At 40.3% G+C, this 57671-nt stretch carries 44 protein-coding genes and 3 pseudogenes (1 of these 47 running past the window's edge); 9 read left to right on the plus strand and 38 right to left on the minus strand.

What is annotated here, in order from left to right; genetic code table 11:
* Positions 1-423 precede the first annotated feature (423 nt).
* From AC5YCD_RS08050 to AC5YCD_RS08125, 16 genes are all read right to left on the minus strand, one after another.
* Positions 424-1011 (minus strand): TetR/AcrR family transcriptional regulator, encoded by a 588-nt coding sequence (locus AC5YCD_RS08050; RefSeq protein ID WP_496129541.1) that lies wholly within the window; start codon positions 1009-1011, stop codon positions 424-426.
* A 44-nt stretch (positions 1012-1055) separates the two neighbouring features.
* Entirely contained in the window at positions 1056-2255 is a 1200-nt protein-coding gene (locus AC5YCD_RS08055) for a multidrug effflux MFS transporter (protein ID WP_496129542.1), read from the minus strand.
* A gap of 214 nt (positions 2256-2469) precedes the next feature.
* A complete protein-coding gene (gene cysG, locus AC5YCD_RS08060) occupies positions 2470-3873 on the minus strand; it encodes a siroheme synthase CysG (protein ID WP_168402379.1) in 1404 nt (467 codons plus the stop codon).
* 12 nt (positions 3874-3885) lie between these two features.
* The gene (locus tag AC5YCD_RS08065; RefSeq protein WP_496129543.1) at positions 3886-4527 is read right to left on the minus strand and encodes an ATP-binding cassette domain-containing protein; all 642 of its coding nucleotides are present in this window, start codon (positions 4525-4527) and stop codon (positions 3886-3888) included.
* Positions 4520-5212: a molybdate ABC transporter permease subunit gene (modB, locus tag AC5YCD_RS08070; protein WP_496129544.1), complete on the minus strand. Its 693-nt coding sequence runs from the start codon at positions 5210-5212 to the stop codon at positions 4520-4522. Before modB ends, AC5YCD_RS08065 begins: the two co-directional genes overlap by 8 nt.
* Complete coding sequence (modA, locus tag AC5YCD_RS08075) at positions 5199-5987, minus strand: molybdate ABC transporter substrate-binding protein (protein WP_496129545.1); 789 nt, start codon at positions 5985-5987, stop codon at positions 5199-5201. The genes modB and modA overlap by 14 nt, the downstream gene beginning before the upstream one ends.
* A 13-nt stretch (positions 5988-6000) precedes the next feature.
* Positions 6001-7260 (minus strand): molybdopterin molybdotransferase MoeA, encoded by a 1260-nt coding sequence (locus AC5YCD_RS08080; protein ID WP_496129546.1) that lies wholly within the window; start codon positions 7258-7260, stop codon positions 6001-6003.
* Positions 7257-8180: a bifunctional molybdenum cofactor biosynthesis protein MoaC/MoaB gene (gene moaCB, locus AC5YCD_RS08085; protein ID WP_122902144.1), complete on the minus strand. Its 924-nt coding sequence runs from the start codon at positions 8178-8180 to the stop codon at positions 7257-7259. The genes AC5YCD_RS08080 and moaCB overlap by 4 nt, the downstream gene beginning before the upstream one ends.
* A 52-nt stretch (positions 8181-8232) precedes the next feature.
* Entirely contained in the window at positions 8233-8736 is a 504-nt protein-coding gene (locus AC5YCD_RS08090) for a molybdenum cofactor biosynthesis protein MoaE (protein ID WP_496129547.1), read from the minus strand.
* Positions 8737-8738: 2 nt separating this feature from the next.
* On the minus strand, positions 8739-8987 hold the full coding sequence (locus AC5YCD_RS08095; protein ID WP_496129548.1) for a MoaD/ThiS family protein: 249 nt from the start codon (positions 8985-8987) through the stop codon (positions 8739-8741).
* Positions 8988-8989: 2 nt separating this feature from the next.
* Positions 8990-10015, minus strand: a complete 1026-nt coding sequence (gene moaA / locus AC5YCD_RS08100) for a GTP 3',8-cyclase MoaA (protein WP_496129549.1) — start codon at positions 10013-10015, stop codon at positions 8990-8992.
* Between the two features lie 87 nt (positions 10016-10102).
* Positions 10103-10753 (minus strand): NTP transferase domain-containing protein, encoded by a 651-nt coding sequence (locus tag AC5YCD_RS08105; protein ID WP_496129550.1) that lies wholly within the window; start codon positions 10751-10753, stop codon positions 10103-10105.
* Positions 10740-13526 (minus strand): molybdopterin-dependent oxidoreductase, encoded by a 2787-nt coding sequence (locus tag AC5YCD_RS08110; protein WP_496129551.1) that lies wholly within the window; start codon positions 13524-13526, stop codon positions 10740-10742. The genes AC5YCD_RS08105 and AC5YCD_RS08110 overlap by 14 nt, the downstream gene beginning before the upstream one ends.
* A gap of 183 nt (positions 13527-13709) precedes the next feature.
* The gene (nirD, locus tag AC5YCD_RS08115; protein WP_496129552.1) at positions 13710-15320 is read right to left on the minus strand and encodes a nitrite reductase small subunit NirD; all 1611 of its coding nucleotides are present in this window, start codon (positions 15318-15320) and stop codon (positions 13710-13712) included.
* Positions 15321-15344: 24 nt separating this feature from the next.
* Positions 15345-17891: a nitrite reductase large subunit NirB gene (gene nirB, locus AC5YCD_RS08120; RefSeq protein WP_496129553.1), complete on the minus strand. Its 2547-nt coding sequence runs from the start codon at positions 17889-17891 to the stop codon at positions 15345-15347.
* A gap of 25 nt (positions 17892-17916) precedes the next feature.
* Positions 17917-19293 carry an MFS transporter gene (locus tag AC5YCD_RS08125; RefSeq protein WP_496129554.1) on the minus strand — a complete coding sequence of 459 codons (1377 nt, stop codon included), beginning with the start codon at positions 19291-19293 and terminating at the stop codon, positions 17917-17919.
* Positions 19294-19685: 392 nt separating this feature from the next.
* Between AC5YCD_RS08125 and AC5YCD_RS08130 the strand changes: the two genes are divergently transcribed.
* Genes AC5YCD_RS08130 through AC5YCD_RS08140 form a run of 3 tightly spaced genes read left to right on the plus strand, consistent with a single transcriptional unit; the run spans position 19686 to position 22431 of the window.
* On the plus strand, positions 19686-20273 hold the full coding sequence (locus tag AC5YCD_RS08130; protein ID WP_496129555.1) for an ANTAR domain-containing response regulator: 588 nt from the start codon (positions 19686-19688) through the stop codon (positions 20271-20273).
* Between the two features lie 3 nt (positions 20274-20276).
* Positions 20277-21263: an ABC transporter substrate-binding protein gene (locus AC5YCD_RS08135; RefSeq protein WP_496129556.1), complete on the plus strand. Its 987-nt coding sequence runs from the start codon at positions 20277-20279 to the stop codon at positions 21261-21263.
* A gap of 22 nt (positions 21264-21285) precedes the next feature.
* On the plus strand, positions 21286-22431 hold the full coding sequence (locus AC5YCD_RS08140) for a ThiF family adenylyltransferase (RefSeq protein WP_496129557.1): 1146 nt from the start codon (positions 21286-21288) through the stop codon (positions 22429-22431).
* Positions 22432-22507: 76 nt separating this feature from the next.
* On the opposite strand, the gene AC5YCD_RS08145 is transcribed toward AC5YCD_RS08140, so the two are convergent.
* The 4 genes from AC5YCD_RS08145 to glnT are packed head-to-tail and all read right to left on the minus strand — an operon-like array spanning position 22508 to position 26972.
* Positions 22508-23842: an FMN-binding glutamate synthase family protein gene (locus tag AC5YCD_RS08145; RefSeq protein ID WP_496129558.1), complete on the minus strand. Its 1335-nt coding sequence runs from the start codon at positions 23840-23842 to the stop codon at positions 22508-22510.
* Positions 23843-23869: 27 nt separating this feature from the next.
* On the minus strand, positions 23870-24595 hold the full coding sequence (locus AC5YCD_RS08150) for a protein glxC (RefSeq protein WP_496129559.1): 726 nt from the start codon (positions 24593-24595) through the stop codon (positions 23870-23872).
* Positions 24596-24624: 29 nt separating this feature from the next.
* Positions 24625-25536, minus strand: coding sequence for a class II glutamine amidotransferase (locus tag AC5YCD_RS08155; protein ID WP_496129560.1), 912 nt, complete (start codon positions 25534-25536; stop codon positions 24625-24627).
* Between the two features lie 44 nt (positions 25537-25580).
* Positions 25581-26972 (minus strand): type III glutamate--ammonia ligase, encoded by a 1392-nt coding sequence (glnT, locus tag AC5YCD_RS08160; RefSeq protein ID WP_496129561.1) that lies wholly within the window; start codon positions 26970-26972, stop codon positions 25581-25583.
* Between the two features lie 294 nt (positions 26973-27266).
* Here glnT and AC5YCD_RS08165 point away from each other — a divergent pair, with 294 nt between their 5' ends.
* Together AC5YCD_RS08165 and AC5YCD_RS08170 are read left to right on the plus strand one after the other, a co-directional pair.
* Positions 27267-27866 carry a helix-turn-helix domain-containing protein gene (locus AC5YCD_RS08165; RefSeq protein WP_496129562.1) on the plus strand — a complete coding sequence of 200 codons (600 nt, stop codon included), beginning with the start codon at positions 27267-27269 and terminating at the stop codon, positions 27864-27866.
* A gap of 461 nt (positions 27867-28327) precedes the next feature.
* Positions 28328-29641 carry an ammonium transporter gene (locus AC5YCD_RS08170; RefSeq protein WP_496129563.1) on the plus strand — a complete coding sequence of 438 codons (1314 nt, stop codon included), beginning with the start codon at positions 28328-28330 and terminating at the stop codon, positions 29639-29641.
* 317 nt (positions 29642-29958) lie between these two features.
* On the opposite strand, the pseudogene AC5YCD_RS08175 reads toward AC5YCD_RS08170, so the two are convergent.
* Positions 29959-30199 (minus strand): annotated as a pseudogene (locus tag AC5YCD_RS08175) (aldehyde dehydrogenase family protein); the annotation flags it as partial.
* Positions 30200-30313: 114 nt separating this feature from the next.
* Between AC5YCD_RS08175 and AC5YCD_RS08180 the strand changes: the two are divergent.
* Together AC5YCD_RS08180 and AC5YCD_RS08185 are read left to right on the plus strand one after the other, a co-directional pair.
* Positions 30314-30411 (plus strand): annotated as a pseudogene (locus AC5YCD_RS08180) (IS982 family transposase); the annotation flags it as partial.
* A pseudogene (locus tag AC5YCD_RS08185) lies at positions 30411-30539 on the plus strand (IS982 family transposase); the annotation flags it as partial. The pseudogenes AC5YCD_RS08180 and AC5YCD_RS08185, both read left to right, overlap by 1 nt.
* 317 nt (positions 30540-30856) lie before the next feature.
* Here the strand turns inward: AC5YCD_RS08185 and AC5YCD_RS08190 are convergent.
* Positions 30857-35905 carry a tyrosine-type recombinase/integrase gene (locus AC5YCD_RS08190; protein ID WP_496129564.1) on the minus strand — a complete coding sequence of 1683 codons (5049 nt, stop codon included), beginning with the start codon at positions 35903-35905 and terminating at the stop codon, positions 30857-30859.
* On the minus strand, positions 35902-36570 hold the full coding sequence (locus tag AC5YCD_RS08195) for a hypothetical protein (RefSeq protein ID WP_496129565.1): 669 nt from the start codon (positions 36568-36570) through the stop codon (positions 35902-35904). Before AC5YCD_RS08195 ends, AC5YCD_RS08190 begins: the two co-directional genes overlap by 4 nt.
* A 170-nt stretch (positions 36571-36740) precedes the next feature.
* Between AC5YCD_RS08195 and AC5YCD_RS08200 the strand changes: the two genes are divergently transcribed.
* Positions 36741-36827: a hypothetical protein gene (locus AC5YCD_RS08200; protein WP_496129634.1), complete on the plus strand. Its 87-nt coding sequence runs from the start codon at positions 36741-36743 to the stop codon at positions 36825-36827.
* A 320-nt stretch (positions 36828-37147) separates the two neighbouring features.
* On the opposite strand, the gene AC5YCD_RS08205 is transcribed toward AC5YCD_RS08200, so the two are convergent.
* From AC5YCD_RS08205 to mobA, 4 genes are all read right to left on the minus strand, one after another.
* Positions 37148-38062, minus strand: a complete 915-nt coding sequence (locus AC5YCD_RS08205) for a LysR substrate-binding domain-containing protein (RefSeq protein ID WP_496129566.1) — start codon at positions 38060-38062, stop codon at positions 37148-37150.
* Positions 38063-38248: 186 nt separating this feature from the next.
* Positions 38249-39100 (minus strand): OmpA family protein, encoded by an 852-nt coding sequence (locus AC5YCD_RS08210; protein ID WP_496129567.1) that lies wholly within the window; start codon positions 39098-39100, stop codon positions 38249-38251.
* Positions 39101-39168: 68 nt separating this feature from the next.
* Positions 39169-43614 (minus strand): ESPR-type extended signal peptide-containing protein, encoded by a 4446-nt coding sequence (locus tag AC5YCD_RS08215; RefSeq protein WP_496129568.1) that lies wholly within the window; start codon positions 43612-43614, stop codon positions 39169-39171.
* Between the two features lie 665 nt (positions 43615-44279).
* The gene (gene mobA / locus AC5YCD_RS08220) at positions 44280-44903 is read right to left on the minus strand and encodes a molybdenum cofactor guanylyltransferase (protein WP_496129569.1); all 624 of its coding nucleotides are present in this window, start codon (positions 44901-44903) and stop codon (positions 44280-44282) included.
* 1027 nt (positions 44904-45930) lie between these two features.
* Between mobA and yddG the strand changes: the two genes are divergently transcribed.
* Positions 45931-46875: an aromatic amino acid DMT transporter YddG gene (gene yddG / locus AC5YCD_RS08225; protein ID WP_496129570.1), complete on the plus strand. Its 945-nt coding sequence runs from the start codon at positions 45931-45933 to the stop codon at positions 46873-46875.
* Positions 46876-46888: 13 nt separating this feature from the next.
* On the opposite strand, the gene AC5YCD_RS08230 is transcribed toward yddG, so the two are convergent.
* The 11 genes from AC5YCD_RS08230 to paaE all read right to left on the minus strand — a co-directional run.
* Positions 46889-47116 carry a hypothetical protein gene (locus tag AC5YCD_RS08230; RefSeq protein WP_496129571.1) on the minus strand — a complete coding sequence of 76 codons (228 nt, stop codon included), beginning with the start codon at positions 47114-47116 and terminating at the stop codon, positions 46889-46891.
* 53 nt (positions 47117-47169) lie between these two features.
* On the minus strand, positions 47170-48375 hold the full coding sequence (locus AC5YCD_RS08235; RefSeq protein WP_496129572.1) for an acyl-CoA dehydrogenase family protein: 1206 nt from the start codon (positions 48373-48375) through the stop codon (positions 47170-47172).
* A 70-nt stretch (positions 48376-48445) separates the two neighbouring features.
* Positions 48446-49273, minus strand: coding sequence for a MetQ/NlpA family ABC transporter substrate-binding protein (locus tag AC5YCD_RS08240; protein ID WP_496129573.1), 828 nt, complete (start codon positions 49271-49273; stop codon positions 48446-48448).
* A gap of 295 nt (positions 49274-49568) precedes the next feature.
* On the minus strand, positions 49569-50180 hold the full coding sequence (locus AC5YCD_RS08245) for a gamma carbonic anhydrase family protein (RefSeq protein ID WP_496129574.1): 612 nt from the start codon (positions 50178-50180) through the stop codon (positions 49569-49571).
* A gap of 28 nt (positions 50181-50208) precedes the next feature.
* Positions 50209-51153 (minus strand): phenylacetic acid degradation operon negative regulatory protein PaaX, encoded by a 945-nt coding sequence (gene paaX / locus AC5YCD_RS08250; protein WP_496129575.1) that lies wholly within the window; start codon positions 51151-51153, stop codon positions 50209-50211.
* Between the two features lie 57 nt (positions 51154-51210).
* A complete protein-coding gene (paaK, locus tag AC5YCD_RS08255; protein ID WP_496129576.1) occupies positions 51211-52503 on the minus strand; it encodes a phenylacetate--CoA ligase PaaK in 1293 nt (430 codons plus the stop codon).
* A 57-nt stretch (positions 52504-52560) separates the two neighbouring features.
* Entirely contained in the window at positions 52561-53766 is a 1206-nt protein-coding gene (pcaF, locus tag AC5YCD_RS08260; RefSeq protein ID WP_496129577.1) for a 3-oxoadipyl-CoA thiolase, read from the minus strand.
* A gap of 15 nt (positions 53767-53781) precedes the next feature.
* On the minus strand, positions 53782-55317 hold the full coding sequence (locus AC5YCD_RS08265; RefSeq protein WP_496129578.1) for a 3-hydroxyacyl-CoA dehydrogenase: 1536 nt from the start codon (positions 55315-55317) through the stop codon (positions 53782-53784).
* Between the two features lie 2 nt (positions 55318-55319).
* Positions 55320-56111 (minus strand): 2-(1,2-epoxy-1,2-dihydrophenyl)acetyl-CoA isomerase PaaG, encoded by a 792-nt coding sequence (gene paaG / locus AC5YCD_RS08270; RefSeq protein WP_496129579.1) that lies wholly within the window; start codon positions 56109-56111, stop codon positions 55320-55322.
* Positions 56111-56884, minus strand: a complete 774-nt coding sequence (locus AC5YCD_RS08275) for an enoyl-CoA hydratase-related protein (protein ID WP_496129635.1) — start codon at positions 56882-56884, stop codon at positions 56111-56113. Before AC5YCD_RS08275 ends, paaG begins: the two co-directional genes overlap by 1 nt.
* Positions 56885-56889: 5 nt before the next feature.
* Positions 56890-57671, minus strand: the 3' portion of a protein-coding gene (gene paaE / locus AC5YCD_RS08280; protein ID WP_496129580.1) for a 1,2-phenylacetyl-CoA epoxidase subunit PaaE. Its footprint extends 277 nt past the window's final position; 782 of the gene's 1059 nt are visible here — the last part of the coding sequence; its start codon lies off the right edge, out of view; it ends in the stop codon at positions 56890-56892.

The following is a 57671-nucleotide window of genomic DNA, read 5'->3' on the forward strand; positions in this document are numbered from 1 at the left end:
ATAGATAGCTAAACACCCAGATATATACAGAATATTTTAAGCTATCTGCATAGTAAGGTAAGATAGATATTATTTACCAAACCCCCAGAGGTTTGCAGATAATGGGCACGAACAACATCCCACATCTGGCACTATAAGTCGTTTGATCTGGCCTGTCTGCTGCTCAAATAAAATCCCAATCATCCAAGATATGTCTGCACTTTGTGCTAAATTTACTGCTCTAGGCACGAATAGCTCGGCATCCATATCACCATCGCTTTAACCATACTTCAACTAATTTACTTGTTTTTTCAACTTAGATACGCCATGCTTTTTTCTCAAATGCAAAGGAGTTAAATAAGATTAAAAAAATACATAAATACGTTGAACGCATTCTAATAGAGGCACTTCCTATACCCCATTTTTGTTCGAATAAAATATTCCTTAATCACATTCCAGAATTTTTTGAATACTTTGTCTGTATAAATGCAGCATGGCCTGCAGACGTCTCTCATACATACGACCATCATATAAAAGTTCTACACTTAAACTATCTAATATGCCTAAATAAGCATCTGTATACATCTCTAGATCTTCAGAGTTAGGCATAATTTTGCAGAAATCTTCCTGATATAACTGAATGATTTTTGCAATATAAAGCTCATACACAGAGGTGACTTGTTCAATTAAATGGCTAGGTGGAACATATGCCATACGGGTCAAAAATTGATAAGTAATAGCGCTTTCATAACGTGGCTTAACTTCATGAAAATAAGTTTCACCAGGTAATTTTCCATCTGAAAACATATGAAAACATTTGCTGATATGTTCACACTCAATCTCAAGTGAGTCCTGTAAAAGTTCAGAGAATAGAGCATCTTTACTTTTAAAATGTGTATAAATTGATGCTTTTCGAATTCCAACAGTCTCGGCAATTGCACTTAAAGAGGCCCCCTCGTAGCCACTTAATACAAAATGCTCAAAAGCGACATCAATAATACGTTGTTTAGATTGAGAGCGTACTTTATTCACGAGGGGAAAATCCTAAGGAAAAGTTTAATGAGTAAAGGAAAAGTTTAATGAGTAAATGCTTTTACAGACGCACCACGAGCACTCATAAAAACTAAAAATAAAATGAGTGGACCAATTGCACTCAGTAAGACTAACCAATATAGGGTATCAACTTCAACAAGTTGACCTGCAATAGGCGTTGCGACTGAAGAAAGAAGCATCGGGATGGCGCCTAATAAAGCTGCACAGAAGCCTAGAGCTGTTTGCTGTGAATCCATTGCAATGGCCATGAGCGTCGCTTCTAATACCCCAAGTCCAAATAACCCTAATGCAATTCCAGATACAATACCAATTAAACCCATATTCAACATATACATCGTGATACATGTCATGCTGCCTATCATCATGACTAGGGCCCCGATCATTGCTAAACGTGTAATATCCATTTTTTTTACAAAATAAGCAGAGGATGACGCACCTAATATGAGACTAATACTGGTTAAACCAAACACTAAACCAAATTGTTCACTACTTAGACCATATTCGGTTTGATAAACAAAAGACGACCCACCAATATAAGAAAATAAGAAAAAATAAACCGCTGACAAAGCAAGCAAATTAAAACTAAACGTCTTATTTTTAACAATACTCCAATAATTTTGGATAATGGATCTAAAGTCGAGCGTAATACGATCTTTGACTGCTAAGCTTTCTTTCAATGTAAATAAGGTATTAACAAAAACCATTATTCCCAGAAGACCTAAAGCAACCATCACGCCACGCCACCCGTAGTGTGCTCCAATTACGCCACCTATAGCAGGTGCTACAATAGGGCCCAATGCAACAATAGTATTTAATAAGGCATACAATTGTGCAGCTACAGCCCCTTCGGTGATATCTCGAACCATGCTCATAACAACCACAATGGCCATTGATGCACCAATACCTTGAAGGGCGCGTGCAAAAATAAGGCTTTCTAGGTTTAAAGCACAAGCAGCCCAAATAGATGCAACAATATAAGTCACAAGACCGAGTAATAGCGGAATTTTACGTCCAATTGCATCAGATAAGGGGCCAAAAAACAGTTGCCCGACCCCCATAAAAATCAAAAATACGGTTAACGTAATTTGTGTAGAAGCATAAGAGGTGTTGAGATCCTGAGCCATATTCGGCATAGACGCTAAATACATATCAATTGCTGCCGGACCTAATGCAACAATAATAGCGAGGGAAATCGTGAGCTTTAACCCTACAGAATTTTTCATAACTTAAATTTAACTAACTACCGATCGGTAGTTTATATAGGATTAATATCATTTGATCAAGCCCCTTGATTTAAACCATGTTCAATCTTGAGGTAAATTTACTTACTATAAGTCACACACTTTAGAGGCCTCATGGATCTACTTAGGTGTATCATCTGCTCACTTATCTTTTAAGCCATTTAAAGCTTAAATAGCATGTGAGCAATCTCATACTTCATGATGAACCACCCAATTGTTGCCAATTCAATTGTTCTCTTAACTTAACCACTTCGCCAATGATGGTTAAAGTTGGTGCTTGAATCTCATGTAGTGAAACTTGCTGGCTAATTCCTGATAATGTACCTACAACTACTTTCTGTTCTGGTGTCGTTCCTTTAGAAATAAGTGCGACTGGCATATCTGGTCGTTGACCATGTGCAATAAGTTTTTTACAAATCATTTCTAAGCCCACTAAACCCATATACAGCACCAATGTTTGGTTTTCATATACAAGTTCTTGCCATGGCAACTCAGGAGACCCCTCCTTCAGATGACCTGTTAAGAAGCGAACACTTTGTGCATAATCACGATGTGTTAATGGAATTCCAGCATAAGCTGAGCAACCAGAAGCAGCTGTAATTCCAGGAACAACTTGAAATTTAATTCCTGCTTCACATAATTCTTGTATTTCTTCCCCGCCACGACCAAAAATAAATGGATCGCCGCCTTTTAAACGACATACTCTCTTGCCTTGTTGAGCATATTTAACCAACAGGGTATTAATACTTTCTTGAGGGACAACATGATGTGAACGTGCCTTACCGACATAAACCTTTTGGGCATCACGGCGACATAAATTGAGGATAGGGTCTGAGACTAAACGATCATAAACAATGACATCAGCTTGTTGCATTAAACGTAATGCTTTTAAGGTCAATAACTCAGGATCCCCAGGTCCAGCACCCACCAAATAGACCTCACCTTTGGGTATCTGCCATTCATTTAGGGCATTTCTCAGATGTTGTTCTGCAAGATCTAGATGGTCATTTAGTACATTGTCCTTAAAAGAACTCTCATATAAATTTTCCCAAAAAATACGACGCTGCTCAGGTTGGGTGATTTTTTCTTTAACTGTTTTACGCCATTTTCCTGAAAAAGCGGCAAGTTTCCCAAGCGATTGTGGAATGGTGCTTTCTAGCTGAGTACGTAGTTGTCTAGCAAGTATAGGAGAAGTACCATTTGTTGCAATAGAAATCATGAGTGGAGAACGATCAACAATTGCAGGTACCATGAAACGGCAATGTTGGGTCTCGTCTACTGTATTCACCAAAATATTTAATGCTTCACAGCAGTGATAAACATGTTGATTGATATGAGTATCATTGGTCGCTGTAATCACTAATCTATACGTGGTTAAATTTAATCCTTGCTCAATGGCTTCATTAAATGTGGTCGCAATATAGCGTCCGTGGTTGACTTGTAAGAGTTTATTCAATTCAGCATCAATATCAGGTGCGATCACTGTCACGCGGGCACCGGCTTGAATCAGTAACTGTGCTTTGCGATACGCAACTTGCCCACCGCCAACAATGAGACATGTTTGTTGCTGTAGTTTTAAAGAAATCGGGAAAAAGTCCATTGTTCTCTCGTGTTAAATATTATGAATTTTGCCTTGGTCAATTTTTATAATGTCCGCTTGAAGGTACTGTAGCTCTTCAATATGGTGTGTTACATAAATCATGGGCAAACCTGTTTCATCTTTGACATTTTTTAAGAAAGCTAAAATTTGCTGCCTTAGACGCTGGTCTAAACCGGTGAGGGGTTCATCTAAGAGCAACAATTGAGGAGACGATAATAAGGCACGCCCAATAGATACACGCTGTGCTTCACCACCTGAGAGCTGATGTGCTTTTCGCTTAAGTAATGCTGGTAATTCTAAAAGTTGTACAACTTGATCCCATTCTATGGTGTTGTGTTTTTTCCCAGACCACCTTTGCGCATATTTAAGATTTTGCATGACATTAAGATGTGGAAACAGTAATGCTTGCTGAAAAATCAGCGCAATATTTCTCTGATACGTAGGCAAGGAAAGCGATTGTTTAGAATCAAAAATTATTTGTTGATTAAGTTGGATAGAGCCGTGTAATGGATTGCATAAGCCAACAATATTTTTCAAAAATGTACTTTTTCCACAGCCCGACGGCCCCACAATGCCCAGCACTTGATGCTGCATTTCAAGCTGTACACTTAATAGAAAATCCTGCTGTTGATATTGAAAGTGACAATTAAGCATTTTGTCCTCCCAATCGCTTTTGGTATTTTTGCAAAATGAAGTAGTTGGCAATTAATGCACTAAAAGCCAATAGCAACGATAAAGCCACCAAGCGCATAGCCAAAGCATCACCATTAGGCTGTTGTAATAATGCATAAATCGCAATCGGAATGGTTTGCGTCTCACTCGGAATATTTCCAACAAAAGTAATCGTTGCACCAAACTCGCCCAGACTACGACTAAACCCTAAAATACTCCCCATCAAAATACCGGGTAGTGCTAAAGGTAAACTGATGCTTAAAAAAACTTTTCTTGGACTTGAGCCTAAAGATGCTGCAATCTGTTCAAGCTGCTGATTTAACATTTGAAAAGACAAGCGAATAGGTTGAACGATCAGCGGAAAAGAGACCAGCATGGCTGCAAGTACAGCACCTTTCCAATTAAAAACCAATGAAATGCCCCATTGACTTAAATATTGCCCCACGAGCCCTTGTTGCCCAAACGTGACCAGTAATAGGTAACCTAAAACCACAGGGGGTAACACCATGGGCATCTGTAATAAGGCTTCAATGATAAATTTAGCTTTAAACTCATAACGCGCCAGCAACCAAGCCAAGGCAACGGCAAAAGGTAAACATAATAAGGTCGAAATACTTGCCACCTTTGCAGAGAGGTAAATTGCACTCAGCTCTTCAGGGCTTAACATATCGAGAAGTCTCCCCCTTTATTTGAAATCCATATTTTTTGAAAATTTGCTTGGCTTGGACATCATGCACAATAAAGTTTCTAAAATTCAGTGCTGCCTTATTTTTTTGCCCTTGTAGAGTCAATGCTAAGGGATATTCAATCGGGCGATGTGAGTGAGCGGGAAAACTGCCAATAATGTTCACTTTTTTACTCAGTAAAGCATCCGTTTTATAGACAATACCTCGCTCGCATTCGCCTCTTTCTACAAATGCTAATGCAGAGCGAACATGATCTGTGCCTACAATTCGCCCCTGTAAACTATTAAGCCAATTGAAATGCGTTAAACTTTGCTTTGCATATTTGCCAACAGGAACGGACGCCATGTGCCCTGTACACAAATAACCTTTAAAAGATTGAGAAAATTTAAAATCTTTGTGTGCTTTGAGATCTGCCTGAAGATGCTGAGGAGCGATGACAACCAGTTGATTATTTAGAACCGAAAGAACTTGATTGGCATGAATTTTCTGTTTATGCACCAGATAGTTCATCCAGTCTAGATCTGCTGAGAAAAAAAGATCACTCGAAGCACCTGCTTCAATTTGTCTCGCTAAAGCAGAGGAGGCAGCAATCACAGGTACAATGCGATGTTCGGGTTTTTGGACCTGATAGAGTCGCACAATCTCATCTAAAGCATTGGTTAAACTTGCTGCGGCATAGATTTTAATGGTGTCAGCAGACACCGTATTTGCACTCCCACCCATCAACAAGATGAAACTTATCTTTTTGATCCACATATCAGCATCCATCTTAAGGTTGTATCAATATGCCGTGTAAAATCTGCCCCGCTTCTATCGTTTGATCTGCTGGAATACGCACCAAACAATTTGCTTGCATTAAGTTTGAAAGCATATGAGATTGCTGCTTAGATAAATTCGACAGCTTTAATACTCCATGTTCAAAATATGCGGACATTCTTAAAAAGCGATCACGAGCATCCTTTTTCAGGGCTGTAGTCGATACAGCACTAAACCAAGGCAAAGGTTGCGGTCGTCCTTGCAAACTGTATAAGAGTGTAGACACATAGATATACATACCTACGTACACTGCAGCAGGATTACCAGGTAAGCCAAGCAGCAGACATTGACTATGGTCTTGACGTGTGTACTTTGCAAACAGCATCGGCTTTCCAGGTTTTTGTTTCACCTTCCAAAATATCTGTTCAAAGCCAAGCGCTAACGCAACTGGGCGGACAAAATCATAATCACCCACTGAGACGCCACCTGTGGTGATCACTAAATCATATTGATCTTTTAAACGATCAAACAATTCAAAAACTGCCTGCTCCCCATCAGAGACATACATGATGTCTGCGTGGAGATGCTGTTGCTGAAACCAGGTCTGAATTAAAGGGCCATTGGCATCAAATATCTTGCCTGACTCAAAGTCCTCAACGGTTTGAGCAACTTCATCACCTGTAATGACCACAGCAATCTTGGGCTGGGTATAAACAGACACCGTGTCTACCCCTGCCATACTCAGTGCAGCAATAGCACCCACATTCAAATGTTGCCCGGTGTGTGCCAAACGCTCACCCTTTGCCAACTCTTCCCCCATGTCTCGAATATCAGCATGCAGCTTTAGCGTTTGAGTCAATTGAATCCGGTGAGGCGTATGCTGCAACTGCACAATTTCTTGGCGTGCCACAGTGGTCGTATTTTCAGGAATTGCTGCGCCGGTAAAAATGCGAATGGCCTGTCTGGGCAAGAGTGAGATGGATGACACTTCACCTGCACGGCATTCACCAACCACTTCAAAATCTGTATTTTCTGCTATCAATTGATCTGCTTCAGCACAGATTGCATAACCATCTACAGCACTCTGTGCAAATAGTGGCAGATGAATGTGTGAATATAGGTCCTGTGCTAAATAACGATTTAAAGCAGCTTTTAAAGGAATACGTTCTGTTTTTAATCGCGGGCTCTGTTGTTGAATGTAGGATAAAGCCTGATCCACTGAGATTAAGCCGGGTTCAGCCCCACACATCGCATGCTTGAGCACTTGGTTCATTGATAGCCTCCTGCATGCGGAATATTCTTCTGTACATCAAACAAATGTACCAGTGCAGGTAAAATAGCCGTCAATGATTCTTTTGCCCCTTGTCGACTACCAGGTAGTGTAATGACCAAACTGGTTTCAATATAACCTGCAACACCACGACTTAAGGCCGCGTAAGGCGTGCGGCGTTGTCCAAAACTACGAGAGGCCTCCATCAGGCCGGGAATTTCACGCTCTAAGAGCGGCTGCAGTGTTTCTACAGTTAAATCTTTGGGGCCTAAGCCCGTGCCACCGACAGTCAAGATCAAAGGATATTGATTTTTAAACTGATGGATTAAAGCCAATAACTGTTCAGGATCATCTGCAATGACTTGATAGTGATTATTGCTAAAATTCGCTTCCTCTAAGATCTCTAAAACATTTTGCCCTGCGGTATCAGGCTTCTTGCCGGCTGCAACCGTATCAGATAATACCAACACAACAGCAGGCAAACTGTCTTTTAAGCTACGTGTAAAATGAGATTTTCCACCTTTCTTTTTCTGTAGTTTGCATTGATCTAAGCACAGATCTTCAGGCTCACAGTGTGGCTTTAACATATCGTATAAGGTTAAGCCCGCTAGGCTGACTGCCGTCAGGGCTTCCATTTCTACGCCTGTCGGCCCAATGGTTTCTACCGTTGCAATGATTTCTACATGTCGCTCATGCAGTTCATATTCAACATCTGCTCGATAAATGGGTAATGGATGGCACAGCGGAATTAATTCATCTGTACGTTTCGCTGCTAAAATACCGGCAATACGTGCTGTCTTTAACGCATCACCTTTCTCTGTATTTCCTGTTCTCAGCAATTCGATACAATGTGCTGGTGCATGTAAAATTCCTGTTGCAATGGCAGTACGATAACTTTCTGCTTTCATGCCCACATTTTTCATTGTATTGGTCCTAAATACGCTAAAAATTCTTTTTAATGCTTTGGGTTATTATTTAATGCTGACATGCATGAGCATGCTGATGCACGTCTATTGCTTTTGCCCGATTTGACATAGAATCTTGGTCTTTACGAATACAACAGCCCTCAACAAATTGGCTACTTCCATCTGCATAAAATTCCTCTTTCCATACAGGAACCTCATGCTTGACTCTCTCGACAGCCGCCTCACAAGCTTGAAAAGCTTCTCGCCGATGGGCAGCGTATGCCATGGCAATAATGGCAACCCCTCCAATATCTAGCGCACCAATACGGTGGACCACACGGACATACGCAACACCATATTGCTGTTGGATCTCTTGTTCGATTTGGCGAATCATTTTCTCAGCAACGGGTTGATACGCTGTATATTTCAAAGCTTTAACCGCTCTACCTTGATGATGATTACGTACTGTTCCTACAAAAATGCCTATACCACCACATTCAGGAAAATGTTTAATATGATCAAAGATCTGCTGATCTAAATTGTGCTCTTGAATGCGAGAGAAATCTTTTAACATGTTTAACCTCCCGCAACAGGTGATAAAAGTACAAGCGTCGTATCTTGCTGTAATCGTGTATTTCTAGGGATGATGTCTTCACCTACTGCACAAGCACAGTACGGCAGTAAATGCTCAGCTGCGGGATATTGTTTTAGAACGTCGATTAAGACCTCTGAAACCAAACAGTTTTCTGGATGCTCTATTGAAAATGCATCAGGTAAATATCGACTGATTGCACCAAAGGATTCAATGTTTATCGTCAGTGTCATTTTTAACCTCCAATTTGGTACATACTAATTTTTCGATTTGAGCTGATAGGCTGCGCTTGTATGGCGTGGTAGCCCCGTTCTTTATGCCAAATATAGTGTCCTAGTTGTGCATCTAATCTGTGTTGTGCCTTTTTTGGATGCGTTACTAATTGTTGAATATCGCTTTTTATATTGAGGCCATTTTTTGCGAAAAGACAGTTAAAGAATTCGCCTTGTGCATTGAGTCTCAGCCGATCACATTGCTTACAAAATGAATGACTAATGGTAGAAATAATACCTATTGGATGTTGTTGAATAAAATACTGTCTCGCAGGATTTGAACCTTGTTTTATATCCTCATTGACTACGAAAAATTGAGACAATATGGCTAAAATTTCTTGTTCTGAAACCACATCCGCATGCGACCATTGTCCATCCCCATCAAGCGGCATGTATTCTATAAATCGTAGCTGTACATCATGTTGGATAGACCACTGCACTAAGGGAATGATTTGGTTTTCATTGAGGTTTTTGATTAAAACGGTATTAATTTTAATTTTAAGACCAGCCTCTTTGGCCGCGTGAATACCTTGTAATACCGGCTCAAGCTGGCGCTGTGTCAACTGAAAAAATTGATCCTGATCTAAGCTATCTAAACTGATATTGATATCGTCTAAACCCGCTTGTTTTAGACCTTTGACATATTGTTTTAAGTAATGGCCATTGGTCGTCATAGAAACTTTTTTCAGGCCTTTTTTCTTTAAACTTTGTAATTGTGCAATAAAATGGACAACACCTTGGCGCATCAGGGGTTCGCCCCCAGTAATGCGGATATGTTCAATGCCACGCTGCACCATAAAGTCACAAAACTGGTAAAGCTCTTCAAAACTTAACAACTGATGCTTCGCCATCCATTTGGGATGTTCAGGCATACAGTAGACACATTTAAAATTACAGCGATCAGTCACTGATATGCGCAGTTTTCGCTTTTCTCGACCAAATTGATCTTTAAATATATTCAACTGTTGTAATACATTTAAGCTTGTCATGTGACTTAATCCCTTGCATCTTTTGAATGCAATTCAAAAAAAATGCCCTATTTAACTTCAGATCAAACTGCAATAATTGTTCCACTTTTACGCATTTTTTAAGATTAGCTGAGAATCTAGTAATTTTTTAATTTGTCGATGCTGTTGCAGTTCATCCAAACTGTTGATGCTGTGAAAAATGAGCATATTGTTTTCAAATACAAGCTCACTATGGGCTAAATCTTGAAAGCAAGTTTTTAGACTGCGCTGATTTAATGCAAGATGTTGCTCTAAAATAGGGACAGCGGTGCGGCGCATGAGACAAAATGGATAGAGGGCTTGTCCATTGATGTTAACAACCGCCACATCACTTAAAAGATTTTGCGTTAATGTCTGATGTAATTTTTCTAATACATCTTCAGGAATAAAAGTGACATCACAAGGTACAAATAAAACGAAGTCACTCTGTAGCTTTGACCACGCAGTTTTCATTCCCATGAGTGGGCCTTGAAAGCCCGTATGATCATCTTGGAAACATTGAACCGTCGGCATCAATTGCGTATAAAGCGCATGATCACGATGACTATTGATCCACACCTGATTCACCTGTGATTGTAAGGTGTTATAAATTTTAATGAGTTGAATCTCCTCATCAAATGTTTGTAATAACTTGTTTAAACCGTTCATTCTGCGCGCTTGTCCACCTGCCAAAATGACCAGATCCGTTGCAGGTAAGTTGAGGATCTTATGAGGATTCATATTCAGTCTCCATTTGACATGCTTTGATCAAGCCACGAATTTCAGGTAAACATGACCCACAATTTCCGCCCGCTTTTAAGTATGCTGTCACTTGTTTTTCGTGATCAATATTGTGTTCCCGAATTGTTCGCATGATTTTTTGTTTACCCACTTTAAAACAGCTGCATACCAATGGCCCATCGTTATTGTTGATCGACATCGCTTGACCTGCCAACAAGGCTTTACGGTGCATGGCACTTAGACGCTCTCGTTTAAATAGACGAGCTACCCAGTCTCGATCAGGTAATAAAGCTTGAGGTGCGATATATAAGCTTGCAATCAGCTGACCATCTTTCAACACCACTGTATGACTCATCTGTGCACTGAGGTCAGATAAATTAAGCCATTCAAAGCTTTCTTCTTGAAAAGGTAATAATTGTTTTAAATGCTCAGTGGTTTCTGCCAAGCTTTCACGTCCTGCGATTTCATAGCGCACGGCTTTGGCCATTTTAATTTTTGTCCACCATGTTAAGGCTTCAATAGCGCCGTTAACGCTATTTAAAAACTCATCTCGGACATAGCATACCCCCTGCCAACGGGTGTAAAACGGTTGTACCATCACAGGGGTATGTTTAAATTCTGGTTCACCTGAAATGGCATCTACCACAGGGTTGACCACTTTACCAATACGAGCGTCCGATGCCGTTTGCGCTGTCCAATGAATCGGCGCAAAGATTTGCCCACGCCGCACCTTATCACTCACATTCACCCGTAATACACATCTGCCCCATTTTGATGAAACTTGTATTAATTCAAGGTCTTTTACACCATACTTGAGCGCATCTTGAGGATGGATTTCGCAATATGGTTCAGCTTTATGGTGACTTAAATTGGCAGATAGACCTGTACGGCTCATGGTATGCCATTGGTCACGAATACGGCCGGTGTTTAAAATTAAAGGATAATCCATGCTGACTTGATGGACAGGGTCAATGGCCTGTGTAGCAATAAATTTGGCTTTACCATCTACATGACTAAATTGACCTTGCGTGAATAATCGCTCTACATGTTGTTTTGAATTACTTTTGAGTACAGGCCATTGAATGGGTGCTAAATCTTGATAAGCCTGTTCAGATAAATTCGCCAATCCTTCTAAATTAAAATAGCGAAAAGTAGCTGTATTTTGCCGAGCCTCTACACTTTGATTGTGATAAGCAGAAAGCCGCGCATGTTCTAAAAAGATTTCATGGCTATTTTGAAAGTCAAAACCGCTAAAGCCCATTTTTTTAGCGACTTGTGCAATCGCCCACCAATCAGATTTCGCCTGTTCAGGTGGATGCAAAAATGCACGTTGGCGTGAAATCCGCCGTTCAGAATTTGTCACTGTGCCGTCTTTTTCTCCCCAACCAAGTGCGGGTAATAAGATATCAGCATACGCAGTGGTATCAGTGTGTTGGCAAATATCAGATACCACCACCAACTCACATTTTTCTAAGGCACGTTTGACTTGATCGGCATTGGGCAAACTGACCACAGGATTAGTGGCCATAATCCACACCGCTTTAATCTTGCCTGCTTCAATCGCCTCAAATAAATCCACCGCTTTTAAGCCTGCTTTATTGGCAATCGTAGGACTCTGCCAAAATTCCTGTACTAGATGCTGATGGATAGGGTGATCTAAATCCATATGTGATGCCAACATATTGGCCAGGCCACCCACTTCACGCCCACCCATGGCATTGGGTTGTCCGGTTATAGAAAAAGGGGCTGAACCAGGTTTACCAATTTTCCCAGTGAGTAAATGACAATTAATAATACTGTTGGCTTTATCTACCCCACGTGATGATTGATTCACCCCCATCGAGAATAAAGTCATGACTTTCTCAGTCTTGGCAAATTTTTCAAAAAACAGCTCTAATTTATCTACAGAAATTCCTGTTTTAACAGCAACAGCTTCAAGCGATCTTTCTGCCAAACTTGCCTCTAAAGCGCTGTTTAAGCCTTGGGTATGTGCAGAGATAAAGTCTTGATCAACTTTTCCATGTTGGTGAAGATATTGTAAAAGTCCATTAAAGAGGCTGACGTCTTGACCGGGTAAAATGGGTAGATGGAGATCGGCTGCTTCACAGGTTGCAGTAAAGCGAGGATCAATCACCACCACAAATAGATCCCTGTGTTCTTTGGCCTGCATAATGCGCTGATAGAGTACGGGATGACACCATGCGGTATTTGAACCGACCAATACCACCAGATCAGTGTGTTCAAAATCTTCATAACTGGCGGGGACTAAATCTTCACCAAACGCACGCTTATGGGCAGCAACCGCAGAGGACATACAAAGACGAGAGTTGGTATCAATATTTGCAGTCCCGAGATAGCCTTTAACAAATTTATTCACCACATAATAGTCTTCGGTTAATAACTGACCTGATACATAAAATGCCACGCTGTCCGCACCATGATCCTGAATACATTGTGCGAACTTTTCTGCAATGGTGGTGGTCGCTTGATCCCAAGACACAATTTGGCGTGCATTATCCCGTCCAATTTGCGGCTGTAACAGCCGAGTTTCCAAGCCTAGAGTATCGGCTAAATTACTGCCTTTGACACATAATTTGCCTTGGTTGGCCGGGTGTTTAGCATCACCAATGACACTCACCTGTTGTCCTAAATTTGTATGTTGCACGGTGGCTGTCACGCCACAACCCACGCCACAGTATGGACATGTGGTATCCGTTATCTTTACGCTATGTTCTTCAGAGCAATGCAGTTGCATTACAGGAATACTATTCATTGCGACTGTGCCCCTTTTTATTGAATATATTGAATGGATCTTAAAAAATTTAATCTCTGTATTCTGTAATCCTCCCTAACCCTCCTTTAAAAAAGGAGGGAATCTCACTGTCTCTGTGATCTTGGAAGTGCTACTTTTTCTCTTACTATAAAATTGGAAAGCAATATTTTAGGAACAGCGTTATTAACTGGCTTGCTTTAAGGCAAAATCCTTACCAAAGAGCAATTTGCTACGAATTGCTGAGATTGGTGTTTTATCTGTAATGAGTTCGGCATACCATGCGCCGTCTTCAGTATCACCAAACAATACCGTACCAATCACTTTATCGTTCTGAATAATGATCCGCTTATAGATTTGACGTTTTTCATCATTCAAAATGATGTCTTCATAATCATCTTCAGGTTCAAAGTTACCGGCTGAGAAGACATCACAACCACTGACTTTAAGCTGCGTCGGTACAGTCGGTGCCTTAAAGGTCAGACTACCGTGCTCGGCTAAATGTGAGGCGCAGATAAAGGCTTGTCCCCAGAGTGGCTCGACCAACCCAAAGGTTTGCCCACGATGTTCGATACATTCACCTACAGCATAAATACTCGGGTCATAGGTCTGCATGGTGTCATTCACCAATACACCGCGGTTGCAACGCAACCCTGCACTTTGGGCGAGTGCCATATTGGGGCGAATCCCGACGGCAAAGACCACAAGATCGGCATCCAATACTGTGCCATCCGTTAAGCGAACATGCGTAACATGCCCATCTAAACCCATTAAGGCTTCAGTATTGGCTTGCGTGATAATGTGAATACCTTTTTGCTCTATGGCGGTTTTGAGCATCTGGCTGGCTTTGGCATCCAACTGACGATCCATAATTCGATCAGTTAAATGTAAAACCGTGACCGTCATTCCTTGTTGTTTTAAACCATAAGCTGCTTCTAAACCCAGTAAACCGCCGCCAATCACCACAGCATTATTTTTAGTTTTACAGTAATCCAGCATGTTATTGACGTCATTAATATCTCGAAAACTCACGACACCTTTTAAATCTGCTCCTTTGACCGGGGGTATAAATGGCTTAGAACCTGTGGCCAAAATCAATCTATCGTAATCAATCAGCTCACCTTTTTGCGTATAGATCTGCTTACGTGGACGATCAATCCTAATCGCAGGATCACCTGCAATAAAACGAATCTCTTTGTCCTGATACCATGCATGTGGATGAAGCATAATATCTGCAATGGTTTTTTCACCTGATAACACTGGGGATAACATGATGCGATTGTAATTACCCCAAGGTTCTTCACCAATGACGGTAATTTCATAACGATCGGGTGCCATATCCAGTAAATCTTCCAAACAGCGCATGCCTGCTAAGCCATTACCGACCAACACCAATTTCATTTTTTCCTGAGAAACGCCTGTATTTGTGATATAGGTTTTTTGTGGGGTTGGACTGATTAAAATACGCCTCTCCACAATTTTGCTTGGGAAAACCAACAGCTTTTGGTCTTTATCTTCTAAACAACGTCCTGTGGCCAAACTAAAGTGTTGTTTATAAATTGGTGAGGCCACCACACGTTCACCTTGCAAATCACCAACGATGCCACGTGACATGACAAAGGCTTGGCTAAATGGGTCTTGATTACTTAAGGCATAGACCCGCTTTTCATTGCCTACACGGAAGATGGCAATCTGTTGATTTTCAATCAGTGCGCAGACACCGGTATTTGGCGTAATGTCATCTAAAGCGCAAACATCGACCCAGTTCAGTTCATTCATATCTTGTAAAATCGTCATATTATTTCTCCTTTTGTTGTTGTTTTAGGCTTCAACCACAGGGATACGGCTGATGTCGCGTTCTGCTTTGGTTTTTGGACGAATCTGTCCACGCACTTCAGCAAATTGAACATGTGGATCATGCTGTGCTTCAGCTTTAGCATTAACGAAAGTGACAAAACGTTTACGAACTTCAGGATCTTCGACTGCGGTACGCCATTCATCTTGATAGGTACCAATCACATGGCTCATACGACGCTCTAACTCTTCTGCGATGCCTAAAGAATCATGCACAATCACGTCTTTAAGATAATCTAGACCACCTTCTAAGTTGTCACGCCAGACCGATGTACGTTGTAGACGATCTGCAGTTTGAATGTAGAACATAAAGAAACGATCGATATATTTAATCAAGGTTTGGGTATCAAGATCAGCAGCCAGTAATTCAGCATGACGTGGTTTCATACCACCATTACCGCAGACATATAGATTCCAACCTTTTTCGGTGGCAATCACACCGACATCTTTACTTTGAGCTTCGGCACATTCACGGGTACAACCTGAAACAGCCATTTTGGTTTTATGCGGAGAACGTAAACCCTTATAACGATTTTCTAAGAAGATGGCTAAGCCCACGGAATCATCAACACCATAACGGCACCAAGTACTGCCCACACATGATTTTACTGTGCGCAGTGATTTACCATAGGCATGGCCTGATTCAAAACCTGCTTCAATCAATTTGGTCCAAATCTCAGGCAGTTGATGCACTTGTGCACCAAACATATCGACACGTTGCCCACCTGTGAGCTTGGTATATAGTCCATATTCTTTGGCAATTTGACCAATCGCAATTAAGCCATCAGGCGTGACTTCACCGCCTGCCATACGTGGCACGACAGAATAAGTCCCATCTTTTTGGATGTTACCAAGGTAATAGTCATTACTATCTTGCAGACCAGCATGACTAGGTTTGAGAACAAAATCGTTCCAGCATGAGGCCAAGATATTCGCCACTGTTGGCTTACAAATATCACAGCCTAAACCATGACCATGTTGGGTAATCAAATCGTCAAACGTTTTGATTTCCCCCACACGCACCAAGTGATATAACTCTTGGCGAGAATAGGCAAAATGCTCACACAGGTGATTATTGACCGTCACCCCTTGGCGTTGTAATTCAGATTTTAAAACTTGCGTAACGAGTGGCGTACAACCTCCACATGCAGTGGCAGCTTGAGTACACTTCTTTATTGCACCAAGTGAGGTTGAACCCTCTGCAATGGCAGAACAGATATCGGATTTAGAGACGTTATTACATGAACAAATGGTGGCACTGTCAGGCAATAAATCTACCCCTGTACCGCCTGATTTACCTGTGGCTTGTTCAAAGCCCGGCATAATTAAACTTTCAGGTTGCTCAGGTAATGCTAAGCCATTGAGCATCATTTGCAGTAAATCATTATATTCTTTGGCACAACCCACCAACACCGCACCCAATAATGTGGTCTTATCCGAATTGACCACAATCTTTTTATAGACTTGTGCCACTTCATCGGCATAGAAGTAACTTAACGCATTTGGTGTCATGGCATGTGCATCACCGACTGATGCCACATCTACGCCCATCAATTTGAGTTTAGTGCTCATGTCTGCACCTTTAAATTGAGTACACACTTGATCCATCACATGCTTGGCAGCAATACGTGCCATGTCATAACCGGGTGCAACTAAACCAAAAATTTTGTTATTCCAAAGTGCACACTCACCAATAGCGTAGACATCTACATCAGAGGTTTGGCAGTAATCATTAATGACGATCCCGCCACGTTCACCTAGGGCAAGACCACTTTGGCGTGCGAGTTCATCCCGTGGTCGAATACCTGCACTAAATAAAATAATATCTGTTTCTAATTCAGAGCCATCCGCAAACTTCATCACATGCTGGGCGGATGTGCCTGGTTCAATGGAAGACGTTGCCTTTTGGGTATGTACTTTTACACCTAAATCTTCAATTTTGGTTTTTAGAACTTTTCCACCTAGATCATCAATTTGTACAGCCATCAAACGTGGGGCAAATTCCACCACATGGGTGTTTAAATTTAAATCACGTAGGGCTTTGGCTGCCTCTAAACCCAGTAAGCCACCACCGATAACTACACCAGTTTTTGCGTTTAAGCTGGCTTTTTTAAGAGCATCTAGATCGTCAATGGTGCGATAGACAAAACAGTTTTCACGATCATTGCCCGCAATCGGCGGAACAAAAGCATAAGAACCCGTCGCAAGCACCAACTTGTCGTAGCTGATGATCTCCCCTTGGCTTGTCGTTACAGTTTTGTTGACACGATCAACATGGGTTGCTTTGGTATTTAAACGTAGATCAATGCCATAGGCATCTGCAAAATCTGCGCGACATAAGGTTAAATCTTTGACCGATTTTCCACTGAAGTATTCAGTCAAATGCACACGGTCATATGCTAAACGTGGCTCTTCTGCTAAAACTGTGATTTCAATATTATCGTTCGCAGTTTCAAGTACAGATTCGATAAATTTATGGCCAACCATACCATGGCCAATCATGATTAATTTCATTGTCTTATTCTCTTCAATATGATGATTAGGCTTTGGCTTCAATGTCTGTACGGGCATGTGCAGCATCAGAGAGCAAACGTTGTTGCATCGCTTGTTCGTATAAACGTTGCTCTTTTTCTTTATGTTCTAAGGAGAAACGAATGAGTAAAACAAATGCCGCTGCAATGACAACCAGCACACCTAAAATCATGAACGTGGTTTGAATATCCAGCATACCTTTGAGCAGAAAACCTGCTGCGACTGCGCCAACATTACCGCCTGCCCCAATAATTCCTGCCACACCACCTAGAGAATCACGATCGATGAAAGGCACTAAAGCATAGGTTGCGCCACATGCCATATGGGTGAATAAGGCAAAAATTGTCATGACTAAAATAGCCAGCATCACACTATCTACTTTTGCAAAAGCAATTAAGAAAATGCCTTCTAGCAAAATCAGGCCAAACAATACTTTAGTTCGACCATCTAGCCCTTTTGAAATCGCAACTTTGTCTGAAAAAATACCGCCAAGTGCACGCGCAAATAATGCAAGTAAGCCAAAGATACCTGCTGCCAATCCGGCTTCTTTTAAACCAAATTGAAAATGTTCAACGTAATACATCGCAATGATGTTATGCATGAAAATTTCGATGCCAAAGCAAGCTGCGTAAGCACCAAATAAAATCCATACACGGTAGTTACGTGCCGCCGCCATTAAAATTGCGGTGCCACCTTTTTTATCACTGCCAACACTGACACCATTTTCACGGAGCGCTTTAAAGTTACCTTGTGGGCAGTCTTGGGTAAGTTTCCAATACATGATTCCTACAATCACCATCATCAGGCCAGGGACCAATAATGCCAAACGCCATCCCATGGCTTGCTCAACGCCAAACATGACTAGGGCACCGAGTAACAAAGGCATTAATGCTTGGGTTGCACCCCCACCTGCATTGCCCCAACCTGCTGTTGTGGCATTTGCGGTCCCCACAACATTCGAGGCAAACATAATACTGGTATGATATTGAGTGATCACGAAACTGGCACCAATGGCACCAATCAGTAGACGGAAAAAGAGAAAGCTTTCGTAGCTATTTGATGCAGCAACACCAAATACAGGAATACTGCCTAAAAGAAGAAGTGCGGTATAAGTTTTACGAGGGCCGTATTTATCACACAATGGCCCGACAATTAAGCGCACCAAAATTGTAATCGCTACAGCAGCAATATTAATATTGGCAATTTGATCTTTGGTCAGATTAAACTCACCTGCAATAACAGGCATGAGTGGTGCACAGGCAAACCATGCAAAAAAACACACAAAGAATGCTAACCAACTCATGTGGAATGCACGCATTGCAGCAGTTTTAAAATTAAAAAGGCTTATTTTTGTTGCTTTATTCACATTCAAATTTGTAGACATAGCCACACTCCTAGAACTGAACGGTTATAGTCTTCTGCATACAGCATGGCTATAGGCAGAATCGATCAGAACGGACGTCGTTGGCCGTCTTAAAAATATTGGTCGTCTTCTTTGACTAGAATAATGAATGCAAGCTATATGCCACATTTAAAAAATATCAAAATCATTGCATATCCTCTTCTTTTCTATAGGCCGTTATTTTTATTTTTCTTAAAGATGCTCATTGAATATGGACGCCGTGAATGATTACTGTGCGCCTCACAACGATTTTGCATTTTTGTAGTGCAAAAAGGTGGTTTAAACGACTTTCTTTTTCATCAGTTTGTGGCATTAAACTTGCTAGTCATTGCTTTAATTTTTAATTTTCGAATCTTGCTTTGACGAACTTTAATATGTCTAACATTAAAATAGCACTGATAGATGACCACCTAGAACGTGCGCAATATATTGAAAAGTCTTTGACCGAACATGGCTTTGAAGTCGTCGCATGTATCAGTGTTAAAACCATTAATTTACTTCGTTTAGAAAAATTAAATGCTGATGTGATTTTGTTAGATATGGATCATCCACAGCGAGATATTATTGAAAGTTGTGTGAGTCAATTTGATTTACCAACGGTGCTATTTACCAAAAATAGCCATAGAGACACCATTAAGAATGCCATCGATGCTGGCGTGACCGCTTATATTGTAGATGGTATTGACCCTTCAAAATTAAATAGTATTTTGGATATTTCCATTCAACAATTTAAAAAACATAAAAAACTATTGTGTGATTTAGAAGAAACTAAAAACAAGCTTGCAGACCGCAAAGATATAGAACGAGCCAAAGTATTGTTAATGAATATTCACCATCTTTGTGAAAATGATGCCTTTCAACTACTCCGAAAAAATGCGATGAGCCACCGTATGAGTATGGGTGAGATGTCAAGACGCCTACTTGATGCTCAAGAACTTTTACAATCATCAGCAAAGGAATAAAACATGAGCATGCTTGAGAAAACAGATATCCAATTGGGTTATATTCCTCTTTTAGATTGCATCGCATTACTCTGGGCATCACATCAGGGGTATTTTGCAGAGCAAGGTCTTCATGTCACTTTGGTTAAAGAACCCTCTTGGGCAAGTTTAAGAGATCGCCTAGCATTTGGCCTATTGGATGCTGCTCACTGCTTATCTGCCATGCTCCCAGCGGCTGCAACTGGTGAAGACCATCTGGGTATTCCTTTACAGACATCACTGGCTTTAAGTCACAATCGTGCTTTCATCAGTTTAAGTCAAAAGCTGTGTCATCACTTGAACCTGAGTATTCATGATACTCCGTTACAATCCTCACAGAAATTAATGCATGCCATTCAACAGGGTCAAGATATTCATCTTGCTCATATATTTAAACAATCGATCCATCATTATATTTTAAGAGAATGGCTCGCTTTGTCCGATGAAAATATTGCAGCCCAGTATCGCTTTTCAAGCTTGCCGCCACCCTATATGGTTGAAGCAATTTCATCACATTTGATTGATGGTTTTTGTGTAGGTGAACCTTGGAATACCCAAGCAGAAATTGAAGGCTTTAGTCGAATTATTTTAAGTAGTAAAGACATTATTCCAACCATCCCAGATAAGGTTGTTGCATTTACAGCAGATTGGGCACTACAGCATCCACATACATTGCAAGCTTTAACCAAAGCGATTGAAAAGGCACAGCAAGATTTAAAAAATCCTGCTTTTTTTGATGAAATTTGGGAGTTATTAAAAGTTTATGAAATCATCCGTTTCCAATGCTCTGCAGATATTCATGTTCAGGCATTCCATAGAATTATGAAAATCATACAAGATTTTAGCAACCCTCAAAAACCACAAACTACCGACTTTGAATGGATCATACAGAAAATGAAGAGATGGGATCACCTTCATGTCATTGATTCTGAATTAGCCAATATTGCCAAAAACTGTATCTATCGAGTTTAGATTTGGGACTGTTTAAACCTTTATGAATCATCAATTAAGTATAGAAGAACTCAGATATTATTCTCGCCAGATTCGTTTAAAGCAGATAGGTATATCTGGACAACTTAAATTAAAACAAGCGAGTGTTTTAGTGATAGGCGTAGGTGGCTTAGGTTGTCCAGCGCTTATGTACTTAGCATCAGCTGGTGTCGGCCATATTGGCTTATTGGATAATGATATTATTAGTCTAAGTAATTTACATCGACAAAGTTTATTCCAATATGCTGATCTAGGCAGACTAAAAGTGGATTGCGCAGCTGAAAAACTACAATCATCGAACCCCTTTATCCAAATAGAGAAATACCCGATTTATTTTAATGCTGATTGTGCTCATATCCTCAAACAATATGACGTTATTGTGGATGCAACTGACAACTTTAGTTCTAAATATTTACTCAATGATCTATGTCAGCAACTTCATAAGCCATTAATTTATGCATCAATTGATCAGTTTGCTGGCCAACTTGCAGTGTTTAAAAATAAAGAATTCCATAAGAGTGCAAACTTAAGACATATCTTTCCTACTCAACCCCCTGATCATTTGGTTATGTCATGCAATACAGCAGGTGTATTAGGCGTACTACCCGGGATACTGGGTACATATCAAGCAGCCGAGGCGCTAAAGTTAATCTTAAATATAAATGAGCCTGAAAATAAACTGTATTTATTTGATGTGTTAGGAAATAAACTAAGATCAATAAATATAGATATTCACTCAGAAATTCAACGCCAACACCCAATACTTCAACAATCTGGTGTTTGCCAAAATATAAATATTGCAAACCAAATTACAGCGTGTACGCTTAAAACATGGCTTATAGAAGCACGAACATTTTATTTGATCGATATTCGTGAACAAGATGAATATGATGAACTTGCATTTACAGCAGCTACATTTATCCATGATATTGATTCCGACGCTTTGATACATACGGACATACACCCAATCGTACTTTATTGCACCACAGGTAAACGCTCGATCAACCAATTGGAATACTTTCGTTCAATTTTCCCTAATCACCCAATTTACATGCTTAAAGATGGTCTGTTTGGCTATCTAGACGAGGGATATTCTTTTGGTATTGGTGGTAGCAGTGTAGTAGCACACTATACTACTTTAAATCATTGAAAAAAGTTTCTTTGACATCCTCCCCGACCTAAAGGACGGAGAAGATATCAATGACCCTTTGCTCACATTGAACAGATTAATACTGTACTTGCCCTGGAATCCAATTGGTACCTGCAAGTGGTACACGCGCCATAGCCGCCGCCTCGACATTCAATGCAACTAAATCCTCAGGGTCGAGATTATGCAAATGGGATTTACCACATGCCCGCGCCATGGTCTGTGCTTCAAGTACTAAGACACGTAAATAATTTGCTAAGTGACGACCACCTTCAATTGGATCTAAGCGTTTGGATAATTCTGGATCTTGGGTAGTAATTCCTGCTGGATCACGACCATTTTGCCAATCATCGTAGTAACCTGCTCCGGAACCAATCTCTTTTAGCTCTTTATCCAAACGCGGATGGTTATCACCAAGTGCGATTAAAGCAGCTGTACCAATTGCTACAGCATCTGCACCCAGTGCCATTGCCTTGGCCACATCCGCTCCCGTACGTATACCACCTGAAACAATCAATTGAACCTTACGATGCATGCCCATTTCTTGTAGTGCCTGAACTGCTTGTGGAATGGCAGGCAAAATTGGAATACCCACATGCTCAATAAATACTTCTTGAGTAGCCGCTGTACCACCTTGCATACCATCTAACACAATCACATCAGCGCCTGCCTTCACTGCTAATTTAACGTCATAGTATGGACGGCTCGCACCAATTTTTACATAAATCGGTTTTTCCCAATCTGTAATTTCACGGATCTCCGCGATTTTAATTGCTAGATCATCTGGACCTGTCCAGTCAGGGTGACGGCATGCACTACGTTGATCAACACCCACTGGTAAAGTACGCATACCTGCCACACGTTCAGTGACCTTCATACCTAATAGCATACCACCGCCACCAGGTTTTGCACCTTGACCCAAGACGATTTCAATTGCATCGGCTTTACGCAAATCATCCGGATTCATACCATAACGTGATGGTAAGTATTGATACACTAATGTTTCTGAATGCCCCCGTTCTTCAGGAGTCATACCTCCATCACCCGTTGTCGTCGAGGTACCCACCATTGATGCGCCACGGCCTAGAGATTCCTTGGCATTGGCAGATAAAGCCCCAAAGCTCATACCTGCAATTGTTACAGGAATTTTTAGATGAATTGGTTTTTTTGCAAAACGTGTTCCAAGTACCACATCGGTACCGCATTTTTCACGATACCCCTCAAGTGGGTAACGAGACATACTCGCACCCAATAATAATAAGTCATCAAAATGTGGCACCTTACGTTTGGTACCACCACCACGAATGTCATAAATACCAGTTGCTGCTGCGCGTTGAATTTCCTGAATTGCGAGACGGTCAAAAGTCGCTGATTCACGTAACACTGGTTCAAAGTCTTGGATAGTTTGAGTCATAATATTATTCTCCGTATTACGTTATTTTTAGTATGCTGATGCGTTATCGACTTTAAAATTGTAGAGCTGACGTGCTGATCCATAACGTTTGAACGTAGTTGGATCTTCATCAAAACCAGCTTTGGTGAGAAGTTCGGCTAACTCATCTAGGTGTTCTTGACGCATTTCTTTTTCAATACAGTCGGAACCTAATGATTTCACGGCGCCTTTTACGTAAATTCTTGTTTCATAAAGTGAGTCACCAAGTGCATCACCAGCATCACCACACACGACTAAACGACCCGCTTGCCCCATGAAACAGCTCATATGACCGATGCTTCCACCTACGACAATGTCCACCCCTTTCATTGAAATACCACAACGTGCGCCAGCATCCCCTTCGATCACCAACAGACCACCATGTGCTGTTGCACCTGCCGCTTGTGAAGCATTGCCCTTGACGTGTACATAACCAGACATCATGTTCTCAGCCACACCAACGCCTACATTGCCATTTACAATCACTTCAGCTTCTTGGTTCATTCCTGCACAGTAGTAACCCGCATGCCCATCAATAGTGACTTTTATGGGTGCCTTAATTCCAACAGCAATATTATGCTGACCAGCCGGATGCTTTACCTTCCATTCTTTAATTTCTGCAACAACTGCTGGATCATGTAAAGCTTGGTTTAAATCACGAATCGTATCGACATTTAAGTCATATTGACTTTTAATTTCTACTGCATTTAATTTTTCTGCTACTGCACTATTCATAATCTTAATTCTCCTAGTAATCTTTTTATTTAAGCCGCTTCTTTTGTACGTTCCCACACATACAAAGTTGCTGGTTCTGGCTCCCAAACTCGGGCTTTATCAATATTTGGTAAAGATGCAAGGGCTTGATACTCAGATGCCATTGCCACGTAGTCATCAGTTTCTGCGAGGACGGCTGGTTTGCAGGCAATTGGATCACGAATCACAGCAAAACCGTTTTTAGTGCCGATCGCAAACGTAAAGAAACCGTCTAAATCATCAAGTGCATTATCTAAGGCCTGTGCCAGGCTATCACCTTCTTGTAAACGCCAAGTAAGATACCCCGCCGCGACTTCTGTATCATTGTCTGTCTCAAAATGAATGCCTTGGCGTTTTAATTCTTGACGTAAACGTGCATGGTTAGACAATGAACCATTATGTACTAAGCACAAATCAGCACCCGTTGAGAATGGATGACTGCCTTCCATCGTCACTGCACTTTCAGTTGCCATACGGGTATGACCAATAATATGACTGCCTTTCATATTCACTAGGCCAAAACGTTCAGAAATCTCTACAGGCAACCCCATACCTTTTAAAATTTCAATGCTTTGACCAGCACTCATAATTTTCAGTTCAGGTGCAACCTCAGCAATGATCGTACGTATGGTATTTTCGTCTGTTTTGGCCTTGACGACCGCTGCTGTTGCATTTTGGAACCAATCTATTTCTGTGTTGATTTTTTCTTTTAGTAAGGCCGCGAACGTGCTCCAATCGAAGTCTTCGCTGACTGCTTGTAAAGTCAGTTTAACCCAGTCTTCCTGGACTTCATCGCCATAGATTGCAAAACCTGCACTGTCTGGACCACGACCTGTCATGGATTCCAACATCGGTTCAAATAATTTACCCAGTTGTGATTCAAGGGCAGGATTTTTTAAGTAAAGTCCAACGATTCCACACATAGTTTTTCTCCAGTCATTTTATAATTTACAGTTGTTTTTAGTTGTTAAAAGAATTCGGTATAACGCTGAATTTCCCAGTCCGATACATGACGGCAATACTCCACCCATTCCATGCTCTTTTGATGAATAAACTCATCAATAATTTCAGCACCTAACTTGTCTCTAAATAATGGATCAGCTTCAAGTGCCTGCACGGCCTCTTTTAAAGATTGAGGTAAAGTGTCAATCCCCCGTGCTGCAATCTCTTCTAAACTGAGGTTATATAGATTTTCATTGCATGCTTCAGGTGGCATTAATTCATTTTCAATACCATCTAGGCCTGCCGCAATAATGGCCGCTGAGACTAAGTAAGGGTTACAACCTGCATCTGGTAAACGCAGTTCAATACGGCCGTATGGAATTCGAACCATGGCAGAGCGGTTATTTGCACCATAAGCAATGAATGCAGGTGCCCAAGTTGCACCTGACAATGAACGTCCCACGACCAAACGTTTATACGAATTTACCGTTGGTGCACAAAATGCACACAGCGCAGGTCCATGTTTTAATAAACCTGCAATAAAGTGATAGGCCATTTTAGATAAGCCCATACCACTTGGATCATTCGCATCATGGAATAGATTTTCTGACTCACTGCTACCAATAGATAAATGGAAATGCATACCATTACCTGCACGCTTCGGATCTGGTTTTGGCATAAATGAACAGATCATACCCAAATCATTGGCAATTTCACCCGCAGCCATACGAAAGAAAGTAAACATATCCGCAGATTTCATCGCATCGGCGTAGGTATAATTAATTTCGAACTGCCCGTTGGCATCTTCATGATCGATTTGGTAGATATCGAAACCCACTGGAATGAGGGCTTCCGTCAATTTCTCCAGAAACTCACGTGAACGTGACAATCCTTTATAGTCATAACATGGCTTGTCTAGATTATCTGAATCATCAACCATTTTAAGCTTGCCATCTTCCGCACGGCGGAACAAACTAAACTCTGGTTCAAGTCCAGTATTCAATGTCCATCCTCGAGCTGATAAACGCTCAACCTGACGACGTAAGATATAACGTGAATCATAAGGATGGGGTTGCCCGTTGACATAACCCTCGCACACCACTCGCCCATAACCAGGCTGCCATGGCACAGGAATCAAATCAGATAGATCTCCTTTGACCATAAAGTCAGGACCATGTGGTTGCATGCCCATACCTGATATTGCAAAACCAGCAAATCCAACACCATTTCCCTCTATTGCTTTTAGACCAGAGATAGGTACTGATTTAGTTTTGGCTGCGCCGTGAATATCAACAAACTGCGCCAATACATATTTTAATTTGTGTTGATCAATGACCTGTTGTACCTCTGGACGGTACATAGGCTTTTTAATGATATTCTCTTGATCAAACAGCTCGTTTACGGCCTTTTGCAGCATAATTGACATACTCCTAATATGACAAAAACGATTTTTTGGCTCGAAAAATGCAATCATTCTTCTAAGAATGTATTATTCATTTTAAGAAATTTTCTTTCCCAATGGGAATAGCAAATCTCTTGCCAACTTTGCCGCTTTTAAAGTTTTTTTTACTTTATCCATAGAAAACCTTATTATTCCTGCAGGGAATAATAGTTTCCAAACCTTTAATGTTTTATAACACACGTCAACTGCTTCACATTTCCAATCGAATGCAGTTTAAATTAGAGTCAAAATGGTGCGAGTTGATCCAAAATGAGACAGAACAAAAATAGTATGAAACTGGAACAATACATTGGTATTCATATCAAACGTTATCGTCAGGAACAGGGGTTAAAACTTGCCGAGGTTGCGCAAATTGCAGATATCAGTCAAGGAATGCTGAGTAAAATTGAGAATGCTCAGGTGTCAACAAGTCTTGAAACCTTAAGTCGTTTATGCGAAGTATTGGGCATTCCACTTTCGACTTTATTCAGCCAATATGACCAACAACAAAGCCAAGCAATGCTTGTCAAAAAAGGCGAAGGTATGGAGGTCGTACGTCGTGGCACAGATAAGGGCCATACTTATCATCTACTCACTCACTCACGTGGTCCTCATAAAAATTTTGAAGCTTATTTGGTCAGCATGGATGATGCGAGTGAAGAATTTCCAACTTTTGCTCATCCAGGTACTGAGATGTTGTATATGATCGAAGGTGAAATTGCTTATCGCCATGGAGACGAAGTATTCCATTTAAAACCTGGTGATTGTTTAACCTTAGAAGGTGAGATTCCTCATGGTCCTGAGCAACTTATCCAAGTACCAATTCGTTTAATTTCGATGGTGAATTACGCAAATCATCACGACGAATAGATAGTCACATATTCAAGGATGGCTAAGGCCATCTTTTTAATACTTGGACGATCCAATCATTTTGAGTACGAATAACTTGATAGAATGTTAAGACTGTACATTGTTTAGCATGACTGAATATTTATCTTCTCACTTATGCTCTTGATCTATGGATGGCGTGCCCCGATCGCTTGATTCTCTGACTAGATAGTAAATTCTTACCTTTCATTTAGTAAAACCAGAACAAAAACTTTTCTAATTTATATTTTATCTATATTTATCAAAAATTTAATTCTAAAAAATATCATAAAATTCGTATTTATTTTTTAGAGGAATTAAATCTTCATCAGCATGTGGCATAGGTATTGCTTGAATTTAAAGAAATTAATATTCCCAATAGGAATATTAATCTCGATTATTTCATCTATTCATCCATAGGTTTTTATATGTCATTCATTTAAATAATTTAGGGGAACCACTTAATGCTATTAGATCATATAAAAAAGTTACTGCTCGCAAGCTGCTTGCTCTTTCCAACACTTGTCTTTGCACAAACTTCCATTGATGCCCCAGCGACTGTTTGGGTCATGGTTTCCATTGTCATTGTGCTCCTGATGTTCATTCCAGGACTTGCACTATTCTATGGAGGAATGGTTCGTTCAAAAAACGTTTTATCTATTTTTAGTCAATTTTTTGCCATTGCCAGTGTGGTCGGTATTTTATGGGTGATTGTAGTTTATAGCCTTGCTACAGATACTACAGGGATGCAAGAAGGTGTCTATAACCTGAGTAGCTTTGTTGGCGGTCTCAACACAGCTTTTCTTGCAGGCATTACACCAGAGAGTATGGTCGGTGGTATTCCAGAATATATTCTAATTGTATTTTTAATGACCTTTGCCATGATTACACCCGCAATTGCTATGGGCGGCTTTGCTGAGAGGATGCATTTTGGCGCGATGATACTCTTCTCTGCTCTTTGGACTGTGCTTGTCTATGGACCGATGGCACATATGGTTTGGGGGGGTGATGGTGCCTTGTTTCATAACTGGGGCGTGCTCGACTTCGCTGGTGGAACAGCTGTACATATTGGTGCTGGTGTTGCTGCTTTTGTAGGTGCTATGGTACTGGGTAAACGTAAAGGTTGGCCTACTGCTCCTAATCCACCACACAATGTGGTCTTTGTTTTAATTGGCGCAGCATTACTTTGGGTTGGATGGTTTGGTTTTAATGTAGGTTCTGCTCTCGCTATTGATAGCTCTACAGCCCTTATTCTAATGACAACAATGCTCGCTACATTAGGTGGAATTTTTGGTTGGATGGTAACTGAAAAATTCGTCTCCGGTCATGTCACAGCATTCGGTCTAGCATCAGGTGCGATTGGTGGCTTAGTAGGTATTACTCCTGCTGCTGCCTTTGTTGGTCCATTTGGGGCCATTGCAATTGGCTTTCTTGCTAGTATGGCAGTGTTCTTTTCAATCACCTTGATCAAACGCAAATTAGGTGTTGATGATGCGCTCGACGTATTCTCTGTGCATGGGGTGGGTGGCATTGTAGGCTGTATTTTAACAGGTGTGTTTTGTGTACCCGCACTTGGAGGTAATGTCGAAGGCATATCTATTATTCCTCAAGTATTCGCACAGCTGGCTAGTATCCTCTTTACCTTCTTATATGTCGGTTTATTGTCTTGGATTCTCTTCAAATTTATAAGTCTAATCATGCCTCTGCGTGTAGATGAGGAACAAGAACAAAATGGCCTAGACAAAACTGACCATAATGAAAGTGCATATAATAATTAGTCTTTTCAATACTACAAATAAGGGCTATCAAGCCCTTTTTCTGATTACAACTAAAAAGCTTATACGAACCCAAACAAAAATAGTTTCCGAGAGGTTCTATTGAACAGGCCGAACTCTTGTTCAATAACCACTGTGTTTTAAAAAATCCAATAATTTGCTTGGAATTTAAGAAAGTAATTATCGATTAGAAAAAATGATTCACTATTATCAAGCATACGACTAGAGCCTTAAATTATGCACGGCAACTCAAATGATTGCTCTAGTCCTCTGATTTTTCAAGTGGATTTCTCATCCACAAGCTAGGATTATCTAGACCTTTAAAGTTGTGATTTAGTTTCTAATCCTGCAAAAAGAGTATATTTAATTTCCAAAAATTCTTCTAACCCATATTTAGAGCCTTCTCGTCCTAATCCTGAATATTTACCCCCCGAATGGAGCCACTTCATTTGACATAACTCTACGGTTGATACCAACCATCCCGTATTCAAGCAATTGACTTAACCGCCAAGATCGTCCCAAGTTTGCTGTGTAACAATACGCAGCGAGACCATAGTCCGCATTATTTGCTACCTGTATAGATTAGTGTTTTTTCTATTGTAGTTCATATTAAGTTTTTAGCTATGCCACACAAACTATTCAACCAGCCATCCTACATTCGAGTTTAAAACTTTATTGTGTACGATTGATGATTTTTTCAGAAAAATGAAGCCGTCTATTGGCAATATCTAAAACAAGAAAATCCGAAGGAGCGATCTGGTGTTCTATCTATTTGAAGCAACAAGATAACTTGCTCAGCAGTCGCCATCGTTCCATTTCAGGTTATTTCGCTGGGATTTATGTATCTTTGTCCGCTTATCAAATCTGTCATCACAATAAGCCTAAGTTTACAACGATGTAAAATTAGGCTTATCCATGATTCGGGTTAGTTAAGTTATTTTTTATATCGAAATAATAGAATAATAAAGTCCCAAAATAAACAAAATTAAATCAATTAAATTTAAGTTAAAATAAAAAAACATTTGATTTATATAATTTATTTACTAACTTTACTTTTATATAAATTATTATTAAGTGATAAATGAGCAGCAAGAAGTTTCCTAGTCAGGTAAATGATATTCATGCACCGTAGGGCTTGACTCGCCCTTAAAATAGCGAGAATGTGACACTAAATTTTTCAAACCTTTATGTAAAAAAGCGGGTGTAAGTCATATTTATTTAGATTCTGATATGATCTCTAATAACCAAAGATCTTACACTCAACCACGCAAGTACCCATCGCACGGCGTTCAATGACGCTTGTTGAGACATAATTCTAAAATAATCATATTTATTATGTTTCATCACTATCGGAAAAAAATGATATTTTTTAAGGATTAAAAGCATAGCTTCGTCCTCTACTGTAAAATGCATCAATACTTTTGTGACATTACTTTCATACAACCACTTTTTTATTAACCAATTATAAGTCTCTGATTGGTTTTGTTCTAAATGATCAAATCGCTCTAAAATCTCTTGTGCAGAATTAAAATCTACAGCATTTAGTAATTCAGGCAAACGTGCTAACTTTCCTGGTACCGATAATGGATGTCTGCCTATATTTGAACCACGTTTACCCGATGGAATATTTGCTATAGTAACTAAAGCTCTCTTCCAGGCTTCAATATCTGATCGTGGCTGCCCCTGTCCAGAAATGAGATAGCGTTCAATACCTTCAAACTGTTGAAATAATGGGTGTTTGGTCGGTTTTTCAGTTGAATTCTGTCTTTTTTGAGCATAGATGATCCATTTCTGATTTTGGCTTTTTTTGAGTACATGTTTTTCGATGGTATTTCGTAACTCATATTGCGGTTTATCATGCTGTTGGTTAATTTGTTGGAAATGCCTGAATAAAGTACTCCTACTCATGGTTCGCTTGAAAAATGCAGTATGTAAATGAGGTTGCTGCTGTTGCATGCTATAGGCATAAGTAGCCAGAAATAAAATATGAACATAATGCTTTAATGTTGTAGATTCATGTAAATGTCCAAGCACTCGACTAATCGCCTTAATCCCTTGCCCAACCTGTCCTTCATTGCCTACTAGCGTATTCAATTGCTCGTTCGATGGCATCCAAGTTTGTAGCCATGGCAGTTCTATCGTGAGCGCTTTAAAATCCACCACCGTTTGTAAACACTTCAAAGTATATGCACTTGCAAAGGTGTGTCTTAAATGATGTAAGCTGAGATCAACATCTCCCGTGACTTCCTTTAAAATTTGAGATATTTGATTAAAAAAATGCCTCTGCTCACTATTCACATCAGACATTAATATCGAATCTTTTTGATTATTAACAATATGATCTAATCCCTTTTGAATTGTCTGACTTAATAAATTCATCGGAACAACACGTTCTGATCCAAGTGTTTTTAACTGGTGCTCTCCATAGGGACGAATTCGGAGCATATCCTCATCAATATCTAAGGGCCGTAAATGAAGTGTCTCAGAACGGCGTACACCCATTGCTGCAGATAAACGAAAATGACGCTGAATTTCTTGACGTAAAGCAGCATCATTCACCCCAGATTCTACAGATTGTAATATTTGAATAATCTGCTGCACTTCATTTCTTGAAAAAACTTTAGCACTGACTTGATGCGCTGTACGCTTGTGTAACGTTATACGTTCATCATTTAACTGAATTAAGAATTCTCTAAAGCGATTCCAGGCAGCGAGATGCTTGCGGTGTGGAAAATACTCTTGTGTCAACTCCATCCATTTTTGAAATACATCTTCATCAATATAACAATCTGCTGTTAAATCTTCTGAAAATCCCAATATACCTGCACTGACGATGGCCAAATGTAGATGAATCATATTTCGATTCTGTAGGCTTAAATTTTCTGCATCACAGCGTAAAATCAGCCATTGCACAAAGCATGTCAATAAATAGACTGAGTGGTGATTTGTGTGATTATTTGCAAGCTGCTTAAGCCAAATGCTTGATCTAGACTCATGTTTGAGTTTCTCGATCATCGCGAGAAGATCAGACAAATGTAGTTGCTCATCCCCTATTTCTATTTCAATCTCTGGCTCTTTACTATCTAAATCTGAGGTTAATTTTTGATATTCGGATAAGCGTAATAATTCATTGATTGAAAGATCTTCAGTCAGGACTTGGCCTGATATATAACCTGCAATCAACGGCGTGCTATTTAACATCACATTTTGCTGTAAAGCTTTCAACCATTGCGCTAACGATAGCGTTGACTTAAGCCCAATATATTTTAAATATATAGTAAAACACTTTTGCCACGCTATTCGTTGTTGATTTTTTGGCTGTGCTAAAATCTCTTTTAATCGAAGTTGTATATACTGTCGATCCACTAAAATTAAGGTCGATACATAAGGACTTAACAGAACTGTACGGCGTATCTTCGTTGTAGATCTATCATTACTTACTTTTAGCTCAACGAGCCGACTATTCCCTATAGCCACTATAGGCTGATCAGAAGCAATAAACTGCAACATCGCTTGCAAATGGCTCACTCGACAGAGTTGTGCATACATGGAAAGTACAACCAGCAAACGTCCTATTTCGACATCACAATTTTTATGTGCAGGTAAATGATCTAAATCGTTCTGAATAAGATCAAGTAGTTGTTGTTCAATATAACACCATGTGCCAAAACTATTTTCAGATGTCAGCCATGTACGCGTTGCTTCTTGAGGGAGCTGAACGAATAATGGGATTTTCGTTTTATCGCGAATATAGGCACAATAGGTTTTGACCGCTTGTGGTAAATCAATCTTTGTATTTTTAGCTAGATCGCAAGCTAATAGGTGTCCAAGCTCTAAAGCGACTTGTGGCTCAGGATTTTTCTCAAAAACCAACTCACAGTAGGCACGATACGTTGAGTTCTCTAGCCATTCTTTTACATCATTTTCTGAATATTGTATGAGTGGCTTTGTCTCTGCTTGAGTTGCTGTACTCTCTTTGCCTAAAACGAATGTTGGAATATTCTGGATTTTTAAAAAATCAAAACCATCAAGACATTCGAAACCTAACCGTTCTTGCAGGTTTTCTTGCACATCAATCCACTGTTGTTTAAATTTCGATACAGGAAATACGGACAACATGTCCCATGGATGACGACCGCGTACCCAGTGCCCAAGTCCAGCATCCTTAAACCGTCCAGGGAGCTGATTATGATCAGAGCGAACCAACTTACGTGCCCAATTTTTCACTAAACCATCAATCTGATAAGGATCACAAAGTTGCACAGCATAAGATGATAAATCAACACGTGCTTCAACTTGCTCCCCTAGCATTCCCATCAAACCACGTAAAACTTGAATCTGTTTGATCAAGTCTGCCGTCAATGGTACATAACGATCAGTTGATTCATCTTGATGATGTTTATCTTGAATCAATGCCCAACCTTGCTGACTAATCAGCCGAGCAAAAGGCTGCTTAATGCCTCGTCCTGCAGTGGCAAGATTCATCCATAGGGCTGTATACAATGTTAAGTGATCAAAGAGTACTTGCCAATTTTTCTGTTGCGCAGCCTCAAGTATTTTATTTTTTATTTGTGTAATTTCATTTTGTAGTTCAATAATTTTTATTCCAATCGGACTACCCACGCGTTCACTAGAAGCGTGTCTATATTCAGGAATATAAATGTTTATTGTTCTTAAACATTTAGCCCATAATTGCTCAAGTTGCCTCTGCTCAAAAGAGGCATAATGAATTAAATTATCATAATTACGACCTGACGCATTGGTCACTGCCTTAACGACAGCTAAATCACCCTTGCTATGCTCATATAACAACCGTGGAAGAATATCTCGAATGCTCTTGAGGCTGATTTCTAGCGATTTAGGTGCACTGTTAATCAGTGTTTTAACTTCGCGTTCAACTGCCTGTTGTCGGGTTCTAATTCCAAGATTTTTGACTTGATTTATTAAATCATTGAGTTCACTTGGTAAAACCAAATGTAATGTCTTAGTCCATGGCACATGAAATTTAGAATCTTCTGGCTTTGTTTTAAGTGTCGGTGTCCCTGCTAAAACACTGAGTACATATGCAGATAAAGTGTGATCATACTGAATAGCAATATTCTGATCTGTATTTTGACTAAAACACGGCGCTGTTAATTCAGTAATCGAACGTCCAGTAAGTAAACTTAATATTAACGCTAATTTTGCACGTAAAATTAAGCTGCTATCAGTATTAGAGGGCTGACATAGCTGAAATACTTTTTGAATCGACTTTAATGACAAGCGCCATTTGGTCCACACTAAACCCACATTTGCAGCTTCAATATGTTGATAACTAGACTTAGCAGCATAAAACCCTCGAATTAAATCGGATTGTTCGGCCAGAAAAAATGTAAACAATGGCTCTAATGGGGTTTCATCTTCTTCAATCTGATCATACGGAAATACTTCAGAGATCAGACCTCGATGAATTTCATCCACATCCTCCAAAGCTTGAATGGCAATGCTGATTGAGCCGTAGCGTTGTAAGATAAGTTTTTTATGCTTTAATCCTATGCGGTGTAAAAACTCTCGACGTTTTTTCTTATTTTTTAATAGATTGTTTTCCCAAATTTGCGATAAAAAAAGCTTTAAGGCATAAAAAATCTCATTTAATCGTTTATCTTCAGAAACAATAGACATCAACGGAATCAGTTGTTTTGGTGAGTTGTGGATCAGTAATTCTTTGACTTGTTCTAAAATGTCTTCATGACTTGGATCACCCAATAGTCTAATCGCTAAAAAGGCGTTGTACACACGAAATCCCTTTTGAGCTTTCAGCTTGATACTTCCATCACCATTTAAATAATTGCTATAGTGCTCTAGAGTATGTACTCTTTTTTGAAAGTAAAAGATTTGCTCTAAAAACCAAGTGATTACCTTATCAAAACTCTCATGATTTTTCCTGAGCCCTGCTTGAATCAAGAGCAAGTCACAAATTCCACTTTCTCCGGTAAATGGGCGCAACGGTGTGAGTTTATGCTTGTTTTTATCCGTTGTTTCTGAGAAAAAATGTGAATATTGCTCGTCACTCTGTAATCTACTAATGATTTTTAATGTATTAAGCTCATCATTAAATGTTGATAGTTCATCATCCTCAATTAATTTGAAAATTCTCTGACAAATGACAACAATACCAGCTAAGTTATAATGTGCACGTAATAAAAATAATGCTTGGATCAGTTGTTGTTCTTCGATATTTTCATTCTGATTAATCCATTCTAGAAGTTGCTTGAAATAAATATTCATGAACTACTCCTAATTTGATAGATCCTTGCTATCTTCAAGTCTGTTAAAGCCAAAGCAATTTCTGCCGTTGGTGCTGCGCGAACAATTTGCTGCTGATATTCTTGATAAAGTTCCTCTAATTCAGGTAGAAGTACAAAAAAATCAGCTAAATGAAAATATGGTTGCAAAGAAGAGCACAACGCTTTTACTTTAATTTTTTCCAATGGTAAACGCTTTTGCGCGATATAACCTGCTAGAACATTTTCAATTAAGAAACGATCACTCACCACAGGTGGTGCCCACTCTATCAATTTTTGAATAAAAGGAATCGGTAGTTTGTTTAAGAAGTGCTGTGTATTTAAAAATAAAGGCATTTCTTCTAGATTTAAATGCTTGAGTCGAAGTTCGCCTGCAACAACTATCTTATGCTGAATTCTATCCACTTTACCCCAGTGTCTTTTTTTTATACTGTTTTTTAGAGTTCTTACATGACATAAATCCATAGCGACAGCAAGCAATAACTTACGATATGCCGCGAGCAGTAGTAATGCTTGATTTTTAATCTTGTCTGAAAACCTGCTCGTTTGCTCATGCAGTAACATCATTTTCAAAGCTAAAACTGGACATGGTTTTTTAACCCTACCTTCAGATACTGTTAATGCATCAATGAGCAATAGTGTAGTCATTTTTTCTGCTTAGTTAATTTATTTTTGGTATGGACATAGTAGAATACCAAAGTCCTAAAATAAACAAGATTAAATAAATTAATCTAAATATTAATATTAAAGTATTTGATTTATATTGATTATTTACTAACTTTGTTTTCACACCAATTCAAGAAAGTAACAAAAGAAGAATTGGGATTGAGCATGTATTTGGTAGTTTAAAAACTTTCAAAATCCTTGCTGAGCGTTATCGAAACCAAGGTGAAAACTGGCTTTAAGATTCAATTTAATTACTGGAATCTATAATTTGGAGCTAAGTAAAAAATGATGTATGAAAGAATTCTGATATATATTTAAAACATAAGATAAAATTACATTTAAAAAGCTAAAAGGAAACAGACTCTAATGAGACTGCCTCCCGAAGATCGCTTTCAATAAAATATTGGCTTAACTCAACTACAGTTACTTCACCCTGTTGAACAGTAAGGCTTAAATCAAGTGCGGATAGTTTAGAATAATGATGCATAGAGAACGCTAGCTTATTTTTTAGCACAGCATAGCGTCTTTTTAATCTTACAATATAGTCTTTTTACATTTTTTAAAATGCGGAGCGATCGTAGTTAATTGCTTCTAAATCATAAACTTGATAAATACAATCAAATAAGGCCTTGATATCTTCACTTTCATCCATGCAACGCGTGGCCATAAATATAGGGCTCACTGCATTTTCATCTAAAATAGGAATATAATGTAGATGGGTCAACTGTAGGGTCTTAGCACTCTCTGGCACAATACAGATTCCTTCACCTGCTGCCACTAAGCCTAATGCCAACTGAATTTCGCGTACCTCACGAAACTTTTTTGGCTCTAAACTGTACTCAGAAAATAGATTCATAATTTGGCTAGAGAAGTTTGGTTTAGGCTGAGCAGGATATAAGAAAATTGCTTCATCCACTAAATCTGCCAAATATACACCTTGCTTTTGCTGCGCCAGAAAATGACTGGCATGCACCGCCAACATTAAACGCTCTTTACGTAATAATACCCGACGAATGGCTGGGTCAGACACACGTAAACGACCGAAACCCACATCAATTCGACCTTCTTTTAAAGCAGGAATTTGATGTGTGGTAGTCATTTCAATCAACTCTATTTTAAGCTGTGGGTATTGCTGACGATATAAATAAACAATACGTGATAACAAGCCATAAAGTAATGACCCTACAAATCCAATCCGCACTGTACGTTCGACCATGCCCACACGTTTGGTCATGGACTTAATTTCTTCAGCATTGGCTAATAATTTAACCGCATGTTGATAAAAAAATTGGCCGGCTTCCGTGAGCTGCAATGGACGGCTACCTCGCTCAAATAATATGACTCCAAACTCATTTTCTAAATTTTGAATTTGACGACTTAATGGGGGCTGGGCAATAAAAAGTTTCTCTGCCGCCTTGGTAAAACTTTGCTCTTCAGCAACCGTCACAAAGTATTTAAGATGGCGTAATTCCATAGCCTTATCCATTTGAATTTAAAAAAGAAGCCTGACAAGGCTAAGCTAAATTCTATAAAAGACACATTAGCAAATGGTCGCAATCTATGCGTTTAAAATACAAATAAAAAAAAGGCTCCCCGAGGGGAACCTTCAAGGTGAGCACAAAAACTAATGCTCAAGGGGTTCTTTTAAAGTTGGCTTAATTTACCATTTCACTTCTACGCGGCGGTTCTCTTCTAAACATTTCAATAATGCTGGACTCTTTGCAGCGCCTTCACAACGTTTGAATTGTTCAGTTGAACCTAAACCGCCCAGCTTAATTTTCGCACCATCAACGCCGTATTCTTGTAACAATTGAGTCACAGTAATCGCGCGTTTTTCAGATAAGCGTTTGTTATAGGCTGCATTACCAAAACGATCTGCATAACCTGCAACATACACCACAGCAGGTTGATCAGCTAAGATTTGGTTCGCAAGTACACGTACATCATCTACGCCACCAACAATATTGCCTGCGTCTGAACGGTCAAAGTTAAACACAACATTTACGTGTTGTTTTGGCTCAGGTAATGTTTGCTTTTCAATGATCACTGGAACATTGTTGACAATCGTTTGTGTATTTACTTTAGCCACATCTAAAGCTGCACAGCCTGCACCTTTCCAGTAATGGCTTTTCGCGATGTATTCACCATCTTGCTTATCAAAATCTACACGTAATTGACAGATTTTGTAGTCTTGGGTGCCCGGTTGACGTAGAGCAAGTACATAGTTCCATGTACGGACGTTAAATAAACCTTCAGAGAAGTTAGGATGACCAAAGATATGACGGATTTGATCTTTGGTTAAACCATTGCTCATTTGCAAAGCTTCGACAGCTTCATAACGGTGCACTTGGTCTAAGTAGCTTTCTTTGATTTCAGGAAAGTCTACTGCTTCTACAGTGTTATTTGCTGCATAACCAGGGTATACATGCACATCAGAACTCACGTTAGCGTTTGCCACACCAAAAGCAGTCATTAGGCCAACAAGTAATGCACTCTTTTTTAATAGATTCATGATGATCTCTCTTAATTTTGTAAACTGTATGCAATGTCGTTAAGGGGAGTTGATTAATCCCAAAGGGATTAATCAATGATTCCGCTTACACCAAGACGTACGCTTGGATCACCTTCTGTACCTGCTGCAACACCACCAGTTAACGACCAACGGCCGTTATCTGCTGTTTTACGTAAAGTTACACCTAGAGCTGCTTGACCATTGTGGTAAGCCGTTGCTGCTGCATAAGTGTATTTACCTGGTACGTAAGGTGCTGTTTCTAAAGCCATTGCTGCTGCAATACCTGCACTCATACGGTCTTCAACGTCATCAATACGGTTATTAAATGATTGTTGAAGGTTAGTTACACGGTCACCTAAATCAATATCAGCTTGATTTAGAGCACCTAATGCATCGCCTACATTGTCATAAGAGCCGCCATTCACATTGTATGTTGGCGCTTTAATTGAACCATCTGGGTTCACAGCTGCACCACCACCAAAGATATTTACCGTACCTTTTAGCTGATCCACATTGACAGCATCTTTACCGTCTGTACCAGCCGCTAAATTATGGATTTGGTTACCACCAACGCTGATATTATCTTGTTCGATAGTAATTGCATTGTTACCTTTACCAGCACCAATGGTTAAGCTACCAGCATCGCCAGTTAAAGTAATTTGATCTGCAAGATCAACTGTAACTTTCGCGCCATTTGGCGTGGTTTCAGTAGTTACAGTGGTGTTAGCTGAAGGACCCGCTACAAATTCAACTGTATCGTTTGGATTTACTTTTTCAGATACTGTGTTACCTGCTGCATCTTTACCCGTTAAATTCCAACCAGAGTTTGCAATATTGTTGTTAATGGTTTCTTCTAAACCACCAATTTCATCTTTGAGCTGGCCTAAGTTCACCGCTTGGTGATTTTCAGTTGCTGTACCAACGTTATTAATTTGGTTACCAGCGAAGTTGACACCGTTTTCACCTTCTTGAATGGTAATGTCACCTACAGTTAAGCCTTCACCATTAAGTAAAGTATCACCAATAGAAACTGAACCATCTTTACCTAAGTCAAGGTTAGGATTAAGTTCAACTTTAACATTGCTGCCTTCGTTGCTAACTTGGATATTACCTACATCATCACCAGAGAAATCAACTGTGGTATTTGGTTTGATCTTCTCGCCTTGATCAGCAGCTACGCCACCTGTGGTTAGCGTCCAACCAGAATCAGAAACTGCTTTACCAATTTCATCTTTTAATTGTGAAACGTTAACAGCATCGTCATCCGCCACACCTTTAGCAACGCCACCAATCACATTACCGCCAAAGTTTACATTGCCTTGGTTAATAACAATTGGTGCTCTTCCTTGTTCATAGATAGGAAGACCAGTGATAGGGTCTGTTAAAGCAAGACCAGTATTTGGATCTAACTTAGGAATACCAGCAATCGTTAAACCATCATTATTAACTGATGTATCACCAATGGTTAATGAGCCATCTGCTGATAAATCAACGTCTTTTTCAAGTTCAACTGCAATCACAGTTTCAGTACCCACAACATTACCGTCTTTATCTTTCACTTCTTGAGACGTTTGTGATACAGAGATGTTGTTATCGCCGTTGAACTGTACAGAGCTGTTGTTCGCTGCTTTGTCACCATTTACCGCATTTTCAGTGTTGCCTGTTACCTTACCTTCAGCATCTTTATCTTGCGTGATAATGTTCCAACCTGAAGATTGTAATTGGCTTACATTGACTGCATCAGTTGGTGCTGTACCGGCTGCAACATTATGAATTTGGTTACCACCAAAGCTTACATTACCTTGTTTAAGGTTGATATCACCTGCAACATAAGTCGTTGGCAGTGGATTACCTTGTGCATCTAGCAAGTTATATGTACCACCGCCTGCAACCGTTAAACCACCGTCTTTGGTTAAGTTAACTTGATCAGCAAGTGCAAATTCAATTTTATTATCAGTTTGTGTGACTTCTAAGTTTTTATCTTTAGTCACGGTAATATCAACAGTATCGCCAGCCTGAATCTTTTCTTCAGATTTGTTGACTGCATTTGAAGACGTTAAAGTAAAGCCTTGGTTTAATACATCAATCGCATCGCCAACATTATCTACTTTTTGGTTGCCCGCACCCACAATATATTCAGGCGCTTTGATTGAACCGTCTGGATTAACAGTTGCACCGCCACCTAAAGTATCAACAGCATCTTTTAACTGGCTAACATTAACGCCATCAGTCAGTGCTGTACCTGCTGCAACATCATGAATTTGGTTACCACCAAAGCTCACATTGCCTTGTTGAAGGTTAATATCACCTGCAACATAAGTCGTTGGAAGTGCATTACCATCAGCATCGAGCAAGTTATATGTACCACCACCAGCAATTGTTAAACCGCCATCTTTGGTTAAGTTAACTTGATCAGCAAGTTCAACCACAACTTCAGCGTCGTGAGTCATTACTGGCTGGCCATTTGCATCTAGTACTGGCTGACCTTTTTCATCAAGTAAAGGTTTTTCTACTAATTGAGTATTTACAGTTAAGTTATTTGAAGTACCTGCTTTAAAGTCAACTACGTTGTCTTTAGCTACATTACCTGTTACAGCTTGGTTTGCTGCATTTTTACCTTTAATTGTCCAACCTGAACCATTTAATTGATTTACGTTAACCGCATCAGTACCCGCAACACCCGGTGCTACACCTGAAAGCACATTACCGCCAAAGTTGATATTACCTTGATTGATTGTAATCGCATTAGGGTAATTCTGAGTTACATAAACTGGATTGCCTTCTGCATCTAGTACAGGGTTACCATCAGCATCTTCTTCAGGAATCTTATTACCTTGCGCATCTAAAACAAAAACATCACCAGCAGCAATCGTTAAGCCACCGTTTTCAGTTAACTGAATTTGGTCAGCAAGTTTAACTTCAAGTTTAGTACCTTCAGCACCTTGTGTTTGCTGTACAGTGATATTTTGATCACCAGCAAATTCAACTTTGTTTTTATTACCACCAATTGTAGCAGTTTCTGAGTTACCTTCAGCATTCTGTGCACTCAAATTCCAACTTGAAGCTGCTGCTGCATCTACTTTTAATACAGGCTTGCCATCTTCACCAATAGTAACTGTTGCACCTTGAATGTTAAATGTATCACCAAGTTTTACTTGAGTTGATACAGGCACTTTTTCTGTTACTGGTTGACCAGCATCATCAAGTTTAGGGGTACCATCTGCATTTAATACAGGCACATCATTGTAGGCTAAAGGTTGACCATCTGGACCAACATTAACAAAGTTAATTGGTTTAGCTGCATCAGCTTGTGCTTGTTTTGCTTCAGACAATACATAGTAAAGCTGTGAACCATTGACTGCATCTGTACTGTCAGAAGTAATACGACCAGCACCTACGTGTTGAATTTGACGCTCAGCACCTGATTTACCTACACTTACTGCGCCAGGAGATGCTTTATAAGGTCCATTTGCATATATCGGTAGACCATTTTCATCACGTTTAATAACTAGGTTACCCTCAGCATCTACTTCCGTAGCAAAATCTTGTGATTTATATAAACCCGCAAAATCAAAAACTTGATAGTTTTGCTGTATATTACCTTGAGCATCCTTGTATTCATAGCTTGCAGGCATAACGTCTAGCGCATTATGAACTTGTGTTAATTCTGAATTTGCGCCCAAAACCACACTATTAGTTACAGTTGACTTAAGATCAATACCAGTACCTAATACAAAAGTATTTGATCCTGCAACCGAGTTATTATGTCCTACAGCTGCTGAGTTTAAGCCAGAAACTGCCCCCTGACCAATTGCAATTGCACCCTCTTTAGATGCTACACCACCTAAAGAAATTGAGTTACTACCTGTCGCAGATGCACCAATTGCAATTGCATTAGTGCCTTTAGCTACAACACTATCACCTAAAGCAATTGTTTTTTGATCTAAAGCCTCTGCTTTGGTACCAATAGCCGTTGATTGTAAACCTGAAGCATTAGATGAACCACCTAGCGCTGTAGCACCATCTAAGGCTGTAGAAAACTGTCCAATCGCTGTAGAGTTTTGCCCTTTAGCTAAGGCTAATGCACCTATTGCAGTAGAACCCTGACCTTCTGCTTCTGCCTGTGCACCAACAGCAACTGTTAAATCACCAGTCGCTTTAGCTTGGTTACTTTTTACGATTTTAATCTCTTCACCATTTTCACTTAGTACCAGATTACCGTCCTGATCTACTTGCGATTCACGGCTAGGACCACTACCTTCACTACCAATGGCAATTGTACCAACCCCTAAGGTTACACCCAGTTTTGAAACGGGTGCATTTGGAGTCTGATTGACCCAAGCCATCGTACCCGTGCTTGCCACAGCTGCTGCCCCAACAACAACTGTTGCAACTGCATTTGCCGCTGCTTTTTTGAGTTTATTTGAACCTTTCTTTTGACCCGCTGCTGTTTCCGATACTGCAACCCATACCCCTAGAGATGCATTCCAAACAGTCTTAAATACTTTATTCATGTAAACCCCTGTTACCTTGTTTTTTAATGTAAATGGTCTGTAACCATTTTGGGGTAAATTCTACAAGTAAATGTTAAATGTGTCACCATTTCATAAACTTACGCTAATTAATTATGTTTTTTTGTTAAAAAAACTAAATAAAGTCTCATTTTTGTAAAAAAAAAGAGCCTATACCCATGCAAATATAATTGTTTTTAGGTATTTGTTAAGATTAATTTAATATTAAAAGTAATTAACGCCGGTATTTTGCATTAAAAATCGCTTAATAAATATCCTATTTTTAAAATTTACTCTGTTTAATTGTGTTTTTTTGTAAAAAAAATAGGGGGATTTTGAACAGAAAACACCATTTTTTTCCTAAGATGTGCCCAAAATCATATCTTATGTGATGTTTGTGTTAATCGTTTCAATGGGTCATATTTCTATAAAAATCGATCAAATCTTGCTGGTTTAAAAATATTAATCACATTAAATTTACTTTGTTATTAGATTTGATTAGCTGTGTAAACGTTCCAATCTGTTGCTACTACATAGCTATGACAATAGATAGAAATCGAGCTGCTGTATTACATCAGGCTAGATGAGCCTGCTCTAGCCTATAGTTCAATGCAATAAGTCAACTGATGGTATTTTAAATAAAACATGAAGTAGATATTAGTGATTTATTATTTAGGTAAATACTGTAATTGACGGTACTGTTGTAGCTCATCGAGCGAATTAATGCTGTGCAAAAATAGGCTTTGATTGTGGAAGTTGGCAACTTGAGCATGTAAATCTTGAAAGCACGCTTTTAAACTACGCTGTGCTGAACTCAGATGGTACTGTAATATGGATAAACTATCGCGATGCATTAAACAAAATGGATAAATCGCCACACCATTCATTTCCACATAAGCAACTTTTGCACTTGAATGACGTGCCAATGCAGCATGTAAGCGTGGTAACACATGTTTAGGAATATAGGTAACATCACACGGTACAAATAATACATAGTCCTGTTCCACATGCGACCATGCACTTTTCATTCCCATCATTGGCCCCCAAAACCCCCGTTCATCATCAGCAAAACTTTTGGCATGTGGCACCAGCATTTGGTAAATCGAGTGATCGCGGTGACTATTGATCCATACCTGTTTGGCCTGTGATTTAAAGCATTGATGCAATTTAATCAGTTGAATTTGGTCATCAAATTTTTGTAGCAGTTTATTGATCCCATTCATACGCCGTGCCTGACCACCCGCTAAAATAACAACATCGGTTGGGGGATGATTTAAATTTTGGATATGCATCGTGTTTTCTCCACATGACAAATCACAACAAATTTCAGCTTAGCTACTCAAATCTAAGGCAAATCTTCACCCTTCATCTTTACTTACTTCAATAGCAGCGAAAATGTGTTGTGCTCTTGTTAAATTTTTTGTTGTTATCGTTTGCAGTCCTGACCCAATTCAGCCGCAGTAGGACTTAGTTACAATCAACTGCTTATAGAGCTCACGTCATGGTCTTATTCAACATTCTTAATCAATAAACTCTATGCATTTGGTTTTAGATCATGATAGACCTTGCTCATTTATCAATATGCAATGAATATGCCATAGTAGATTGATCCAATCTCAAAACACTTAATTTGGTTGAAGCTGCTGTATTTTAAGTTTATTTTTTTACTTGATTGGAGTTAAATACTAACCCTCAAGTAAAGATATGGATATGCTTATCGATCAAGCCCTGTAACAATGCACTGTCTAACGACGCCTGTGCATATTTTACCGATCTATCAACTTGTGTATAAGTTAAAATCACTTATTTCTAACAAATAAATCTAGAACTACCCATCATAAAGTTATTATTTATTTCAATCACTTAAATCCAAATTAAAACCATTTCATCAAAATTAATCACTGCATGGTGTTGTAAGCTATAACGTACATATTTTTAAGATAATTTCCTCTGTACGGATAAGATTATTTTTTTTAATCTAAATACATAAGGAACAGATGGTTCTAGAACATAAAACAACAATGATAAGTTCTTAGATCTAATCTCGCTAACTAGCGTTATATCTCATACAACCTCGATATGAAAAAGCCTAACTTAATGTTGGGCTTTTTTAAGTCTACTTATTCACTGTCATTATTGTCTAGATAGTTGATTTTGATATGATCTACTCAGTATGCCACGTATAAATCCAATTAAGCCGATAACTTCAATCTAGAAACTCGCATAGACGGCTGAAAAAATTGCGCCTAAAATCCTCACAATCGGGCCATCTCAATAAGATGGTCTTTTTTATTGCTTATTTTTGCGCGAGATTTTTTCATGTTATCTCAACGTTTTGCGACTTGGTGCGGGATTAGTGCCATTTTAATGTGGGCAGCGATGCTCGGCTTAATTCGCCAAGTCACTGAACGTTTTGGGGCAGAATTGGGAATTACTCTAATTTATAGTTTAAGCACGCTGTTATTGTTGGCTATTTTTGGTTTACCTAATTTTAGACGCATGTCTAAAACTTATTTACTGGTTGGCAGTACCTTATTTGTTGTGTATGAAATGTGCTATTCCTTTGCGATTGGTTATGCACAAACGGCGCAGCAAGCCATTGAAGTCAGTGTAGTGAATTATTTATGGCCGAGTTTAACCATGCTGGCTTTGGTGGCTTTTAAACAGCTGAAGTTTCATTGGATGCTGTTAGTGGGTATGAGTATTTCAATTTCAGGCTTAATCTATATTCAGCTTGGTGGTGGAGGCTTTAGCTTCGATCAAATATTTGCCAATGCAGTGAGTAATCCATTGAGTTACGGTTTAGCCTTGATCGGTGCCTTGCTATGGTCAATCTACTGTGCTTTTACACGGCGCTACGGCACTCAAGAAAATCCAATTGCATTTTTCTTTTGTTTGGTGAGTTTGGTACTGTGGATTAAATTATTGATTTTAGGTCATGATTTGAGCGCCATTCCGTGGTCAGGCAGTAATGTATTTTATCTAATTGCCGCTGCATTCAGTTTAGGCTTGGGTTATGGTGCCTGGAATGTTGGCATGTTGCATGGCAATGTAGCTACACTGGTGGCGAGCTCTTATTTTAGCCCAGTCATTGCTGCGTTTATTGCGATGCTCATTTTAGGGCAAAGCCTGAGCGTTACTTTTTGGCAAGGAGCATGCCTTGTCACTTTCGGCTCAATTCTCTGTTGGCTCACCACCAATTGGTCAGCAATTGCACCTAAATTATTCAAAAGCCATAGATTGACACAAAAAGACCCCATTTAAGGGGTCTTTTTTTTTAACGAATCACGTCAACTTTATAAAACTGTTTTAAGTTGAGTAAGTCTTGAAAAGGATTGGATGCTTGACTCAGTTGATTGATCTTCTCGTAAAATTGCTGGGCCGCATGGGCCTGGCATTCCACTAACCAGCCTTTTAGGCAGTGGGTGGTCTTGTCTTGCATATAAATCTCACAGCTGGTTGGGCTGAGCAAACGCATTTGTGTAATTTTAAATAGATGTTGCATTTGATTGACCTCCACAATTGGGACAATCAAATACTTGCAAATTTTATACCACATTAAAAATACACATTATTGGGTAAATACTCACCATGAACAAGACGCTTACCTAAAGCCACTGCTTTTAAACTGGCAGGATTATGGGATGCAAGGGTGCGAATATTGCGCCAATGACGGTCTAAGCTCAAACTACGACGAGTCGCAGAAGCGCCAACCACATCAAAAATTTGGGTGGCGGCTTTAAGTGCAATCGGTTCAATGGCAATTTTAGCTTGTGTGGCAGCTTGTGCTGCAGCATGGCTTAGCTCAAAATCTGTCACCCCCTGTCGAGTGCTGGCAAAGGCAATATCTTGCTGAGCAGCAGCACGTAATACCGCAGCCTCTGCGATAAATGCCGCGGCAGAGATTTCACCAATTTTTTCTAAGAAGATAGGATCTTCATTGGCCTGTACTGTAGTGGCAAAACTAAAGCTACGGCCACGCTGCTTTAATGCAAGTGCTGCATCTTGCTCTACAGCTTTTAAAATACCGGCAATAATTGCGTGCAAATACAACTGAGTAAATGGTTTAAAACTCACCTGTTCCTTCGCCACAGGAATAATTTCCTCTGGATAAACCGTCACGTTGTCAAAACGTGTGGTCCCACTTGCGGTATAACGCTGTCCAATACCATCCCAGTCATCAATCACGCTTACGCCAGCACGATTTTTAGGAATAACCACGTTATAAGCACGACTTTGCTCTGAACCTACACGTACTGAAATATAATCTGCATATAAAGTACCTGTGGTAAAGAACTTCTCTCCATTTAAATACAATCCTTGCTGATCTTCACGAATACGGGTTTGGTATTCACCACTGCCTACGGTAATGCTGTTTAGCTCTGTAAAGGCATTTCCAATAATTGCGCCTTCTGCTACTTTTTGCAGCCAAACCTCTTGGAAACGTGGATCTGTACTGCGCAACACGTCTTCTACAAATTGAAAATGGGAACGTAAAATTTGTGTGACATCAGAATCAATCGCGCTGATTTGAATCAGCACTTCAAATAGTTGCTCAATCGATAGACCGTATCCACCTAAATGCTCTGGGATACGCAGTGCACCAATTTTATGCGCTTTTAAAATAGCGATACTTTCAAATGGTGCATGACCACCTTGTTGTTGACGCAGCACTGCATCCGCGCGTAATTTTTGCAATACTTCTTGCCACAATGCACTTTGTTGAAATTCAGCATGATTGATCGCATTCAAGAGCGTATTCATAGGATTTTCCTTCATTATTATATTGAGCCACATAGAGCAAACGCCCGATTTGTCCCACTACCTGGTGTTATTAACGTTGCCAAGTCACATAATCACTAAAGTTTTTGAGAATATATTGGCGGGCTTCTTCAGATTCAAAAACTTCTTTCACGCGTTGTACTTCTGGACGTTGAATAGACGCCCCATTGCCCACTAACACTGCAGTGTAATAAGGGTCAGGCTTTTCGGTCACCAAAGCATCTCTTTTAGGCACCACCCCTGCATGTGCAGTATATGCACCTGTAATTAAGGTTAAGTCTGAATCACGGTACACCGATGGAATCATCGGCTGCTCAACTTCAGTAATCTTCAGTCGCTTTGGGTTAGCAATAATATCGGCTTGACTGGCTTTAGCTTCACTATTGGGTTTCAGCTGAATCAAACCGGCTTGTTGTAGTAATAAAAGGGCACGACCATTATTGCCTGTATCGGATGGAATCACCACACGTGCTTGATCAGGTAAGGCAGCGATGGACGAATACTGTGGTGAATAAGCACCAAAAATTGTATTAAAGGTATAAGAGACGACCTTGAGGTCCCATTGATTTAAATGAGCAGCTGAGTCTAAATAACTTTTATGTTGAAAGAAGTTTAAGTCGGCTTCTTTGGCATCGACTACTCGATTTGGCATTAATGAGTCGTTAACATATTGAATTTGTAAATCAATATTTTCCTTTTTGAGCTGTTGCTGGGCAAATTCAGCTAAATCAGAATACGGCGGATTATCTTTACCAATCAATTTGACCACCTTAGCTGCACTTTGTGCGGTTGTGGCGTCAGAGGGATCTGCTTTATTTTGATCACACCCCCATAAAAATAAGCTGCTGGCTAAAGCGCAACTCCAAGTCAATTTTTTCATTTATCTATCTCAATTTGGATCTATGTGTTAAATGGTTCTAGGCAAGAACGATCTATGCATAAACAATTGAGCTTATGTAACGTGATTTACAAAGGATTGAAAAATATTATTTTTCTGCATGAATAGCATAAATTTAGAAATATATTTTTATGATTTTTTTTGCAAAAAAATTGATGTAGGTTTGGCCACATTGTATTCGCCCCATCATCCCTGTGACCTTGTGATAGTTAAATTCACCTCATAGATCAATATTAATCTATAAAAAAAGCAGCCTAAGCTGCTTAATGGTTTACTTTTAAGAGGATTTTTTCAACTCCGCTTTAATTTGATAATCGGCATGAAATACGGCATAGGTTAAGCGCTGCGGGTCATCTTGAGACAAAGGTTCAACCTCATGTAAGCTGTCTAAACAGCGCTGAGCTAAACGGATATACTCGTCTGTGCCTTTGCTTTTCCAAGCAATTTCTTTAGCATCGAGTTCACGGATTGCGCGCGCAGGACTGCCCACCACCAATTGGTTTGGTGCAATATTGGCTTTGGCTTTGACGGTACTGTTGGCACCTACAATACAATTTTCAGCAATGGCAGCTTCATCCAAAATCACACTGTTCATACCCACCAACACATTTTTACCAATTTGGCAGCCATGTAAAATCGCGCCGTGACCAATGTGGCCATATTCTGCTACGCGCGTGATACTATTGGGAAAACCATGAATGACACAGTTGTCTTGTACGTTGGCATTTTTTTCAATATGAATGCGCCCAAAATCGGCACGTAAACAGGCATTGGGGCCAATATACACGCCTTCCTCAATGATGACATCACCAATTAAAACTGCAGTTGGATGAATATAGGCCTGTGGACTGACCACAGGAATCACTCCATCAATGGCATAACAAGGCATCACTTTACTCCTTTAAAGTGGCAAGGTTTTAGTCGGCAATCAGTTCTTGTTTTAAACCGCCAAAACGTTTGTAAAATTGTGGATGTACAGGCGGCATATTACCGTCTGCGGTACGCGCATGTTCTAAGAAAAATTCATCTGCGGCAGCATATACGGTTTGATAAATATTACTGCTTAAATTACGCGCAGTTAAGGCTGGCCAATCCAGTGGCAGCAGCTCTAGGGGTAAATTGGGATCTTTCAGTAAAATCCGACGGTATTGATGAATGAGTAAAATCCGCACCTGAAAAGCTTGAATTGGATCAATGTCTTCTTCGTTCTCTAAATAACTAAAGAAGCTGCGGAAATCTTGAATAAATTTTTGATAACGCTGCTGTAAGCTTTCAATCGGCCAATTGATGGCCACCATCCGTTTTACGGTTGGATAAGATTCTTGCCATAAGGCTAAAGTTTCAGCCTTAAATAAAACCACTTGATCCGTCATACTTAAATTCAACAACAAATTTTGTAGTTTTAAATGATCACAGCCCGGATAAGCCATGACGTTGGTGGCAATATTGGCAAAACCCAACCATTCGAGCTCACGTTTTAACAGCACTTTATTTTCAAGTTCAACCGAGCTTAATAAGACCAAATCCCACTTTTGATCCCATTCACGTTGTTCAAAGCTATAAATTTTTTGATCAGCCATGATAAAACGCTGTCGACTGCTTTCAGTAATACGGTAATAGCTGGTACGGCCTATTTTTTCAGAAATCAACCAGCCATTTTGTACCAAACGAAAGACTGCAGTACGTACCGAACGTTCATTGAGGCCAAAAACCTCCATCAGTTGAATTAAACTGGCCAGGCTCATCACCCCACCACGGTGATAAACACTATCACCAAAAACCGTCATAATCAGTGAGGTACCGCTGAGTGATTCATGTGTAATGAAATCATCAATCGCCTGTTTTAATTTATTATTGGTCACTGTATATCTCGAATTTATGCTGGGGACAATTATCTTACGATAAATTGCCCCATTTGTTTAAGCCGACTTTCGGATATCGATCACGCGTTGAGCTTTCCCTTCAGAACGCGGTAGGCTGCCCTCAGGTAATACTTCAACCGATACGGTAATACCGACCATGGTTTTGATTTGTGCTTTGAGTTGCTGTGCCAATTGCTGCGCTTGAACGCCACTGCCATCACGGCGCATTTCGGTACGAATATGCAGCGTATCAAGATGGCCTTGTTTGCAAATTTGAATTTGGTAGTTCGGCTCAAGTTGTGGAATATGTAGAATTTGCTCTTCGATTTGTGAAGGAAACACGTTCACGCCACGAATAATCATCATATCATCACTACGACCAACAATTTTATCCATGCGACGCATTGGGCGTGCTGTTCCTGGTAACAAGCGGGTTAAATCGCGGGTACGGTAGCGAATCACTGGCATGCCTTCTTTGGTAATGGTGGTAAAGACCAATTCACCCAACTCCCCATCTGGCAAGACTTCACCAGTTTCAGGATGGATGATTTCAGGGTAGAAATGATCTTCCCAAATGGTTGGGCCATCTTTACTTTCTAAACATTCCATCGCAACACCCGGCCCCATCACCTCAGATAAGCCATAGATATCAAGTGCGTTAATGCCAAGGCGCTCTTCAATCTCTTTACGCATTTCATTAGTCCATGGCTCAGCACCAAACACCCCGGTACGAATTGAGCAATCTTTGGCGCTACCAAATTTACGCTCTAACGCTTCAATGATGTTTAAGCAATACGATGGTGTAACCATCAATGCTGTTGGTTTAAAGTCATGAATCAGTTGTGCTTGTTTGTCGGTTTGCCCACCAGACATCGGAATGACCGTGGCACCTAGACGCTCAACGCCATAATGTGCACCTAAGCCACCGGTAAATAAGCCATAACCATAAGAGACTTGAATGGTATCTTTAGAACTTAAGCCCGCTGCACGTAGGGAACGCGCCACCACATCCGACCAGACGTTAATGTCATTTTGGGTATAACCCACTACCGTCGGTTGACCTGTAGTACCCGATGAAGCATGCACACGCACGATTTGTTCTTGCGGAACGGCAAACATACCAAATGGATAATTGTCACGTAAATCTTGTTTGGTGGTAAACGGAAATTTAGCCAAATCTTCAAGACTTTTTAAATCACTTGGATGCACACCTGCGGCATCAAATTTTTGTTTATAGACGGTACTGTTGTCATAGGCATGCTGTAAGGTTTTTTGCATGCGTTGTAATTGTAGATTGCGTAATTCGTCAATAGACGCGCGTTCAATCGCTTCGATCGCATTCATATTCATGCTGTACTCCTTGTTGCCATCATCCTGACAGCGCTTATTGTTATTACAATTTTTTGTTTAGACGTTTTCTAAAATTAAAGCCACACCTTGGCCCACGCCCACACACATACTACATAGTGCATATTGACCATTACGGCGTTTAAGCTCTTTGGCTGCGGTAATCACTAAACGTGTACCACTCATCCCTAGTGGATGACCCAGTGCAATTGCACCACCATTTGGATTGACACGCGCATCGTCATCGCTAAGGCCCAGTTCACGCGTTACGGCTAAGGCTTGGGCAGCAAAGGCTTCATTCAGCTCAATGACATCCATTTGCTCTAAACTTAAGCCCGTTTGCTTTAAAACTTTTTGAATGGCAGGTACCGGGCCAATACCCATATATTTGGCTTCTACACCTGCACTGGCAATGCCCACCACACGCGCCACCCGATCTAAGCCATGGGCTTGCGCAAATTCAGCATTAGCAAGTAGTACACAAGCCGCACCATCATTGACACCTGATGCATTGCCCGCAGTCACCGAACCGCCTTCTTTTTTGAATGGGGTTTTTAACGCTGCTAAATCATCAAGTGTCGTGTCAGCACGTGGGTGCTCATCTTGTTCAACTAATAACGTCTTTTTACGTTGAATAATTTCAACGGGCATAATTTCTTCAGCAAAAATATTGTTTTGCTGTGCTTTAGCCACTTTTTGTTGGCTACGATAAGCAAATAAATCCTGATCTTCACGGCTAATGTTGTATTTTGCTGCTACGTTTTCAGCGGTTTCTGGCATGCTGTCGGTGCCAAATTGCTGTTTAAATTTTGGGTTGATAAAACGCCAGCCAATCGTGGTATCAAAAATTTCTGGGGTACGACTAAACGCAGCAGTTGGTTTAGATTGCACAAATGGCGCACGGCTCATGCTTTCTACACCACCAGCTAAAATAAACTGTGCTTCACCCGCTTTAATGGCACGTGCACCCAAGCCCACCGCATCTAAACCTGAAGCACATAGGCGGTTCACAGTAATCGCAGGTACATCTTCACCTAAACCCGCAAGTAAACTTGCCATACGTGCCACATTGCGGTTATCTTCACCCGCTTGGTTGGCACAACCTAAAATCACTTCATCGAGGTGTTGCCATGGTAAATTCGGATGCTTGTTTCTTAAATATTGGATCGGTAACGCTGCCAAGTCGTCGGTACGAATAGTGCTTAAGCCACCAGCATAACGACCAATTGGGGTACGAATCATGTCACATACATATACATCTTGCATACTTTACATCCTGTTTTAGCCAGCTTGGCGATAATCCATTAATTTTTGTTGTTGTGCAGTTTCTAATGCCGCTTTCTTGCGTAAATATAGACTTGGTCGATATTTTTCTTCCGCATAAATACGATACACATTTTCCAAAGTTTTTAAAATAGTGTGATATGAAATTTTTTCTGCCCATGCAAATGGACCCATTGGGTAGTTCACACCATATTTCATTGCCAAATCAATATCTTGTTCGGTCGCTACGCCGTGTAAGACAGTTTCACAGGCTTCATTGACTAAACAGGCAATGCTGCGTAGGCATAATAGACCAGCATGATCTTTTAGCCAAATCGGTGTCACATTGAGACTTAAAAATAATGCATTCACTTTCGCAAAATCAATTTCATCACACCCATAAGCACTCAGTGCAATGGCTTGAGCCTTGTCCCAAGCATGATGCCAATCCATAAAGACGCGTTTTTGCCCATCGATATTTAAATCTAGACTTGAACCATCAGCTAGCGTGATCTGAATATCATCCACAACAATCATATCTTGCTGGGCTGGGTTTAACTCAAGCTTGAGGCTGCTGTGTTTTAAACGCGCCATAAATTCAGGCTGTGCCGACCATGTGCCTTGCACTTGAATCTGCTGCGGTGTAATGCTATTGAGTGTTTCAGGCAGATACTGCGGCGTCACTTTACCATCTTGGTAAGTATAGAAACCCTGACCCGTTTTACGCCCCAAGAAACCGGCATCAACGAGTTCTTGTTGCACCAAAGATGGACGGTAGCGTGGTTCATCATAAAAGGCACGATACACACTTTGTGTGACAGAGAAATTAACGTCTTGCCCAATCAGGTCAGTTAACTGACATGGCCCCATGGCAAAACCACCACATTCACGTAATACGTAATCGAGCACTTCTGGACATGTGATATGTTCTTGTAAGGCACGTAGACCTTCGGCATAAAATGGGCGTGCCACACGATTGACAATAAAACCTGGGGTGGATTTGGCACGAACAGGTACTTTTTTCCATCTCTGCATTAAAGCATGTAATGAATCGGCAAGTTCAGCATTGGTTTGTAAGCCACAAATAATCTCGACCAACTTCATGACGGGTGCAGGATTAAAGAAATGCAAACCAATCACACGCTCGGGCTGTGGTACTTTAGCAGCAATTGCAGTAATCGAAATTGATGAAGTATTTGAGGCAAAGATGCTGTTTGGATTACAAATACTGGCCAATTGCGCAAATAGAGCTTGTTTAACTTCGAGTTTTTCGACAATCGCTTCAATCACCAGATCACGATCTGCCAATTGTTCGATTTTTTCTACTACAGTTAAATTGGCCAGAGTCGCATCATAATCGGCTTGCGTCAGTTTGCCTTTAGCCACACGCGCAGCCAATTGCTGTTTTAAACCGTCTAATGCCGCTTGAGTACGTGTGGCATCGACATCATACAGATAAGTCGAATGACCATAGCTGGCTGCCAGTTGGGCAATACCAATCCCCATGGTACCCGCGCCAATCACGGCGACTTTAGCTTGAGATAAATCACGCATCGTTAGCAGCCTTTATATTGCGGTGGACGTTTTTGCATAAAGGCTTGCACACCTTCACGATAATCTTCTGAACGACCGGCCAAACGCTGTAAATCACGTTCTAAAATCAGCTGCTCACTGAGGTCATTGTCATAAGCGGCATGAATGGCTTTTTTAATTAACGATAAACCATAGGTCGGTTGCTTGGCTAAATGTTCCGCCAGTTTTTCAGCTTCAAGCGTCAGTTGATCATCCGCCACCACTTGCCAAATCATGCCATAGTCTTTGGCTTGCTGCGCAGAGACTTTATCGCCCAATAATGCCAAGCCCATCGCCTGTGCACGCCCCACCAAACGCGGTAAGAACCATGTGCCACCTGAATCTGGCACCAAACCTAAACGACAAAAGGCTTGAATAAAGGATGCAGATTCTGCCGCAATGACAATATCGCACGCAAGCGCAATATTGGCCCCTGCCCCTGCAGCCACACCATTGACCGCACAAATTACAGGTTTTGGCATTTCGGTAATGGTTTGAATCATCGGGTTGTAATATTTTTCAATCGATAGACCTAAATCAGGTGCAGCAGCATTCGGATCTACCACACGGTCGTTTAAATCTTGACCGGCACAAAAACCACGACCTGAACCAGACAACACCACAGCACGGATTTCAGGATCTTTAGCCCATGCTTTTAAAGTTTTTGCCACTTCTTGATGCATCAGCTCATTAAAGCTATTCAGTTGCTGCGGACGGTTTAAAGTTAAATAGCCAACACCGTTTTGTTGTTTGACAATAATTGTTTGATAGTCCATTACACACCTCTAAATTGCGGTTGGCGTTTTTCTAAAAATGCATGAATGCCTTCTTGGCGATCTTGGGTGGCAGCCAGCCAAACGAAATGTTGGCGTTCGAGTTTGAGACCTTGGCTTAAGCTCACTTCATGCACTGTTTTTAATGATTGTTTAATCACACGAATGGCAAGCGGCGCTTGCTTGGCAATTTTCTCTGCCAATTCAATGGCATATTGCACGGTTAAATCTTTGGGGCAAATTTGACTGCTAATGCCATGTTGTAAAGCTGTTTGTGCTGAAATCGGTGTACCGGTCATTGCCCAACGCATCGTCAACTGTTGACCAACCAAGCGGGCTAGACGCTGGGTACCGCCTGCGCCGGGTAACATCCCTAAAGTAATTTCAGGTAAGGCAAATTGGGCGTTATCACCGCACAAGACAATATCAGCATGTAAAGCCAGCTCAAAACCAGCACCAAAAGCATAGCCATTGACTGCCATAATGAGTGGCTTAGAAAACTCATCAATGCGTTTCCATAAGCTTGGGCGCGGGTCTTGTTGAATACTAACGACATCTAAAGCTGCCAGTTCATTGAGATCAGCACCTGCCGCAAAGCATGTGCTGTTGCCTGTGAGTACCACGGTACGAATCTCAGCATTGTGTTCCGCATCCTGTAATGCATCAGAAATGGCAGTTAAAGTGGCATTATTCAGCGCATTACGTTTTTCAGGACGATTAAGTTCGATTAACAATACGCCCGCTTTGACGATTTGGGTCTTGATCAGCATACGCAGCTCCCTTATTCGTCAAAACTTAAACGTACGTCATTAGTTAGCGGTCGTGCTTGGCAACTTAAGACATAGCCGTTGGCAATTTCATCTTGCTCTAAGCTGTAGTTAATCGCCATTTCGACTTCACCTTGTAACACTTTACATTTACAAGTCGCACAGACACCGCCTTTACACGCGTAGGGTAAATCGGCACCGGCACGCAACGCGGCATCTAAAATACTGTCATCTTGTTTTGAGACTTCAACCACCAATTCACGGCCGTCTAAGATCACATGGACTTTTTCTTCGCTACGTAGTTCGATTTGTTCTTGGCTGACCTTGGTTGTGCCGGTATTAAAACGTTCGGTATGAATTTTTTCACGTGCAATGCCATAATTGGGCAAAATTTCTTCTACCGCTTGCATCATGTCTTCTGGCCCACAGGCAAAGCAGTGATCAAAACGTTGATCGAGTAAATCGGCTTGGAATAATTGTTCTAGTTTTTCTGCATTAATGCGACCATTAAACAAGGCACTATCATTCATTTCCCGCGAGAATACATTAATCAGTTGGAAACGGGTTTTATAACGGTCTTTTAAATCCATGATTTGCTCAGCAAACATGGTTTGCTTCCAAGAGCGATTACCATACACCAAAGTAAATTCTGCATCTTGTTCACGTTGTAACACTGACTTCACAATCGATAAAATCGGGGTAATACCACTACCCGCAGCAAAAGCTAAATAACGTTTACCGCCCACTTTGGCCGCTTTTTGGAAAAATACCCCTTGTGGTGGCATCACTTCTAACA

The sequence above is a fragment of the Acinetobacter sp. CY05 genome (assembly GCF_059515805.1).

Bases quoted from the DNA above. Each gene is read 5' to 3' on its own strand.
- AC5YCD_RS08125 (WP_496129554.1), bottom strand. From the start codon at position 19,293: ATGTCTACAAATTTGAATGTGAATAAAGCAACAAAAATAAGCCTTTTT.
- AC5YCD_RS08195 (WP_496129565.1), bottom strand. From the start codon at position 36,570: ATGACTACACTATTGCTCATTGATGCATTAACAGTATCTGAAGGTAGG.
- moaCB (WP_122902144.1), bottom strand. From the start codon at position 8,180: ATGAAAAATGTGGGCATGAAAGCAGAAAGTTATCGTACTGCCATTGCA.
- AC5YCD_RS08210 (WP_496129567.1), bottom strand. From the start codon at position 39,100: ATGAATCTATTAAAAAAGAGTGCATTACTTGTTGGCCTAATGACTGCT.
- AC5YCD_RS08165 (WP_496129562.1), top strand. From the start codon at position 27,267: ATGAGACAGAACAAAAATAGTATGAAACTGGAACAATACATTGGTATT.
- AC5YCD_RS08230 (WP_496129571.1), bottom strand. From the start codon at position 47,116: ATGCAACATCTATTTAAAATTACACAAATGCGTTTGCTCAGCCCAACC.
- modB (WP_496129544.1), bottom strand. From the start codon at position 5,212: ATGTTAAGCCCTGAAGAGCTGAGTGCAATTTACCTCTCTGCAAAGGTG.
- cysG (WP_168402379.1), bottom strand. From the start codon at position 3,873: ATGGACTTTTTCCCGATTTCTTTAAAACTACAGCAACAAACATGTCTC.
- AC5YCD_RS08235 (WP_496129572.1), bottom strand. From the start codon at position 48,375: ATGAATACGCTCTTGAATGCGATCAATCATGCTGAATTTCAACAAAGT.
- pcaF (WP_496129577.1), bottom strand. From the start codon at position 53,766: ATGCAAGATGTATATGTATGTGACATGATTCGTACCCCAATTGGTCGT.
- AC5YCD_RS08190 (WP_496129564.1), bottom strand. From the start codon at position 35,905: ATGAATATTTATTTCAAGCAACTTCTAGAATGGATTAATCAGAATGAA.
- paaK (WP_496129576.1), bottom strand. From the start codon at position 52,503: ATGAATATGAATGCGATCGAAGCGATTGAACGCGCGTCTATTGACGAA.
- AC5YCD_RS08080 (WP_496129546.1), bottom strand. From the start codon at position 7,260: ATGAACCAAGTGCTCAAGCATGCGATGTGTGGGGCTGAACCCGGCTTA.
- yddG (WP_496129570.1), top strand. From the start codon at position 45,931: ATGTTATCTCAACGTTTTGCGACTTGGTGCGGGATTAGTGCCATTTTA.
- AC5YCD_RS08105 (WP_496129550.1), bottom strand. From the start codon at position 10,753: ATGAATCCTCATAAGATCCTCAACTTACCTGCAACGGATCTGGTCATT.
- AC5YCD_RS08240 (WP_496129573.1), bottom strand. From the start codon at position 49,273: ATGAAAAAATTGACTTGGAGTTGCGCTTTAGCCAGCAGCTTATTTTTA.
- paaG (WP_496129579.1), bottom strand. From the start codon at position 56,111: ATGGACTATCAAACAATTATTGTCAAACAACAAAACGGTGTTGGCTAT.
- AC5YCD_RS08065 (WP_496129543.1), bottom strand. From the start codon at position 4,527: ATGCTTAATTGTCACTTTCAATATCAACAGCAGGATTTTCTATTAAGT.
- AC5YCD_RS08215 (WP_496129568.1), bottom strand. From the start codon at position 43,614: ATGAATAAAGTATTTAAGACTGTTTGGAATGCATCTCTAGGGGTATGG.
- AC5YCD_RS08135 (WP_496129556.1), top strand. From the start codon at position 20,277: ATGAGCATGCTTGAGAAAACAGATATCCAATTGGGTTATATTCCTCTT.
- AC5YCD_RS08245 (WP_496129574.1), bottom strand. From the start codon at position 50,180: ATGCCTTGTTATGCCATTGATGGAGTGATTCCTGTGGTCAGTCCACAG.
- mobA (WP_496129569.1), bottom strand. From the start codon at position 44,903: ATGCATATCCAAAATTTAAATCATCCCCCAACCGATGTTGTTATTTTA.
- AC5YCD_RS08150 (WP_496129559.1), bottom strand. From the start codon at position 24,595: ATGAATAGTGCAGTAGCAGAAAAATTAAATGCAGTAGAAATTAAAAGT.
- AC5YCD_RS08090 (WP_496129547.1), bottom strand. From the start codon at position 8,736: ATGTTAAAAGATTTCTCTCGCATTCAAGAGCACAATTTAGATCAGCAG.
- moaA (WP_496129549.1), bottom strand. From the start codon at position 10,015: ATGACAAGCTTAAATGTATTACAACAGTTGAATATATTTAAAGATCAA.
- AC5YCD_RS08205 (WP_496129566.1), bottom strand. From the start codon at position 38,062: ATGGAATTACGCCATCTTAAATACTTTGTGACGGTTGCTGAAGAGCAA.
- modA (WP_496129545.1), bottom strand. From the start codon at position 5,987: ATGTGGATCAAAAAGATAAGTTTCATCTTGTTGATGGGTGGGAGTGCA.
- glnT (WP_496129561.1), bottom strand. From the start codon at position 26,972: ATGCTGCAAAAGGCCGTAAACGAGCTGTTTGATCAAGAGAATATCATT.
- AC5YCD_RS08265 (WP_496129578.1), bottom strand. From the start codon at position 55,317: ATGCGTGATTTATCTCAAGCTAAAGTCGCCGTGATTGGCGCGGGTACC.
- AC5YCD_RS08155 (WP_496129560.1), bottom strand. From the start codon at position 25,536: ATGTGTGGAATCGTTGGACTTTACTTAAAAAATCCTGCCCTTGAATCA.
- nirD (WP_496129552.1), bottom strand. From the start codon at position 15,320: ATGACGATTTTACAAGATATGAATGAACTGAACTGGGTCGATGTTTGC.
- nirB (WP_496129553.1), bottom strand. From the start codon at position 17,891: ATGAAATTAATCATGATTGGCCATGGTATGGTTGGCCATAAATTTATC.
- AC5YCD_RS08170 (WP_496129563.1), top strand. From the start codon at position 28,328: ATGCTATTAGATCATATAAAAAAGTTACTGCTCGCAAGCTGCTTGCTC.
- AC5YCD_RS08095 (WP_496129548.1), bottom strand. From the start codon at position 8,987: ATGACACTGACGATAAACATTGAATCCTTTGGTGCAATCAGTCGATAT.
- AC5YCD_RS08055 (WP_496129542.1), bottom strand. From the start codon at position 2,255: ATGAAAAATTCTGTAGGGTTAAAGCTCACGATTTCCCTCGCTATTATT.
- AC5YCD_RS08140 (WP_496129557.1), top strand. From the start codon at position 21,286: ATGAATCATCAATTAAGTATAGAAGAACTCAGATATTATTCTCGCCAG.
- AC5YCD_RS08110 (WP_496129551.1), bottom strand. From the start codon at position 13,526: ATGAATAGTATTCCTGTAATGCAACTGCATTGCTCTGAAGAACATAGC.
- AC5YCD_RS08145 (WP_496129558.1), bottom strand. From the start codon at position 23,842: ATGACTCAAACTATCCAAGACTTTGAACCAGTGTTACGTGAATCAGCG.
- AC5YCD_RS08130 (WP_496129555.1), top strand. From the start codon at position 19,686: ATGTCTAACATTAAAATAGCACTGATAGATGACCACCTAGAACGTGCG.